Raw genomic sequence first — 57,671 nt, forward strand, 5'->3', positions numbered from 1 at the left:
ACCATAGCTTTAATCTGGGAGATAAAGTTACGTTACTAGGTCAAACTACGGTAGGAACTATCCTAAAGCTATCAAATACGCAAGCCACAATCGCATTTGGAGCCTTCAAAACAAAAGTGGGATTACACAAACTAACGCCCGCAAAATAATGTTTACCCAGGCTGTACTCTAAAATACTAGATACAGCCTGGGTCTTTACCTTCCCCCATTTTGTCCATCTTTCTTCGCATAATATTTACGATATTTATCCCTATTGCATAATATTAATTCAAATCATAACATGAATATATTTAATTGTAAAGGTTTACTATTAATTGCTTTAATAGTATATCATTTATTTCCTTCAGAATCATGTGCTCAAGCGACACAAAAAGTAAGCTCCGAATATTATAGCATTGAAAACACGCCTCTTTATCTTATCCATACGGCTGATGTGGATTTGGGTGTCCGATATAAAAAGGGAGAAGGTATTCCTATTATTTTTATACATGGCTCTTGGGATGATCACAACTCGTGGCTACCTGTTGCAGAGCAATTAACCAAAAGTATCCCCAACCCCATTCTTTTATACGATCGCAGAGGCCACAGTACTTCTACGCCCGACACTAAGCAAGGCACAATCTCTATGGATGTACACGATGTTTTATCCTTATTGGATACTTTAGGTTTTGCAAAGGCCCATTTCGTAGGTCATTCCTATGGTGCAAACATCGTAGTAGAGCTAGCTAACAAACATCCGGATAGGGCTAAAAGTATTATTATCTACGAGCCTCCCATCTTTGGATTACTAAAAGACAAATCTGCGTACCAGAAAATGCTCAGTGAAGTCCAACTAGAAATGAAGAAAAGCAAACAGCTACTTGAAAAAGGTGATATTGAATTAGGTACTTTTAATTTTATTGAAAACGTTGCTTTTGGCAAGGGAAGCTGGCATTCTATTTTCGATGAACGGGCAAGAAGTACGATGGTAGCTAGTTATCGAACCTGGCTCGACCAAGCTAATGACCCCGAACGATTAAATATCCGCCCCGAAAACCTCAATCAATTTAACAATCCAATCACTCTTATTACAGGCAGCGGTTCCATTGAGGTTTATCCTGCCGTTGCAAAAGAGATAAAAGAAAAAGTGCCACATATACAATTATACACAATAGAAGGTGCTGGGCATGCTGGGCTTATTTCTCATCCAAAGCAAACAGCTGATATAATTTTACAACATTTAGAAAAAACTTCATTTCTTACCACAGATCAATTTTAAGAAGCCCAATTAGCTTTAGCTTTACTCTTATAGATTTTAAATCATTTTAGTTATGGCAAAAGAAATCATTACAGTAATCGGAAGTACCGGCAATATTGGACACGAACTAATAAACTTACTATCTACTTCAGGTAAATCTGTCCGCGCGGTCCTACGCAATTTTAGTCAAGCCCGCCCTTTACCTGGCGTTACTTGGCTACAAGCAGACGTTAGCGACGAATCAATCCTAGATGCTACTTTAGCCGGTACCGACAAATTATTTATCTTAACAGGAAATAAACCAGGCTTCGGTAAAACGCAAATCAATGTCATACGTGCAGCTGAAAGGCTAGGCGTAAAACACATCGTCAAACTATCAGCCCTAGGCGCTTCATCCCGCACACAATCCCCTTTGGCTTACGAACATTGGCAAACTGAGCAGGCACTACAGCAATCCACATTATCATGGACTATTCTAAGACCTCACGTTTTCATGCAAAACTGGCTTGGAGAAGTTGCTCAAACCGTAAAAGCCGATGGGGCAATTTATGCTGCTATAGGCGATGGCAAAGTGCCCTTCATAGACGCCAGAGATATTGCTGCTGTAGCCGCCCAAGCGCTCATAAATTCAGGCGAACATAGTGGAAAAACTTATGTACTTACAGGTGACGAGGCTATAGGTTATTCTACACTTGCCCAAGCTATTTCATCAGCCACGGGCAAAGAAGTCGTTTACAAATCTTTATCAATGGATGAAATGCGCACACGTATGGAACAGCAGGGAATCAGCAGCAAAATGATCGACTCTTACTTAGCCCTTGCTGCCTATCAAAAAGCCGGTGGAGCAACAGAACGTGTCTCCACAAGTGTTCGAGAAATACTCAAACGCCCGGCTCTTACTGTACAGGATTTTGCTCTTAAATATAAAGATATGTTTTAAAAACAAGAGCATTTACGATGCTCAAAACACACGAAATCACAAACCTTTTGAACACTTCGACTATTGTTATAATCCAGAAATATATCGATAGTCGAAGTTATCGTATCTTATACTTTGCACCTCTCCATTTCATCTTCGGCTCAACTGCCTTATCTTTGCCTCGTAAACACCTACTGCGAAACTTAGCACTAGCTCGCAGTACTAAAACAATCCTTTTTTATTAAAAACAGCTAGCAAACCTAAAAGACTATTAACAACTATCAATTCATATGAGCCTGCGTTCGCATCGCCGAATCCACCAACGCACGGCGGCTTTTAGTCTCCGTATCTTCAGGGCAAAAACTAATCACGCCGTCTGCTTCATAAAGCAGTATACCTGCCGTCCGGATCGCTGCAAACACAGCTTCCTTACCATCGCAATAACAGATTGTAGTCGTGATACTTTTACCTACTGGAATGCAGGCATAATTTACCACTTCAAAACCATACCACTTGCCCATTTCCTGCGTAAAGTCCCTTAGTGGTATATTCTTAAACTCCCGAACAGCTTTAGTCCAACGCAATGCATCTGCATAATTACCACTATTAGGATTATAAATAAGGCTATCTTTCTCCTCGCCACTTATTTTATGCTTTACACCTAGCACATAAGCTTCTACGCCATAACGATCCAATAACTGCTCTTTATTCCCTCTGTTAGCATATAGCTTCATACGGCCTTCGCCCAACGCCGTTTTTGTCCAATTCTCTTCTGCCTGTACCATAAAATCCCCACCAAAAGAAGCCAATCTGGCATTAAACGTATGGATGAGCAATGGCGAATGCTGCTCCTTAGCAGACCGCTTTATATAAGCTTGACCTCTGATGGCGAGTTCTGTACCGCCATTTTCGGCCGCACGATAATGGAATACCGTTTGCGCTTGCAGGCGTACAAATGTACTGTCCGGCAACATAAGCACACATTGCTCCTTAGCCCCTGTTGCCACCCTCAACTCCGTCTTCTCGCTTCTAGTCACTTGCGCAAGAAGCTCCAACTCCAATACACCGTTTGCTTTTTTACGCACTTGCAAAGCGCCATCCCGTAACAATTGTCCCTGCATTCCACTATCTACATACATCTGTGAGGAATCGCCCCAGCTCAGAGTTGCAGCCGACTCTTCGATAGGAACCTCCGTATCTAAGGACAATCCTGCGCATGCACCGTCCACAAAATAAAACTCCTTCTTGGGCTTCAAGTTCTGGTACAGTATACCGACACCCAAACAAAAGACCGCAAGCCCACAGGCCCACCAGTACAAATTCATTCTCCGCTTCTTTTTACCGGTTAGCTGTTTCTTTCCTGCTCTAATCGCTTCAAAATCCGGTTTCCATCTCGCTAACTCATCCTCTTTTAGTTTATCCTTGTTTGTCAATAAAACTTCAGCAATCATACGGTCCAGCTCCTCTTCGGTATACAACATTTTTGCTGCATTATAATCCTTTAGTTCCTTTACAGTAAGCTCGTCCATCAACTGCTTTCTGATCAGTTCTTTCACATATTTTTTATTGTAAATCATCGCATTTACGTTTTTTCTTCTTAAACCAATACCTGTAAAATACTCTTCAAGGCACTGCGCACTTTCTTTACTGCCGCTGCTACCTTATTTTTAACCGTTTGTTTTGCCAGTCCGTGCCGTTCCATTAATTCTTCATAGCTGAGCCCTTCAAACTTAAAACCATAGAAAATTTCCTGCTCGGAGCTCGTTAGCTGCGTTCGGCATATCTCGCAAATCTGCTCCATAAGCTCTTTTCCTTCCTGTTCAGACGCAGGGTCTATAAACTCAGCAGATTCCAAACTATCCAAGCTATCAATAGCTTGCAATGGATGCTTACCTTCTTCTCTTAAAATATTTAAAGCTCTATTTTTAGCTACGTGCAGCATCCAAAAGAATGGCTCTTTCAGTTTGGCAACCTTCTTCCTCTTGTTCCACATTACGGTAAACGTTTCTGAAATCACATCTTGCACAAAATGCGTATCATCATTAAAAAAGGTCCGTATATAAGCATACAGTTGCCGCCCGTATAGCGCATAGATTAACTCCAACGATTCGTTCGGACTTTTTACCAAGGCACGGAAAGGCGCCTTATCATAATCTTCAGTTTTCTCTTCCATACTAACGTGTTATCTAACATATCTTAAAAATTATTTAACTATAAACCAGTGAGTTATAAATTAATTCATTTTACAGCAGGTACGATTGTCCTAATTCTGCAAGTATTATATAGAGAGCTAGTAATAAGATTTATAAATGATAACACAAAGATATAGAAAGAATCAGATATAAATAAAATAAAAGTAAACATCTAAAAATCAAATAGTTACTTAAGAAAGTAACCCTATAAACCTATGCATATACACAAGCAAAGCCTTTAGGAGATCGGGCTTAAGTAAGTAATTGGTAGCGCAGAAAATAACAATAAGCAAAACAGCACATCAGTACAAGAAAGAATAGAAAAATGAACAATGCCAACAAACATATCACCCTGATCAGCATCGCGCTGCTACTCCTCTGGATACCGGTGGGCGTAGATAAGCTGTTTCATTTTGCAGTATTCAAAGCGGGCATCCTGCGGCAACCATTTTCCAGCAGCTTGGGCTGGGTGCTCATTTATACTTTGCCAGTTTTAGAGCTCGCCACTGCGCTTTGCCTAGTCATTTGCCGCTTACGACTAATAAGCTTTGCACTATCATCACTGCTGATGCTTGCTTTTACAGGCTATATAGGCATAGCCTTGCTGGGCGGTTGGGGCAAACTCCCCTGCGGCTGTGGCTCCATCGTCAGCAGAATGAGCTGGGGGCAGCACTTTTGGTTCAACCTGTTTTTTCTAGCGCTCAGTGTGCTGGGCTATTATTTACAACGTAAAACACATCGAAATACCTGTTGCCAGGCAACGGGTAATGAAGGGCTTGTCGGCCAAAAGACAACCTATAAAATTTAAACTAATACAACATGAAAATGAAAACTTTTTTCTTAAAACATGCAGTGGCTGTAGCAGCTATAGCCATCGCATCATTATCGTTAATGTCGTTTGGGTTGGAGGACAACCAAGCCTCGCAATGGTATGCTGTCGAGACTGACGAGCAAACTATTGATTACAACTCGCCATTACCTCCTCCAGGAAATAGTGGTGAATGTAAAGAGACATTTAATAAGAATCTTTGTGCTATTGAGATTCTTAATGGGGCAACACCAGAAACTGTTAGTGATGCAGTTTTAGAAGGCGTTGCAGGGGACAGAGCTCACAGTCAGTTAGAGCATTAATTTAAACCAATGAAGGTGTCTAAAAAGGCACCTTCATGTATATTTTTTGCTGATGCTCTCGTTAGAGCTTTTCAATTTCTTCTATAGATAAACCCGTACCTTTAGTAATATCAACAATAGGCAAGCCCATTTTCTTAAATTCTAAAGCGATAGCTTTTTCCCTTTCTCCATCAGCCTTACCTTTTTCCAGTCCAGTCTGCAGGCCTTTTTCTCTTTCTTGTCTTTTTACGATTTCTAGTACTCCCATGTCAAGGCTCTACTTCTTAGCAATCTCAGCCCGAACACCCTCGACCACAGCTACAGTTGTCTCGGCGATACTGGCAATCTGCTGATCAGAAAAATCAGTTTGACTGATCATATTGCGAATAAAAGATCGTTCTTTAGCTATTCTCTCGGCTTCCGCACGCGCAAGCTCTTGTTCAGCACGTGCACGCTCTTCAATACGGCCCTTTTCAAGACCTTTCTCAAGACCTTTTGCTAAGCCATACTCTCTTTCTTGTTTTTTTACGATTTCTAATACTCCCATGTCAATAGTGCCTCCTGTCACTTCATAAATATACGTATCAAAGATACTGTTTATTTCATTATCACGGATAAAGATAAAGCTTTTCAAGAAGATTAAAAAACTGATAATCCGATCTTTATCGTATTTCTGCGTATCGATCAAAGTACGGGCTATCGTGCTGCGATCGGCTGCGAGTTCCTCCTCAGGCACTTTACCTTCAAGCAAAGCTTTACGGCAAGCCAGCACGATATAGGCAAAGATATTGTCCATAGCAAGAAGCTCTCCCTCCTCGTGGTCTAAAATATGGTAGGAAAGATAGTTAAAATGGTGCGACGTTTTTATACCATAGTATACATACTTGCCGGGGCGAACCTGCTTATCATCTCCCGTAAAGATGGCGATAGTTTCAACAGGTACCTGGTAACGATCCAGTATGCGGTAGTTGTACTGGAAGATACGGAAGGAAAAGTTAGGGTCGCTCCCACCCTCGATTTCGGTATGCACGAGGAGCCATCGCTCGGCACCGTCGAGTAGGTAAACTTTGACCAACAGATCGGCAATACGGGTGTTGCTCTTGCGATCCCGATCGGGGATAATCTTTAAAAGCTCTTTATCCAGAAAGGTGATACCTTTAGGAAAATCGAACAGCTGATCGGCTTCCGCATACATAAAACGCAGAAAATCGGGAAAGTTCTCTTTAAAGATGCCTTTCAACAACTCGTCGTTCTTACGGTGCGGAATATCGGGCTTTCCTGCAGAGCCACGATCTGCAGATTGCTTGCTATCCTTAGACATAATTAACTGATTTATTTATAATTAGTAACACTAAGATAGTAAACAAAAAACAAATTACCAAATATTTTAGCATCAAAAAATTAAAATAAGTTCCTTAAATGAGCACTACATCATCAACAAAAGCTATTTGCATATTATACTTCACATCCCCCCGGATTTTATAGTAAAAAAAGGAACTATTGAGGGAGCTACCGTAGCTGTTAAAAAACTTGCTAAACTACTTGCCATAATCACTAATAAAAGAAAGTGAGGGTCTGAATACAGCAAGCCCTTGCTTAACACTACCACCACCCAGCAACAACCCAAGGATGAGCCTAAAAGATCCTATCGATCAACAATAGCGACATACTTTTCAGCCATCACTCAACGAGTATTGCATCATAAAACAGACTTAAAAAGAGGTTATCTCTACTAAATTGTCCATTTTGAATACATACATGAAGAGTAAGGCCTTTACATGAACGGCCGAGTACAATGACTTAGCCGCCTAAGTATACTATTTTGTCTGCTAAGTAAACATACTTAGCCCTCAATGAACAATTCTTTGCCCCATTTTGCAATGTTTGGCCGTTTTTGTAATTACACCAACCCACAAACATCAAGACAACAAGCTCTATGTAAATAACATTGACGGCAAAAACAACATACATAGTCTGATTTACATATTACAACAAGGTCATGTAATTGCGAAATGTGCTATGTATGTTGCGCTAGTCGCTATGTATGTCACGCGAATGGCCAGATTCTCAGCATTAGCGGCTATTTATACTACCAAAACATAGCTGTAGGCTGTATATATGAGCAGGTTTTTGGAGCTAGTAATAAAGTCTATCACAGTCGCTGTTCGTTTACTACACATAGCTTTCTAAGATGTGAGCTTACGTCTTAAGAAGTAAGCTTTAAGCGTGAAATATACAACGGTTGAACCCAATGAATATGCTGTTGCACTAAAAACATAGGACATCATGGCTATGTAAGAATCATTAATCATCAGATGAGATACTTTATGGATTAAACTAGCCAACTCATCCAAAAACTACAACGGCTTTGTCTCATCATAAAATAGCTGTATCCGCATAATACCAAGAGAGAAAAATGCATTTCAACAGCAACACATCGCTTATATACAAAGGATTACAAAATCTTATTCTTGGCCTGAAATACAACGTATACAATAACTCCACTAATCGCTGTCAATACAAACCCTAGGAAAAATGGGGCTCCTGAAAACTTAAAAGGTGCACCCTCATACGTAAAGTAGTAAAATAAATTGGTCATCACGGGAGGGCCTATCATCGAGGTAGCACTCATTAAACTCGTAAGTGCGCCCTGAAGTTCTCCTTGTTCGTTTGCAGGCACACTTTTAGAAATAACAGATTGAAGAGCAGGCCCGCAGATGCCTCCTAAACTATAAGGTATGAGAAAGACTAACATCATCCAGCCCTGCGTAGCAAATGAGAACAGAAGCAAACCAAAGGCATAAAATAATAGTCCGTAATAAATGTTTGCTCGCTCGCCTAGCTTTGGAATCGTCCAGCGGATTAGGACACCTTGAACCAACCCCAACAACAAGCCCAACAGACCTAACGAAAGACCTACGACACGCTCTGTCCAATTAAACTGGTACATCGTAAAAAAATGCCAGTTGCTCTGTACAGCGTGCAATGCAATATAAGTGAGGAACAACGCGATAACCAGTCCCGATATCTGTGGATGTCGACGTAAGAACTTAAATGAACCTAGAGGATTGGCCCGCTTCCAATCAAATGTGCGTCGATTTGCAGCATTCAAACTCTCGGGCAGGACGAAGTAGCCATACAGAAAATTTAGAAAGCATAGCGCAGCAGCCATATAGAACGGAACTCTCGCTCCATATTGCCCTAATAACCCGCCTATCACTGGCCCTATTATAAACCCCAGCCCCATTGCTGCCCCTATCATTCCAAAATTCTTCGCTCTATTTTCATCGGTCGATATATCCGCAATATAGGCAGTAGCAGTAGACATGCTGGCTCCGGTCACCCCTGCAATAATCCGCCCTAAAAACAGCCAACCTATAGTAGGTGCAAGCGCAAGAAAAATATAATCTATGGCAAAGCCAAAAAGAGAGAGTAAAATGATGGGGCGCCTGCCATACCGGTCGCTGAGATTGCCTATAATAGGAGAACATAAAAACTGTGTAAATGCATATGCAAAAGCTAACCATCCGCCATAGATGGCGGCATCACTAATATCACTATGGATCAATTCTTTGATAAGCTTAGGTACGACTGGCAGTATAATACCCCACCCTATAATATCAAGCAACAGCGTGATAAATATGAAGCTAATGGCGGCTTCTTTTTGTGATTTTTTCATGCTGTAAAAGTAAACAGCATCGACTAGGCTTTTTTGTCAATTTCTTGGTGACTTCATCCCATTTGTAAGATGAAGGCAACATTGTTAATTTGATCGGCTACACTCCATTTCTATAAGCCATGGGGGAAACTCCGGCGATACGTTTAAAAAATCTAGAAAACAGACTTGTGTCTCCAAAATTCAGTTCGGCACTTATCTGCTTTATGGACAGATCAGAGGATTTTAGTAGAGTTTTGGCATGAATGATCATGATGTGATCAATCCACTGCAAGACTGATCTTCCCGTATTTTGTTTTAAAAAGGAGGTTAAGTATTGCGGAGTAAGATTTAACTTTTCGGCATAGAACTTTACACTACGCTCTTGGTGTGCATACTTTGAGATCAGCGTATAAAAATCATCGATGATCTCATGCGTGCGATTTTTGACGGTATTGTTCTTGGGTATGGAGCCCGTATATTTTTCGGCAATCATACACATCAGCACCGCTACCAGATGTTGCAACATTTCCATTTTTTTATGGCTATGCTGCTTATTATAGAATCCCTGGAGCAATCCTACCAGCTCAGTCTGTAACTTGACTTCTTCTGGATCAAGCCTTACAACAGGTTGCCATCGAATCTGATCGTTCATGACAAAATCACGTAGGACTGGCAGATTGGTTAGAAAATCTAAGGAAAGTCCAATACTTACAATCTCTGCATCAGCACTCAGCTCCTCGGTCTCAATCATGAGCTGAGGTTGCAATACGGCGATATCTCCTGCACTAATGGTGTACTCTAAAAAATGTATACGAGCTTTCATTGTACCTTTCACCATAAATGCCAACAGCAGACCATCAAATAGCCGACTGTGGCTATTGTAACTTTGTTCAGAGTGATTAGACTGATGCAAAATAACCAACCCTTCCGTTTTACTCGAACGGTCTATACTATAGAGTTTATGGATATTTTCCAACGTGATCAATAATGCCATATTCAAATTTCTAAAAAAACGGGCATTTATTAAAAGAACACAGCTAATAATAATGTGTAACGATTGGCAAATAATTCCTCGATTATACTAAGATGTGCCCCAAAATAATTTGGGGCACATATAAAAGTGGACTAATAACCTAATACATCTATTTCGGCAAGGTGTGTATAAACTTGACCTCCAAAATTATCTTTCATAGTAATTTTTATTTTCTTTAAATATTGAGGACTAATAGAAAATTTCTGCATATCTAACTCAGTTTGATCCATTACACCATTTTCAACAATTGTTTCCCACGTAGTGCCATCTTTAGTACCCTGTATATCAAAAGTCTTAAAGCCGGTTGTATTATTTTGACGACGAGTCAAACCAATTTGAGTGGCATAGATCTCTTTACCAAAATCCACTTCTGCCCAATGCGGAAATTTAGGTGCGTTTGCATCATAAGGCGTATGCCAAAATGTTGATGTATTTCCATCGATTAATGCAGTAGGTGTGCCGGTTGATTCTCCTGTATGAATTGATGAAACTGTTGCTGTCCATCCAGCTTTAGCATGTAGCTTTTCCACGACGGCCGCCGAATAAAGCACCGTACTATGTCCCTCCCGAAAAATGTATCCTTGACTATTTGTTGCTTTTAGTGACAACATATATTCTTTTGATAGATCAAATTTAGACGGATCATAAGTTAAAGTAATATATCCCGAGCTTGTGCTCCCTGACTTTATAGTAGTGGATGTATGGTCTAAGTTATAACTTCCTGCTGGGAATGGAAGTAAAGGCTCAGCCCCAGCATTCCTGCGAATTTTATTTAAACTGTCTAAAACATTTTGGTCAAAAGCGAAAGAAACATTGATATCTTCAGCAGGATAGCCCACGCCTCCATAATTTACATTAAATACATCATGCCTTTCATTTACAACTGGAAACAAAGTAAGCTCCTGAATACCATTTGTAGCTTTTTGCACGTTTAGCCATGCTTGGTCTTTAGTGTTATTTTTTTTCTCGTATTCAGGTGTTTCTTTTTCACAAGAAGCAAAAACAAATACGCTTATAACAACAGCAATTAACGATTTATTTATAATATTCATAATTCTTAAAAGATTAATAGCCCGGAATTTGTACCAATTGTTTGTTACGATCAATTTCCATTTGATGCCAAGGCATAAAATAATTTTTATTATTCCATTCTGCACGTTGCACTGCCACAACACGTTTGTGGAAGTTAGGATCGCTTAAAGAAGATCCTTTCGACATGTCCATACCATAGAACGCACCTCCCTGGCGATAGCCATCTTGGTCAGCTACTTTCCAACGTCTAACATCAAAATATCGTTTTCCTTCAAACACCAGTTCAACTCTTCTTTCTCTACGAATAGCATCGCGTATTTGAGCTTGATTTCCAGAAGTAAGTGCTGGTAAACCTCCTCTTGTCCGAATTGCGTTTAGATATTTCAACACATCAGCATGGTTGGGCTGAGATTCGTTTAAAGCCTCTGCATAGTTTAAATATAATTCAGACAAACGAATCAGCATAGCCGAACGGTTGACTGTTACTGAAGGCGTCACACTGTAAGTAGGATGAATATTTTTTCGTGCAGTATAACCTGATTTAGGCCAATCTCGAGGCGCTCCGTTTTTCCCTGAATTACCTGTTGAAAAAAACTCTACTGCTGTCATCCCTGATTTTGGTGCGCCTGGAATAATCGAGCCGTTGAAAGTGATATAAGCATAAAAACGGGGCTCACGCTTCGTATACATATTATTGGTTCCTGAAACATAATATTTACTTCCTTCACTTGTATACGTCGTCTCGCTATAGCCAGGAAATTGATTAATCGTTAATCCATCCTCCATCCGAAAATCATCAACCAATTCTTGCAAAGCAGCCAAACCATTATAGGGAGTGCCCGTTATAGCTCTAGGAGAAGCGTGCACTTCCCATTGGTTTCTATCTGTTGATGGGCGTATCCAAACTCCCTCTGTTTGATAACCATCCCAAAATACATCCCGTGTAGAAAGAAAAGCTGTTTCAAAAGCATCACTACCCTGTTTGACATATAGTTTTTTACCATTGGCTTCTGCAATATCAATGGCCTTTTTGGCTTGTTTTGCAGCAGTTTCCCATTTTGAGGCTTCATAAGTAGCATTGATCAATTGCTTTCCATCATAGTTTCTCCAATTTGCCATGTCCGTATTTCCATTGTATAACGGACTAGCACTGAACAAAGTAATCTCAGACTTAACAGCTTCTGCAACCATTTTATTTATACGACCAAGCTGTGTGCCATCCACTGTAGTAGTAGTGCCTTGGTAATGTTCCGCAGGCAAATCTGTAATAGCTTCATCAATTTGTGCTAGAACAAACTCTACACATTCGTCCCAAGAGCTTCTTGGTATTTGATAATTGATGCCTCCAGCATCATCTGAATCTATAGGCATAATAACAACAGGACCATGCATTTTCATCACCGACCAGTAGTAATAAGCCCGTAAGAACTTCGCTTCAGCTTTATATTGCTTCACTAAAGTAGCTCCATTTTCAGCTTCTAATAATTCTTTGGATTTATCAACATTGTTAATAAAAATACCACATTGTCTGATCTTGCTATAAAAATCAACATATGAAGTATTCACGTTATCTGCTGATAAAGCTCCCGAATTATGTGGAAACTCTTGCCAGTTTGAAATATCCATTTCGTCACTTATAGCTGAATAATAAAAGCTATACGGCTGATTCCAAATATCAGGAATCATAGCATACAACCCTCCCCAATACGCCTCAGTTTGAGCACGATTTGAGAATATGGTTTCAATATTTAATAAATTATCGGGCTGAGCATCGAAAAAAGAATCGTTACAACTGTCGAATGTCATTACTGCCATAGCTGCTACTAGAACAACCTTTATCTTTTTGTATTTAAAATTCATAGTAATTCTTATTTAAAGTTCATTCTTAAACCAACGTTATAAACCCGTAAATTGGGATATACCAGACCACGTCCATCTCCTAACTCGGGGTCCCAAAAGTCCCATTTAGAAATAGTAAACAGATTCGTGCCGTTTAAGTATATTCTTAGTTTGCTCATGCCTACTTTATCTAGCCATCCTTTTTCTGTAAAGTTGTAACCAAATTCGGCTTGTTTTAATCGGATATAATCTGAACGTTTCATCCACCAAGTACTTTGGTAATAATTTGTTGTGACAGTTTCATTGGTCGATAAACGTGGATATAGTGCTTGTTTATCTGGGTTATTTGGGTCCCAACGGTCTAATACAGTAGTATACATATTGCCGTATGTTGCACCTTGCGAGAAAGGTGTCGTAGCATAACCAGACGCATAATTCATGTCCACTAGTCCAGCCCCTTGGAAGAATAAACTTAGATCAAAACCTTTATAACCACCACCTAATGTTATTCCATAAGTTAATAAAGGAGTCGCTCCATAACCAATAGCTGTTTGATCGTTAGAGTTGATGATACCATCGCCGTTCAAATCTTTATAACGTATATCTCCAACACGTACATCTCCAGCTTGCGTTGCAGAATTGGCAATTTCTTCTTCTGTTTTAAATAATCCGGTTGCTATATAACCGAAACGCTGAGAAATACGATGTCCCTCGCGGTCTAAGTAAGGAAATGCCCAAGGAGGTAAATTATCTTGAACTATTTTATTCGAATTATAGTTCATCGTTCCACGAGCCATTATAAACCCATTCCGCATTTGCTTATTATATTCTAGCGTTAAATCTATTCCTTTATTGGTCGTTTCGCCCATGTTTTTAAAAGGGACATTAGAGGAATTGAAACCCGACACATAAGGAATATCTAAACCTTGAAGTAAAATACCTTCACGGTCTTCTTTAAACAATTCTGCAATAAATTGTAACTCATTATTTAAGAAATTCATTTCAATACCAATGTTGTGTCGGTATGAAGTTTCCCATGTCACATCCCCGCGCATTAAGCTTTCAATATACCCTGTATATCCTCGCTGAGAACCCGGCAGACCAAAATAATAGCTTCCGCCTCCTGAGTTAAATTGCGTTAAGTACATGAATCTCTTATTAGGATCTTCTAGACTTGCATTTCCAGACGAACCATAAGAATACCGTAATTTAAAGTGATTCATTACGTCTTTAATTGGATCAAAAAAGGCTTCATTTGAAACGACCCAACCTAAACCAACAGAAGAGAATAAACCGTAGCGATTATTCGGAGTAAAGTTGTCTGAGCCTGAATATGAAAAGTTAGTCTCGAACAGATATTTACGATCGTACGCATAAGTGGCTCGCCCTACAACATTTCGTTGGCGATAGGGAATTGCTTTTTTATATGTGTCTACATCTTTACCAGAATCAGTATAATCAGACTGATTGAATAAAAGTAGACCTGAAACATCGTGAGCACCAAATTCACGGTTATAATTTAAAGAAGCTTCAGAATATAACCTTCTTGATGTTCCTCGGGATAAGCCAAAAGATAGATCAGGCGAACCTGTTTGCGTATTTGTAAGGATAAGATTACCTTGCTCGTCACGTCCTTCTGCGTAATAAGAAGGGAGAGTTCTCGATCGTATTAACTCTGAATAAAGTGCTGCATCAAAGGCAAACAACCCTGAGGTACTCAATCCCTCGGTTATCATGTCTAACCGCTGAGTTAGACGTAAATTAGACCTAACTACGTTATTATAAATACTACTAACACCCGATTGAGTTAAAGCTTTATACGGGTTTTCCGTCGCACCTTTAACCATAGGCCAGGAACCATCAGAATACTGTATAGGCATTACATGCGGTGCTGCCATTGAGGCTGCAGCAAATATATTATCCCTACCCCAAGACGGTTGGTTAAAATTCTTTAGATATCCATTCAACCCAAAGTCAATCTTAGTTTTGGGAGTTATATTAATAGTGAGATTACTTGTAAAGTTAAAACGATCTTCTTTTAACTCTGAGTTGTAAGACTCAATATCTTCTGTTTTAAATTGACCTGTTTCTCTATAATAACCTAATGAAAGATAATATTGAGCAATATCTGCACCTCCTATAATATTTAGGTTTGCGCGATTGCTTCCTGCATGATTATTAAATAATGCATCGTACCAATCGACATTTGGATACAAATCGGGATCCACACCACTTTTGTGTAATTCGATACGTTCGGGAGAATAGAAAGCCTGTTTGCCACGCATTTCTAATCCTTCATTGAACAATTGCATAAATGTCGGACCATCAATAAATTTTGGCAAATACGTAAAACCGGTTATCCCATTTTGCAACTCGGCAGATATTGTTGGTTTACCAGCTTTACCCTTCCTCGTATTAATAATGATAACTCCGTTTGCGCCACGCGTACCATAAACTGCAGTGGCTGTTGCATCTTTTAAAATTGTGAAGCTTTCGACATCTTCTGGGTCGATATTATTGATATCACGATCAGGCACACCGTCTACAATCAATAATGGTGATTGGGGAGAACTTGCAAATGTAGAAACACCTCGGACAAATAGATTAGCCCCTCCAGACCCTGGACCTCCCGAACGTTGAGTCGCTACTACGCCCGCTAAACGACCAGCAATAGCCGTGGATAAGTTAGCAACCGGAACTTTTAACTCTTCGCGTTTTATAGTTGCCTGAGACCCCACATTGCTTGCTTTTTTTTGTATTCCATATCCCACAACAACGACTTCTTCCAAACCTTGACTATCGTACTGAAGCGTCACATTTAACCGCCGATCACGAACATTTTCTACCTCCATTGTTATGAAACCAATGTATTTAAATATAAAGGTTTCTCCTGGATACGTTTCAAAAATATATCGCCCATTTTGATCAGTAACCGTACCTCCTGATTTTCCTTTTATACTTACTGACACTCCCGACAAAGGGTTATTCAAAGAGTCGACAATAATACCGGTCACCTCTATTTTTTCTTGCAGCGCCTTTACAGCTTTATCTACAGTAGGGGCCCTATGAATGGGTTTCGAAGGACTAGAAGATGGAGACAGTTCTTTGACAAGAATAGTTTTCTTACTAATAGTATACGTAAGATTCAAAGGCTTTAAAACCTCAGTAAGTCCATCCTCTAGATTTGTGTTTTTAAAATCGATATTGCCGATAGATACATTCTGAATAAGGGAGGCTTCCCCGATTGTGTTATAGCCTGTTTGTTTCTTCACCTCTTTAAAGAACTCGACTAAAGTCGTTTCCTTTTTGCTAATAGTGAATACTTGTGCTTTCGCTGACGCAGTAAGTTGTGTCAACATAATTGACACAATAAGCAATGGCATAGCCATATGACAATCTGCTTTCATAAATCTCTTTCGTATCAGAGACTTATAGATAATTTTTAGATTATTCATTATCTTTGGTAAGATTTAATTAATTGATATTAGTTAACTATTTTAAATTAGCCGGAGAACTGGTACTTCTCTGGCTTTTTATTCTCCCACGTTATTTCACTATAACCCTCCTTCCTTCTACTTTAAACTTGGCTATATTTGCTCCTTCTAGAACAAGAAGAGCATCCTTAAACTCCTCGAATTTAGACAAGGTTCCCCAAACCAACTTTTGCTTCTTATTATTAGATTCAAAGACAAAGTCTACGTCATACCAACGAGACAATCTATGTAAGGCCTCCTGTAGTTCCAAACCATTAAACATAAATTCTCCATTTTTCCAGGCCAATACTTCATCGGGATCAAAGGTAGCCACAGACACTCCACGACCACTATTTAAAGATCTATACCCAGGCTTAAGCATCACTTTGTCCGCAGATATTGTCGATTTAACCTCTACACTACCTTCAGTTAATGAGGTTTGCGATTGTCTGATATTTGCATAAGCAAGGACATTAAATTTAGTCCCGAAAACAGTGATCTTTTCATAGTCGGTTTCCACTACAAAACGTGATTGAGCCTTATGAGCTACTTCAAAAAAAGCTTCCCCTCGTAAACGGACATGCCTTATAGAATCATCGAAACGAGACGGAATCTCTATCTTGGAGTCTGCGTTTAACCAAACAATTGTACCGTCAGTCAGCATTACTTTATATTCGCCCCCCCGAGGGGTAATAATTGTAGTATATTCGACTGGTTCTAAAGTCGAAACTAAAGGTTGCATCATCAAGGTAGTGGAATCAAGCTTTTTGAATGATGAAGTACCTAACTTGAATTGCTCACCTACACCGACATCTGTTAAATTATATTTAGTACCGGAAGGGCTATAAACAAAAAGCTTGTTACCTCCTGGAGCTATTCGGTTATAAAAATTATCGTAATACCAATATAATGAGAAAGTAAGAAGTAATACCGCAGCCACATACTTAAAAATATTAGCTCGCCAATGAACTATACGAGACTTCTGAATGGGCGGATCAATTGAGAGGGATGACAAACGCTTAAACATTCGCTGCCCTAACTCCTCTGCTTCTTCCTCACTAAATTCGTCAAATGAAAAATCGTCAAATGAAGCGTACCAAGACTCGAACTCCCACATTTCTTCTTCCGTGATTGTTTTATCAAGCCATTTCTTTGATAGCTGCTCTAGGCGTTCCTTAGTTATCTTTTTCATCAAATTTAGAATTGACTCTGTGGTCAACTACATATATAATCAGTTGAAAAAGACTTATCCCTTACAGTAATTGAAAAAAAATATTTTATTTACAATTTTAAGAAAATGAGTAAACTCTCTAAGACTCCGGAGCCAATCAAAACTTTACGCAAATGTTTCCTCGCTTTAGAGAGATGAGCTTCGACTGTTTTTTCTGAGATTACAAGTTCCTCGGCTATCTCACGTTGTGAAAACCCATCATTTACCCGCAAACGAAAAACTATTTGACAACGTTCTGGTAGAAGCTGTACAGTCTTCTCAATTAGCTCTTCTAATGCTCTATGGTTTAAATACTCTTCTATATTATAATGGGCATCACGACTATTATTAGTGAGCCACGTTAGGTAGTTTTGACGATGCTTGATCTTATCATAGTAATTTATAACTTGATACTTAACAGCAGTAGCAAAATAAGGAGCAAATGTTTTTTCTATCGTAATTTGAGCGCGACGAAACCAGACTTTCAAAAATATACTTTGAACTATCTCTTCAGCGATATCTCTATCTTGCGTACGCTTTAAGACAGTATTATACATGGATAGCCAATAGCGTTGATAGATTTCTTCGAATGACTTTTCACAGCCTTCGTTCAATCCTTTCATTAAATCTATGTCTGACTTATGTTTCATCGAAAAGTTTACAGGTGGTTTATGTCATAACCCAAATCTAATTTTTATTTGCAAGGAAATGAAATTGAATAAACATTTTCATCCCAAAAGAATATTTTTAATGTAACATAACAACATTTATTGTGCAAATTAATCTTTTAAGATTAATGTGGCTATATAGGTATTTACTAGAAGAACATTACGAATACCTAACATATAAATGTTAGTAATAAACACCTAAAAGAAAAATCACAATAGACAGATAAATCATCTCATGTAACAAGTTTTGCTTCTACAGAAGCAGCTGTAGATCTATTTCTGACCAATATCTTTGAGGTAAAAGAATAGCTTTTTGTTTCACATCAATATGAAAAAAAAATTGGAGCGCTACGCCAGCCCCTTTCCTACTCCATCCCTCAAACTTATCTTCACCCCTCTCTGTCATAGGTTGATAAAATCGGCTTCTATCACTTTTTATTCTAAAAAAGGGGATATAGTCATCTGCTGACTGCAAAATGTCATACGTAACATATTCTCCTTCATCTACTGTAGTGCTCGGACGGATAAGCGGCACACCAGGCAACGAGCCCGTCATCGCTCCCTCCATACGCCCATCACGATCAACGATATTTATATTCAACTTAAGCGAAAGATAGTCTTGAATACTTGCAAAATCAATGAGCTTGTCAGTGGTGCTCGCAATTTGCTGTAGATTATCATCGTATACAATAGTGGTATCATGCTTAGTAATTAAGTAAATATGACCTCCCGCCGATTGCCTATAGTACTTAAAATCAATAACCTTTTGCTCTACTCGTTTTATTTCAAAATCTACCTTCGAAAGAACATCTACAGTAAATTCGTTGATCTCATCTTTTGTTATGCCGACTAAGTAATCACCGAAAAGCTGGACTTCTTCATACTTCTTGGGTAGTAGTTTTCTATTTTCTAAATCAAAGTTATTTATCAAAAAAGACTTGTCATCTAGATGAGCATACATATAGTCGTCGTTTCCAATGCTTAGTAAACGGTTGTCCAGCAAGTTTAAAATTTCTCTTTCCCCCGTAACCGTATGAATAATATATGCGCTCTTGTCTTTACTGCTTAGGGCAAGATAAGGCGACCTATCATGAATACACGCCACTTTCTCTTCATAAGAAGGCTCTAGGGTTTCTTTTCCCTTGACATCGGTAACCCCATACAAGCCATTCCACACAAATTCATAATATTGGCGTTCCTGCGACCTTACTAATAAAGAAAGAAAGGCTAAAAAGATAATAAAAGTTGTTGTTTTCATTTTTCTACTTTAAACATATGCTAATTATAATGCATTAATTACATACATCCCTAGACAGGGCAGCATATTGTGAAAAAGCACTCGATTAGCAATCGAATATACATACTTTTAAAAGAAATATATCCAAAGAATCTCCCCTGCATAAACAAAACGAATTTAAAAAAAACCTTAAATATGACGACGAATGAAAAGTCATTTCGTTGATTTAAATAGCTATTGCCTATATTTATCTTAAAATAAATATATAGATTCCCCAACACTCATGATAAAAACCATAATCATACTTTTCTCCGCTTTAATAATGGGATGCGCACTTTCGGCAGACGCTCAGGTTCGTGTCGTTAATGAAACAGAAAGTGAAATATTCCGTACAGGAAAAAACACAAGATACCAAGTTGGAACATCGAAACTAAAAGATGGAAAAATAAAACTATACTACACTAGCGATAAAGAAGATGATATAACGCTTGCAGAAGTTATATTGAAAAATGAAGACGATTTTAATGAACTTTTCAATATTATAACAGATGTTTTTGAAAAAAAACCTGATCTGCCCGTTAAAGTAGACCTAGGCGACTCTTATCTGCAGATTTATCATATCAGCATGCTTGTTGGTCCTTCAATAATAAAATTGAATCACGCTTATAAAAGTGCCCCGTATAATAGCATTATATCAAAAAACATGAGCTATAAGGAAATTAAAAAACTATTTGACAAACCGTAGAGAGGCTTTTCAAGCCTTCTTCCGAACAAATAACCTAACGAAGTAAAGGGTCATTAACTTATTGAAAAATAAATGATTAATAGAGATTAAATAAAATACGCTGTCGTATTACATTGTACCTCCCCCAATGACCGGAACCTAGCATGCACACCACAATAAAAAATCTGGCATAATATAATGTAGATATTCCATAGAACAGTTGAAAATCCGCCTATATACACATGAAAGATCAAGAAATATTTTCGTATAAATTAGACTCAAAATTACTCTTTTTAATGACAGCCACCACAGGGCTAGTTATTGCAAACAACTATTATAACCAGCCTCTATTAGGACTTATGGCTGCAGGATTCGGTGTTACCGAATTGCAGATTAGTAATGTACCGATGTTGACACAAATCGGTTTTGCACTAGGCTTGTTTATTATCGTTCCATTAGGTGATAAAATGGAAAGAAAAAAACTAATTCTATCCCAGTTTTTCTTTATGATATGTGCACTTTTAGCAACAGGTTGGGCACAGTCTCCGTTACAACTAAAAATAGCAAGTTTTTTTGTGGGGTTCACTTCTGTCGTTCCCCAGTTAATAATTCCTATGGCAGCACAACTTGCTGATAACAAAAACCGGGGCGCCGTAATAGGAGCGGTAATGACAGGATTATTTATCGGGATTCTGGGCTCGCGTACCCTCAGCGGTTTTATTGGCATATATTTGGGATGGCAGGCTATGTTTTTCTTAGCAGCAGGAATGATGTCCATATTGTTTATATTTTTAAACAAGTCTCTCCCACAAATACAACCAGACTTTACAGGCAACTATATCTCTTTACTAAAATCCATTTTACAAAAGTTCCGCTCGCAGCCTAAACTCCGTCTCGCAAGTTTTAGAGGTGCACTAGACTTTGCTGGTTTCAGTATTTTTTGGACAACTTTAGTATTCCTGCTTGAATCTCCTCCTTTTTATTTTGGTAGCGATATTGCCGGAGCAATGGGACTTGTAGGAATAGCTGGCGCAATTGTGGCGTCATGGGTTGGAAAACTAAGTGATAAAATGAATAAAAACAGGCTTATTTCAATAGGAATACTCATTATCTTACTATCTTGGGCTGTTATTGGCTTTTCAACAGCAAGTATTGTCGGGCTCATAATCGGCGCATTCCTTTTAGATTGGGGCGTTCAGTCGGTACATATTACCAATCAAACAATTATTTTCGAAGGAAATCCTGCAGATCGTAATCAGATAAATACAGTGTATATGGTTATGTACTTTATTGGAGGAGCTTTAGGCACCATGTTGGGAGGGTACCTTTGGTTTTATTATGGGTGGCACGGAGTTTCATATGGCGGGGGTATAATTACAGTAATCATGTTTTTAGTACATATAGTCGGAAATAGACGAATAAAAAGTATGTAAAACCATCTGCACTACAAGTAAATGCCAGTTAGACTGTTTGAAGTATATCATCTACCGCAAATTTCAGATTCAGCCTACCATGAAACATCTATTCCACCAGATATAGAGAAAGATACCCTATGTCTATATCTGATGAACAATATGTCGAACACAAGTTTTAATTTCTACCCTTTAAAAGGTTTACTATCGTTTAGATCGTCTATTTAACTTTTGTTCTAACTTTGCAACAAGTTGCGGATGTATCTTAAATAATGTAGGAGAATTGGGTTTATAACGATAGGAAGCTATTTTTTCTTTCACCCGCTTGTTGTTAACCTTCTGATAAATACCTTCCAATTCAGGCGATATCATAACATATAGCTCATTCATGTCAACCATCACGATATGATCAAATCGTATGTACAAGTTTTTATTGACATGTATGAAGATACCACCATACATATCATCAATTTCTTCTTCATCATCCATCAAATAAGGTACGGTGTATCCCTCATTGATGATAACATAGTCAAAGCCCTCGCCATAGACAAATGAGAAAAAATCGATTTCAACAGAAGCTACTTTCTCGTTCAGGACAGGGTCTGCAAAAGTATTAGCCATTTTCTCTGCCCTATCGACAAAGTCATCCATACTCTCTTCCTGATTCTTACTTTCCGACTTTAAGGTATCTTCTTGATCAGTCTCCGACAGAAAAGAAGCTTTCTGCATATAATTATTAGGTATAAATACAGCACAAAAGTGATTGTAAAGTGGCTTATATAAGAGTAAAAGTATTAACCCCACAGTAATTATAAGAAAAAAGTAGCGGGCATCCCTTAAACGACCTAATTCATAAAGGACAGGATCTATAGGTAAGTCGGAAAACGCAGCATAAAAAGAACCACCTGATCTGGAAAGATCATCGGTAAGATCAATTAAAAATTGCCAGCTATAAAAAAGTAGGATGAACGCATAAAGCATATATGTCCAAATCCAAGGCGGTTTTTGCTGAGTTGTAGTATATCTAAAATATACGAATATAAAAACCACACCACTGAAAAGTACGGTAATAATAGCGTTCACTAAAAGAGCATTGAAAAAGGCTTCCCTTAAGTAAATGTCATAAAGATCATCAGCCGCTCCTTGGAGAGCTGGCCAATAGCTCATGAAAGTAGCCGCAAAAAAAAGTAGAAAAAAAGGTCCAAAATAAAGCACCCATGGTCTAACCATAGATATCAATCTCTGTGTTTTCTCCATAATCTGTTTACTGTTTATATATTGGAACATTAAAGATACCGATTATATCCCATATTAAAAAACTAGTTTACAGACACTTAAAACAAACCTCCAATAAGTATCGACAAAAGTTCACAAAAAGAATAGTTTTTTATCTTTTCCGCTTCTTGCTGAAAAAAGACATATCTCTGTTATAGCGCAAAAAAAACACTAAAGCTCCAAAATATCGGCACCCAAAATAGCGTAACATCGATGACGATCGTTTTTACGTATAATATGCAAACCGGTCCATCGACCGAAGGCTGGCAGAGTTAGTATATTACGTTCCAAGATAAAGGCTGGCAATCGGAAGCGCTGCCTGCCAGCTGTATGAAACTCGACTCCAGGATGAACATGCCCAACAATATTTAAAATATTCTTAGGAAGATTAATTATAGGCTCATGAGATAGTATGATATGACGGTCAAGAGAAAAAGATGAACAACTGCGTAAACAAGTAGCCCGAATGATATCTTCTGAAATTAAGTCATGGTTGCCTTTTGTAAGCACAAATTCGATCTGCCGAAAATGATCCAAATATTCTATAAATTTATCCCATTCATAATTCCAGGAAGAGTGAAAAAGATCACCCAAAAAAACAACTCTTTTTATATTTAACTTTTCGATAAGAGTGCCCAATCTTTCAAACTCTTCGAGGAGTTGCATTTCAGGCACAAACACGCCGTGCTGTCTAAAGTGCCCCAACTTTCCTAAATGCCAATCAGCCAATAATAGGGTATGATATTGCGGAATATATAACACCCGCTGTGGCATCATAAGCAACTCTACGTCTTCCCAAATTAACAACTTAGCTTTCACTATATCTTTTCTTGTAATTGTAACTTTAACTGTTCTAAACGGCTCTGCCAATCTTCATTGCTGTATCTCTCACGAAAAGATTCAGAGAAAATAGGGAAAGAAAACGGGGTTAACTTGTCAGGAAATGTCAGTCGTATTGTATGTTTACTGATCCGTTCAAAAGCTCGTTGCATACGGCCTTCTTCCAATTGAAAATCAAACACTTCATCATACGCTTGCCGCAACAATAGGTTGTGCGGATCATAATCTTCAAAAACAGAGAAGAACAAACCGGCATTTGCTTGCAAATGCTTACTTTTCATCTGCTTACCGGGATACCCCTGGAATACTAATCCAGCTATTCCAGCTATATCTCGGAAACGACGTCTTGCCATTTCTCTCACATTGATTCCTTTAGTAATATCTTGATGTAGGAATTCTACAGAAAGTAGAGCCTTTAACAATTCTAAATTAATAGAAATAGGATTGGCAGACAAAAGCTCAAAGCCATATTCATTACTTGCAATACTAAAAGTGATAGGCTGTATCTTACTAAAACGATAGGCTAAAACTTGGGCAACTCCTTCGTGTACAAGCTTACCCTCAAAAGGATATACAAATAAATGATAACCATAGCGAGTGTGAATATACTCGACAAGCAATTCATTCTCTTTAGGTAACGCCGAACGGATAGCTTGTTCTTTAAACAAAGGCATTAAAAAATGAAGCTCTTCACTTTTCCCACTCTTTTTATGTATAGAGCTAAAACTATGACGAATAGCAACACCTAAATCAGGAGAAATAGAAAATCGACCTCCCATCCACGATGGAACCACACCGGCTTTTCTGTTCGTAGGCCTAACGATTGCTTCCAAATTTCGAACCTGTACCAACTCTAACTGTCTGCCCGCAAACCAAAATACATCACCAGCTTTAAGCCTAGAAATAAAGTATTCTTCTATACTACCTAAATATTTGCCAGACCTAAATTTTACCCGCATCATAACATCTGATACAATTGCTCCTATGCTTAACCGGTGTCGCATAGCTAACTTACGGCTGATAACTTTATATATACCGTCCTCAGAAACTAAACGATGAAAATCATCATAAGCACTCAAAGATTTCCCACCATGAGTTAATAAGGCTATACAATTTTCAAATTCTTCTCTATTAACACTCGAAAAACAATGCGTTTTTTTTATCTCTGAAAAAACCTTATCTGCATCAAACCCATCACCGACAGCAAGCGTCGTAAGGTACTGAAGCAAGACATCAAAACTACGTATATAAGGTATACGTTGCTCTACGATACCTTTAGAAATAGCATACTTAAGAGAATCCCCCTCAATGATTTCTAAGGAGTTTGTAGGGACATAATAAATATAGGAGGTTGCATAAGGGCTATGCCCCGATCTCCCAGCCCGTTGCATAAATCGGGCTATTCCTTTAGGCGCCCCAATTTGTATAACACAATCAACTGGCCTAAAATCTACTCCCAGATCCAAACTACTGGTACATACTACCGCTTTTAGCCTTCCTTCATGCAAAGCCTGCTCCACCCAAACTCTGACTTCATCGCTCAAAGAACCGTGATGAATTGCTAGAATACCAGCAAAATCAGGGTATTGCGAAATAATATGCTGATACCAAATTTCGGCTTGAGAACGTGTATTTGTAAAGATTAATGTTGTATTAAAGCGATTGACAATATCGATGACTTTATCTAGAAGCTTAATACCAAGATGGCCCGCCCATGGAAACTTTTCAAGGCTGTCAGGTAAAACTGTCTCGGCAGAAAGCTTCTTTTCAATATGCGCCCGAATCAAGGCGCCGCCCGACTCTTCGCCCAGAAGAATATGCCGAGCTTGCTCTAAATTACCAATTGTTGCAGAAACTCCCCAAATTTTGAGGTTCGGATTCAATACCTTTAAACGGCTTAAGGCAAGCTCTACCAACACACCCCTCTTGCTACCTAACAATTCGTGCCATTCGTCCACAACAACAAATTCTACGTGCTTGAAATAATCATGTCCACCCTTAGATGCTAATATAAGATGTATACTCTCAGGGGTAGTAATAAGTGCGCAAGGTGATGACTTGCGTTGTTTCTGACGCCGAGCAGTTGAGGTATCCCCCGTACGCAACTCAACTGTATAATCCAAGTCCATTTCCTCACTTACTAAAGAAGTGACTCGATGTATTTCTTTAGACAATGCACGTAAAGGCGTAATCCAGAGCGCATGAACTTTTGGGCTTTTTAATTTTTTTCTCGTTGCCAAGTAACGTTCATTTTCATAATAATGTTGTACTATTCCAAACCATATAGCAAAAGTTTTCCCGAAGCCAGTAGGCGCATTTAAAAGACCTGAGTGCTCTTTTGACATTGCCTGCCAAGTATCTTCCTGAAACCGATGGGGTTGCCATCCCTGATTAAAAAACCATGCTTCAGCTATCCTATTCATTTAAATGATTCAATTAACGTCAACAAATCTTGCTTATGATTGGCCTCTGCTGCTAGCTTATCTTTTCGCCAGCGCACTATTCGAGGAAAACGAAGAGCTACGCCCGACTTATGCCTAGTACTTAAACCAATACCTTCAAAAGCCAATTCAAATACCAGTTCAGGTTTCACACTTCGTACAGGCCCAAACTTTTCTTTAGTGTTTCTTTTAACCCAACGATCAACTTCTAATATCTCTTTATCCGTCAGTCCTGAGTAAGCTTTTGCAAAAGGAACCAGCTGTTCCCCGTCCCAAACCGCAAAAGTATAATCTGTAAAAAGGTTTGCCCGACGCCCATGTCCTGCTTGCGCATATATCAAAACGCCATCAACGGTCATCGGATCTGTCTTCCATTTCCACCAGCTTCCTCGCTTACGGCCCACCTCGTAAATGCTGTCTTTACGTTTTAACATCAATCCTTCAGCCCCATATTGACGTGCCGTTTGTCTAAATGATTCGGCACTCTCCCAATTGGGAAACTCTAAATTTTCTGACAAAAGGAGAATATTACCGACAGGATAACGGGCCAATGTATCTGCTAATAAAGCACGTCGTTCTGCTAATGGCCAAGAACGAATATCCTGACTTTGCCATTCTAACACATCGTAACAGACCATAACAAGCGGGACTTCCTCTAAATTGCGCTTACTCAATTTTTTCCGACCAATACGTGTTTGCATAAGCTGGAATTCCAATGGAGAACCGTTTTTCCACGGCAATATCTCACCATCCAACACCGTACCATCTGGCAAAAGAGTATGCAATTGTTGAAATTCGACAAATTTATCGGTCATCAGATCTTCACCGCGGCTCCACACAAATACCTCATTTTTTCTCACTATGATTTGCCCGCGTATGCCGTCTAATTTCGGTTCTATCAACCAATCATCTATAGCAGCAGTTTTGAAAAAATCAGAATCTACAGGATAAGCAAGAAAAAAGGGATAAGGCATAAAGTATTTTTCAGCCAAAAGTGCCTGATGAAATAAAGATTCCATTGTTTCGGCAAAAGGATCCCACTTTCCCATCAACCGATGTTCAACCACAGCAGCCTCCATATGTAAATGCTGTCCGAGTGCCTTAATGACTAATTTTTTAGAAACACCGACCCGAAAATTACCAGTCAATAATTTATTAAATAAAAAAAGCGCGGTACTACTGAAGGTAGACCAATATGCCTCTATCTTTTCTTTTCTTTGATCGAAGGTATTATCCTGCATTTCAATAAGATCCTCTAAAATATTTTGTATATTAAAAGGACGGGAAGCTTGTCTTTGATCAACAATCAGCGATAGTGTTTCTGCCAAATCGCCGACTACATAATAAGACTCTTCCAAAAGCCATAAAGGGATAGCAAGACGATCTGCTGCCCATAATCGTAAATCACTAGTCTTTACTGGGCGCTTGGGCTTATAGCCCATCAATACAGCAATGCCAAGTAGCTTTTCCTTTTCGTCAGCATATTGCAAGTATTCCACAATAGCATTAACCTTAGCCGAAGTTTTTGTCGTGCTGTCAAGGCGTTCAAAAAGTTCAACAAAAGTCATGAGTCCTCTCCTTCCATATCAGGGCGATAAAGAGTATTAAGAACAGTAGCATGAAGCCCATATTGCTCATTTATCCAACGTGCAAAATTTGACTCATAGCCATGTGTTAGGTATATATGCTTGGCACCTGTTGCAATAACGGCCTTGTTCAGCTGCTGCCAGTCGCAATGATCAGATAAGACAAAACCTCTATCCATTGACCGACGCCGTCGGGAGCCACGCAATTGCATCCACCCACTGCACATTCCCTCACGGTAAGGTTTAAATTTCCGTAACCAAGGAGTGCCCGAGGCTGAAGGTGGCGCTACGATAACTGCTCCTTTCATGTTACTAAAATTCGTATCTGAACCTAAACGCATACCCGGAAATTGATAACCGACCTCGCTCAAAGCTTCATTAACATTCGCTACGGCTCCGTGCAGAAATACTTCCCCTAAAGAGGTGTCTAGATGCGTTAAAATATTTTGGGCTTTTCCTAAAGAATAACCATAAAGTATCGTATTAAACCCTTCTTCAGCATTTGCCGCCCACCAACTGTTAATGTCAGCATAAACTTCAAGTGTTTTAGGGAAGTGATAAATAGGTAACCCAAAAGTACATTCTGATATAAAATGATCACAGCTAACAAGCTCAAATGGCTCGCTAAGGCCATCATTTTCTAACTTATAATCACCGGTAAATACCCACACTTCGCCCTGATAAACAAGTCGAATCTGAGCAGACCCAATGATATGCCCCGCCGGATGAAAAGAGAGGGTTACGCCATTGATTTCGAACTCTTCTCCATACGATACTCCTTGGGCAGACTGCTCTTCTCCAAGCCTTAACTTTAACAGCGGTACGGTGTGCTCATGACATATATAGTGTCCCATCCCCCATCGCATATGATCGCTATGACCATGCGTAATCAGTGCAAGTTTAACAGGCCTCCAGGGATCGATATAAAAATCTCCCTGTTTGCAGTACAGCCCGTTCTCGTTAACAGTCAATAATGTCATGCTATATCAAATTCAAAAATTCACATCGTATTCTTTTAGTATTCAACAAAAAGAAGATGATGATTGTTTTTTGAACAGTGACACGGAGAGAGTAATAAACTCTTATAAACTGCTAGTTATTGAGTACAAAAAAGCAGAACCGATTAATGGGTGTTGTTTTGGTTTTTAAAGTATTTGATCTTACTGAGAAAAACCTGGGCCATTTTCTCGCCGCGATATACTGCTTCATCTGCTTTATCACCCTTAAAAAATTCGTAAACTGTACTTTTCCAAATGGACAGCCAAGCTTGAAAATGAGCAGCACTAATCGGCATCGTCGCATGTGGTGGAAATGGGCTGCCAAAATAGGTATGCTCTTCTAAAAGTAATGTTTGCCAAAAGGTATACATTTTCTTAAGATGCTCTTCCCAACGACCATCTAGTAGTTCATTGAAAATAGGCCCTATAAGCTCGTCCGACTGTACTCTTTGATAAAATGTATCGACCAGAAAACTGATTTCTTCTAATGTTTTTATCTCCTTCCTAACGGGCTTGACCCAAAACGCATCATGCCACATCAATTCAGGAATGGCCTTATCATGCTCCTGTTCTACAATCTGCCATTGAAGATCAGAAGCCACAGACTGTACCAATGGGAAGAGCTTTCGCTCCTCAAAACGTACATGATTTTCCAGACGTTCTTCAATCCGATTAATTGATTTAATGGTAAACGGCTCTTTTAAAATCAATCTTTTCAACAATCGGTGGTCAGAAATAGCTTCTTTAACATATGCATGATCTTCTCCCAAAATAGGGAACACAAACCTTTCCTCGATATCAAAATGCAACGCTAACTGATGCTCCCACATTTTAACTAAATAAGCCCCAATTCTATTAGGGTCAATTTCCAGTTCTAACCCTTGTCGTAATTTCAAACATAACAATAATGCAAAGTGATGTTCTCTACTTAAAGGCTGCAGTGCAGGATGTCGTTTTAGTGGTTTATTGACCATAATATCGTGTTTTAGACCTAAATAATTTAATAGCGAAACCTGCATATTTTAAACTTTACAATGCTAGCTCCCTCCTACTTCCGACTAGGAAAGATTATGCGGTTATACAACATTTTTTATTAAAGTTATGCATTTAAACAATAAAAGACAAATTTGTCTTTTATTGTTTAATAGGAGAAATTACTTATCTATCATGTCCCTGCGTTTTGACAATTTTATCATACACACCAAATAATAAAAAAGGAGAAGCCCACTGTCCTACAAGTAAAGCCGTATGCTTTTTGCCCAGACACCTAAGCGCTGCAGCTCCAGCCAAAACTCCCAAAGCAGCACAAAGAAACTTATATTTAAACCCGTATTGATTTTAAAGCGAGGACCCAATCTTTTCTCCCGCAACGTGTACATGAGCCACTGTCGGAAATACACCATACCACCAGCCCACAATACATACAGGAGACAGGCTGTTGATTATTCAAGCTATCAACAGGCTTATATTTATCTGGAAAAAGTGGTAATCCATATTTCACTTCCTCAGCAGGATAAAACAATATACTCATACTACCATCGACCTCCAGTACAGCAGTTTTCACCTGCCCTAAATGCTCTACCGATTGATTGCGCAACTCGGAGAAAAACTCCATTTGTGAAAAATCACCATCTTTCTCATGTTTAAGATCAAACATGCCCTCACGAACAACAATAAGCGGTTCGCCTTCTAGAATTTTGCGTATAAAAGCTGATTTGGACACAAGCCAACTAATTAGTTTATAAATAGCAATAACCGAAAAAAGAACAACAATAGCGTAAATAACCGGCAATTCTTCTTGAAACATCGGGTCGCCAGCGGCAGAACCTAAGCTCAGAATAATCGCAACTTCAAATAGTGTTAATTGACGAACACCCTTTTTGCCAGAAAGACGTAAAATCAGAAGAATAAAAATGAACATAATAACAGAACGGCCAACGATTTCAATTATAAAATCCCGTTCGACACCTGCTAAAAAAATTTTATCTAACTCCATAAACTCTAATTTTTCAGAAAATAAAATGTTGCACTATAAACGCCCCTTAGACTTAAATAACAAGAATATTTTCTAAATAGTTTTCAAAAACCTTTCCCCTCACAGATGTGTTGTAGGTAGAGAAAATAAATAAATTAAAAGGAGGATAAAATGAATATTGAACACAAGGGAACAGAAACAATCAACGACTTGATTTTGATTAATAATGATCGGATAGAAGGATACACAAAAGCCTTAGAAAATTTAAGAGATGAAAATGATAATGACTTAAGATCATTGTTTCAACATTACATTCAACAAGCACGACAGTTTAACGCCGAACTCAAACCTATCGTAGCAATACAGGGCGAAGAGCCTTCAAGCGGAACAAAAATGTCGGGAAAACTACATAGACTTTGGCTAGATGTTAAAGCTACATTTACAGGTCACGATAGAAAAAGTATTTTAGCAGAATGTGAACGTAGTGAAGATGCAAGTAAAAAAGCATACGAGGATGCTCTAAATGAGGTGGTAGATTTCCCCGCAGATGTAGCTAGCATCATTCGGAGCCAAGCAGCACAACAAAAAGATGCACACAACCGTATCAGGGATATGCGGGACTCAGCCCTGTAACCGATGGCTAAAAAGCCTGACACTATAAAGCAGTGTGATTTATGTAAAAAAGATCACACTGCTAGCTGCAAATTATAACCAACCACATACATATCACAGTTATACATTAACAGACAAATATTATGGCGAAAGATCATGGAAAACAAATAAAAAATCCTGAACAATACGAAGCACTACGCGACCAAGGAATGAGCAAAGAAAAATCAGCAAGAATTGCCAACTCGCCAGGAGCTAGTAAAAGAGGTGGACAAAGTAGCAAGTTGGAAGAACGGACAAAAAAAGAACTGCTAGAACAAGCGAAGAAAATAGGTATTACTGGCAGACACAATATGAACAAAGAAGAACTGATTCAAGCTATCAGACAGCATTAACAATGCGTTAAAAATCCGATACGACTACAGATACACTCCCAATCGACCGTAACAAGAAAGGCTACTGCAACAACAGTAGCCTTTTACTTTAAAAACACATTACTTATTATAAACTTTCGGTATTCGTATTTGTGGTATCTCTTTTATTTGTATCTATGGGGGCTACCATAGTATCTACCTCGTCCAAATTATAACGCGTATCCTCACCGTTTGGTGGCGGCAAAAGATTTTCTTGTTCATTACGTCTATTATCATCCGTCGGGTTTGAACAGCTCATAAAGGCAAGCGTACAGAAAGCACCGATTATTGTCATCAACTTAAATATATTCATATCTGTATAATTTAATTAAACTTTTATATGTGAATAATTCTGTTTTAAAACTTTAAGAAGATATTTCTTCTGGATATCTTAATAAAAAATAATAAAGTAAAGAATGGTCAATATAATGACCGCAACTACAATGACACGAAGTATATTAAAACCTGCAGGTTTATCATCTGGTTCTTCTATCACTGGTTTTGCTACTTCTTGTTTTTTGTCTATCATATCTATCATTTTTATGCTTTAAACCTGAAAAACCAATTCAAAGGCGCTCAAGCAATTAAAACAAGTTTAAAATTCCGAAAACAGGGACGTTATTTTCATAACTACCACTGTTTTATATAATAACACCTCTTTCATTAATTAGGTTCATACTAAATTGTAGTTCAGGTATTTATTTTAAAAAAGCGTATTAACCCGTGGATCTATGTTTTTCTCACCTCCCAATAAAAACAAATGAGCTTAATTATAAAAATGCCACTGCCAACCTATAGAGAAGTTTGGCTATAATTATTTAAACGATTAAAATTGATGGTATTTACATATTTAGAATAGAAAGTTTAGCTAGGTCTTTAATAGTTGAAATATTATTTAATTTTTTAATCCGCTTCTTTTTCACTACTTTGTAACATTCTTGTTAACAACAAGAGGGAAACGACAGTTTCCCCTACTATCTAGGAAAAATAAAACATTGAAACGCAGATCGTATATAAGCAAAACTATGCATCTACATGATATAATGATTTTACATAAACGCATCAATCTATTAATGTTTTTCAAAACCAGCCATGTATATACAACTTTATTGTAATAATAGAGTTGCGGCTTGTCATACTGTATGCTAAAATCATACGTTACATTTAAGCAGACAATGCTTTTAATTGTCTGTTTTTTTTCACCCTTAAACCTTTATTTTACAGTGCTTATTTAAAACCATGAAAAATAACATAAAGCAAATCTCCACGAATTCTCCCATACAAGAATTTGGACATTTGATAATAGCTGATACTAATATGAAGATAGTCGGCATCAGCGAGTACGCACTTAATTGGGCGACAGACAGCATAGATAAAGTAATTGGCAATACATTGGACGTATACCTGCCGAAAATTTTCAAGAAAAAAAGTATTTCATTTTTAAAAATAATCAGGCAGGTGATCAGTCAAAAAACACCTCGTCAAATAATTTCAAAGAAAGTACATAAAAAAAGATATTATTTTAAGTTCACTCTGCGTGATAATCATTTGTATATAGAATGGGAAGAACAGCTTAAAAAATACATTCCCACCGCACAAATGAACGAATTAAGCTTTCTTTTTGAGTCTTCTTACCCACATAATTGGTCGTTCTTGTGCAAAGCAGTAAATAAATTGCTGCACGTTGACCGTGTTTTTATACTACGTATACAAGAAAGCGGCTATAGTAAAGTATTGGCAGAACATGCTTGGAAAGGCATTAAAAAATATCATAACAAAGAGTTCTCAGAGGTTTTTTTTCCAGATAATTTTTCAACAATTTACCCCGAAGAACCTTATTGGTATTTTCCGGATCTATATAAGATGAATCAGAAGTTTTATTGGTCGCAAGAGGAAATTCAACCACACTACAGTAAGATGTTCTGCTTACCAAAGCTACATGAGGATTATTTAAAAAAGGAAGACGTAAGGTCGGTTATATTCTTCCCTTTGATGCTAAACAATGACTTCTGGGGACTATTAGTCGCTCAAAATGACACTCCAAAAAGAACCGATTTACAAAAACGAAAACTATGCTCTTTTGTTGTTCAAAATGCCATGAATAAGTATGAAAATAAAATAAAACAAGGCCTTTTAGACTTTAAAGAACAAATATTAGAGTTTGAAACAACACTAAAAGAAAGACTGATTACTGCAAAAACAGTAAATTGTGCGATAGCTTTATCTATGGACGAGCTTAAAGAAATGACAAATGCAGATGGCTTCGCAATATATAACCAAGGAGATGTTTTCCTGAATGGTACCTGCCCAACCAAAAAACAATTTTACGAATTAATTAATTATCTGCAAAAAATCACCGATAAGACGATCTTTAAGGACAGTAATTTCAGACTTAGACACGGTGCCAATTTTTCGGAAAAACTCCCTTTCGCCGGACTCTTATCTTATGCGATAGGTGCAGAAAAAGACCACTACCTACTATGGTTTAGGAAAGAAACCGTATTGAAAGTAACACAAGTCGGTATTAAAAAAGGAGCAAACGGAGATAAAGAAGCTTCAAGTACAGAGAACAGTATTTTTCATACTTGGGAAAAAGAAGTATTAGATTCAGCCATCCCATGGGATGATCAGAATATTAATTTCATAGAAAATCTTCAAAGAATTATTAATGAGTCAATAGTTAGTAGAAATAGAGAAAGGGAAATCACGACGGAAAAACTACTTTCCCTTAACAATGAGCTAGAGATGTTCACTTTCTCACTTTCCCACGACTTGAAAAACCCACTATCAATTTTAAAAATGGGGCTTCAGTTTCTCGATGCCTCTTGCTCTAAACTGCCGCTCGAGCAAAGACTGCGTTGGTACAATAATATGATGGAAAGCACCAAGAATATAGAAGACATCATTAATAACGTCATACATCTCAGCCAAAGTAGAATGACCAATATAACGAAGACGCCCATTCCGATGTCCTATACTATTCAGCGAATTGCAAATGAAGCAACTATGCTTCATAATGTACCTAACTGTTCTTTCAACTTCGGTAACCTATTACCTATTTGGGGGGAGAAAAGTGCACTTTACCAAATATTTTTAAACTTGATAGGGAATGCTGTAAAATATTCAAGTGCAGAAAAGACACCAAAAGTAACAATAACAAGCTTCTCAGAAAAAGAGGCTATACGTTATGTTATTAAGGATAACGGTATTGGTATCCCTAAAGAATTATTACCAAATATTTTCGAAATGTTCTCTAGGGCAAGCAACGCTAATCAATTTGAAGGAACAGGCATTGGTCTATCCCTCGTAAAACGTATCATGGATAGGCTTGGAGCAGAAATTAATATTAGTTCTCAGGAAAATAAAGGCACAGAGATCAATCTATATTTCCCACTGGTTTCTGATTTTCCATTATCTATGCTCGAGAGATAGATTTACATCTTCAATAATCTCCTGTAATGCTGATAAATCATCACTTTGGGCCATGAGAGCCGGTATAAGAAGTAGAAATTGATTTTGATATTCTTCATTGACATCTTTCAATACACTACTTCTATACAACGTGATAGTCCCAAGGACATGATGTTGAAGTAAAGTAATAGTTTCTACATCAGTTAATGGCCATTCAGCTGCATCTTCCAATTCAGAAGATTCAGACGATGCATACTTTTCTGATAAAGAAGCAAAAACAGGCTCGGTCAAATCATAATAACGTATTAAAGCCTCATAAACTTTCCGGCAAGACATATTCTTCGAATTGCTGTAACCGTTATTGATAAGAATACGACCTTGATCTCTTCGCTTGATTACTTCTATGTAATATTGCTTTTCTTCTTCTGATACAGATTTACTAGACACGCTACTACAGGCAACTATAGCGCATACTATAACTACTGATGTTCCTATATAAATACAACGATCTACTATCTTTTTACGTATCATGGCAAAATACATCAAAATGAAAAAAAACCTTATAAACCCGCATTATTTAAGAGACTAGACCATAACTAACAGCAAACTTAACTAAGGAAGCTGAGTTTTTTGTTTTAGTCTTATCAATCAAACTCTGTCTATGACCTTCAACCGTCCTTTTACTCAAAAATAATTTATCAGCAATCTCTAGGTTGGTAAAACCATCACTTATCAATTGCAAAACTTCTAACTCACGCTCGCTCAGATCAAATTTCTGCGCTATTTGCCTAACGTTATTGACACGACTGGGCTGCTCTCTTACAATATCTAAAAGCATGAATGCCAATTCCTCACAAATATACCTGCCACCTTTATAAACATATTCAATAGCAGACAACAGTTCATCATACCCCACATTTTTAACTAAATAAGCTCTAGCTCCCTTATCAAAAGCAATAGACACGTCTGTACTTTTATCTAACATCGAGAGAAAAACTACTTTAACAGAAGGGTATTCTTCAGAAAGAATACCTGCCAAGGTCAAACCGTCCATCTCAGGCATAGCTATATCAGTTATTATGATATCCGGAACAACACCGCTTGATAGAATATCTAAAACTTTTGTACCATCATCAGCCTCAGCAATAACTTTAATATTTTCTTGACTATCTAACAAAAGTTTAATTCCTCGTCGTACTACAAGATGATCGTCAGCCAATATTATATTAATCATATGATAACTTAAGTATATAGAATGTAACTTATTATTCTTAAAACCTATACTGAAAAATTTTGGATAGTATAGATAACTGTGAAACAAATATGATATATAACAAAAACTCGACCGTTTTCCTAAATAGCAAATCTCCTTTTACAGGCAGAGCAAGTAAACTCACCATACAGTAAAACAATCTTTCCCCACATGGGTAATATAGAGTTATAGGTGCATATCTACGACTGAGATATTAAAAAATCATAAAGTATTTCGTCCGCCAGTAACCGGGATAGTTGCACCCGCAATATAAGAAGATCCTACTGAAGCTAAGAAAACATAGCTTGGCGCTAATTCAGCCGGTTGAGCAGGTCTTTCCATTGGATTATCAGCGCCAAATGTATCATGATCAGGGATCGTGCTAGGAATCAGTGGAGTCCACACAGGGCCAGGAGCAACACAATTAACCCGAATACCTTTTTGCTCTTTACTTAATTGCAGATTCAATGCGTAGGTAAAGTGCTGGATTGTACCTTTTGTAAGAGCATAAGGCAATAATCCAGGATTAGGTTCATATGCATTAATAGAGCTGGTATTAATAATAGTACTACCAGGCACCATATGAGGGATAGCATATTGGCACATAAAAAACATAGCGTGCACATTGGTATCAAAAGTTTTGTTCCACTCTGCCGAAGAAATCTCAGCGAAAGACTCGTAGGTCATTTGATAAGCTGCATTATTTATTAGTATATCAATTTTACCCCATTCCGCAATGGCTTCATCAATAACCTGTTTACAAAAAGTTTCTTGCTTAAGGTCACCACGCATCAATATAGCCTGGCGATTTTCTTGTTCTATCAAGTATTTAGTTTCTAGAGCATCTTGCTCTTCTTCCTCGCTAAGGTATACTAACAATAAATCGGCTCCTTCTCTTGCAAAAGCTATCGCTACCGCTTTGCCGATGCCAGAGTCGCCTCCCGTAATTATTGCTTTTCTATTAGCTAAAACACCTGAGCCTTGATAACTATCTTCGCCGTGATCAGGTTTTGGGCGCATCATTTGTTCAGTTCCTGGTGGTGTTTGAGCTTGTTTTGCAAATGGTGGTTGACTATAATTTTCACCATGCTGATCTGTTTTTTTATTGTTTTCCATATTTTAAAAGTTTTATTTTATCCTTTTTAGGATTTCACCTATTAACCAATTGAATGTCTCTGTCACTACAGCACTAGAATTTTGCGCATTACATATTTTGGTTTTCCGATAATGTACTCCTTCTATCTCAAAGGATAAAAACACAGTACCTATCGGTTTTTCTGCGCTTTCGGATCCTCCAGGACCACTAAGGCCTGTGATAGAAATATAAATATCTGCCTGTTGTATATTTTTTAAACCCAACAGCAGACAATCTGTAACTTCCTGTGACTCGGCCGTAAAGTTCTCTATCATAGTAGAGGATACACCTAATAACTGTTGTTTGACTTGAGAGCTATAACAGACGACGCCTCCTAGAAAAAACATGCTCGCTCCTTCTAATTGAGAAAGGAATCCTGAAATAAACCCTCCCGACATGCTTTCTGCAAGAAAAATCTTATAGTTTTTTTCTAATAATAAAACACGTAGCTTCTCCAAATTGTCGACATCAATAAACATATTTTCATTCATCTCAAGTATATTTTTTTGTATCCCTTATTCTTCACATCCTACTTATAACAACCCTACATAACACCGCTTCGTTTTAAGTATCTATAAAAAACGTAAAAACACGTAGAGTAAAATAAACACAAACATGATTCACTTGAAATTACCGTATTTAACCGGAGAGAAGTTCCTTTATATCGTTTTTAAACTAAGTTACTGTATAAAAACCCTACGAATTACAATAAATACTAATAACACCTGTTAATACACGCGTTTATACTTTAAAGAGGCATTTTGGAACAGCAAATAGGTAAAAAGGCATATGCTTTGTATCGATAATTAGTAGATTAAAAATATAAAGCTATGACACAAAAAGAATTTAATTTCCAACTAAGTGAACATTCATCATTTTTATTCGAAAAAGCACTTTTCTTCACAAAGGATCATCAAGATGCCCTCGATCTTATGCAAGATACTTTTGTAAAATCAATCTCTAATTATCATAACTATGATTGTCAAACAAATATTAAAGGTTGGTTATACACTGTTTTAAGAAATACATTTCTCAACAATTATAGAAAAAACAAAAATGACAGAAATTATAAATGTGATTTGGAGCTCGCAAAATACTCTAGCAATGCCAACAACTTAGCTGGTCTCAGGAAAGTAGACTCAAAGCTAATGATGGAAGATATGTTTAAACATATTATCAGACTACCTAAACAGTACGCCCAACCATTTATATTACATTATAAAGGATACAAATACAGCGAAATTTCAGAAAAAACTGATACGCCTTTGGGAACCGTAAAAACTCGGATTCATAAAGCTAAAATAATACTAAGAAAGTATATCAAACCAAACTAATGCATTATGTTACTTATTAGTCACGACACTGATACTATTAACACTACTAAAGTGACATTAATGAGTATCAGTGTCTTTTTTACAATTAGATGCACCAGCTAGCTATTTCACATTTTAAAGCAACTTTCTTGTTGCTAGTAAATAGCAAACATTACCCAACTAGGCAGTAGAAGATATTTTTTTTGCTTATTAATGAATTTTTATAACAAAAAAGGGCATTGCCACATAACAATGCCCCTTCTACATTATAAAACTCTATGCTTATAAACTATTTAACCACTTTTCCACCTCGTCTTTTGTCTTTCCTGTCTTCTTTTGAAGGCGCCCTAACAATTCGTCTTCCTTGCCCTCAGCATAGAGCAGATCGTCGTCAGTTATATCTGCATAACTCTGTTTTACTTTACCTTTCAATTCATTCCAACGACCTTTCCACGTTAATTTACTCATAATATTCCTCCTTTTTTATAATTTATATATATCACTTTATTAATAAAACAACTATTAATGAGATATTGTTTTTATGAATTTATTTTTGTCTATATCAGTGATCTCCGTAATACTGTAGAAAATCATGGTTAAGAATAAAAAAGAGAGTTTTTTATATAATACGACTGTTTTGAATACGTTACTTATATATAATACTCATATTTTAATAAATTATTTTTTTGGATAAAGCGATAACAGGAAATACCCCATTAGAACGATGTCCCTATCTATCGGATAGGTATTCATGTAATATATTGATAAAGAAAGAATATTTTAATCCTAACAAAACCTGCAAAGATAGGCCTGCTTTATACATGATTAAAGATGCTATAGAAAAAGGACGTTTGCAACCAGGCGATACGGTAGTAGAAGCAAGTAGTGGTAATACTGGCATAGGAATAGCACAAATAGCAAATAAAATGGGATTTAAATGCTGCATTTTTGTTACTGAGAACTGCGCAATTGAAAAACTAAATGTATTAGAAAAGCTAGGCTCAAAAATAATAACTTGTAAAAATTCTAACGGCATAGATGACAGCGACTCAACGCAATATCATGCAGCTAAATTTGCAAATAACACTCCCTCATCTTTCTTTACCGACCAATATAATAACCCACAAAATCCGCAAGCACACTTTGAAACAACAGGCCCTGAAATATGGGAACAATCATCAGGCCTAATTACACATTTTTTTGCAGGGGTAGGCACAGGAGGGACAATATCAGGTGTAGGAAGTTACCTGAAATTAAAAAACAACAAGGTAAAAATATATGGTGTAGAGCCCAGAGGCTCTATACTTTCATATTTTAAAAAATACGGTAAGCTTCCTACCGATGGTAGAGTAATGGATAAAATAGATGGTATAGGGCGAAAGTTCGTACCGAAAGTTTTTAATCCTGATGTAGTAGACGATATTTTTCAGGTAGACCGACAACAGGCTATGCAGTGGGCTGACGATTATTATAAAGGCCAAAATATACCACTAGGCTTTTCAAGCGCTGCCTTATTAGTAGCCTTAGAGGAATATGTTAAAAAAAATATCATAAAACAAAAAGATAATATTGTTTTACTTTTTGCAGACTATGGAGATCGCTACATAAATAGCCTATATCCTGCATTGCTTAAAAAAGAAGCGAGTCATGATTAACTATAGTGATTTTGCAATACCACTAGCTTGGCCCGATAAGACGGCTTTCGGTGATGAAAAATGGATGGCTGTTTTAAAGAAATGCGGCATAGTCAAAAACCTAAATTTCAAGGTTGGCCATGCTGCTATTCTTTTAGTGTCAAGACGTACAGGACAGATTGATTATTACGACTTTGGACGCTATGTCAGTCCGCGAGGCGACGGTCGAGCACGTTCTAAATTATTTGACCAGCGACTATCTATGCAATCTATAGCCCAATTTTCACAAAACACAATAGTTAATTTACCAACTATATTAAACGAACTAGACGATATGGAAGACGCTACACATGGAGGCGGGCGACTTCTATTTTCTATGGTGCCAAATATTTCTCAGATAGCAGCCAGCCAATATGCCGATGTACTGGCCACGAAAGGGCCAATCCCGTATGGCGCTTTTGCCGCAGGGAACAATAGTTGCTCGCGTTTTGTTGCGCAAGTACTCATCGCAGGGATGAAACCTAAAGATCGACGAATACGTAAAATAAAATATCCCGAAACAATAAAGCCAAGCCCCTTAAGCAATATTACAAACACACATATTGATGGCTTTATAGGGTGTTACGATAAAGGCGAATTGACCTATTGGAAGATGAACCGCTTACGTTCTTTACAGTTTCACTGGCAAGCAATAAAAGAAAATTTATCCCACAAACATGTTCTTAACTTAGGCAACGACAGGGGCAACGGACAAATAAAACAGCCAAACAACAAGCCCCATACGCTGCAAGATAATGCACAATGGCTCGGAGGTATAGGCGAAGGCATGTGGTTTCAAGTGAGTTTAGTAAATCAAGATAAATCCTATTACAAATTTGAAAGCTTCACCCACACTGGAGTATTAGTCAACGAAGTATACACCCATTATCCCCTAAGGACTTTTGATATAGAAAGCCCCTTTGAAATCACCATGCAGATGGACGGACAATACTTCATTCTACTACAAAGCAATACACAACACCTATTTAAAAAAATAGAAGATAATATTTATAAAAAAACATTAAAGGTAATTTAAAATGGAAGTAACACTATTAAAAGCAAAAATACATACAGTTAAGGTAACGGAGGCCAACGTAGCATATAATGGTTCTATCACTATCGATGCAGATTTACTTGATGCAGCGGGTATAAAAAAATATGAACAAGTATATGTCAATAATGCGGTGAACGGAAGCCGTATAATGACTTATGTTCTCCCTGGAAAGAGAGGAAGTGGCGAAGTATGCATGAATGGTGGTGCAGCATTACATGCCAATGTGGGTGATACAGTGCACATACTATCTTTTATAAATATGTCGCCAGAAGAAGTCGATAAATACCAACCTACGCTCGTATTTACAGAAGATAATAACCGTATAAAATCTATAGAGAAATATAGCTATTGATTGTTATGCCCCCCAGTTTTCGACAGCAAATTGGGGGCGTATTTTATTAAAAGTTCAACTTATTACCACCGTCCAGATTTAGCAGACAGCTCTTAGTATACAGCCATACAAACAGATTGTAGGGGTAAAAGCACAGGTACACAAACAAAACATTCTTCACTATAAAATTTACTCAGAACCAAAGGGCGTCTTATTTTTGCTCTCACTGCTGTACATCCGCAATAGCAAATTTCCCTTCCTCTACGTCAACTAAGATTTTACTTATATAATCTTCTTGAAGAGTAATATCTTTTAACACAACATCAAACCATACCCCATGAGCTGTCTTGGAAGCAACTTTACATTTTTCAACTTCTATACTATCCCAATCTTGACCAGAAATAAGGAATCCTAAGCCTATCCCTGCTTTTGAGGTATCAAACCTGCCTTTCCATTTTTCATCAAACTCTTCTTCACTCATACCCTCTTCTACATCTAAGCCGACTTGCATAGCGTCGGTTTTATACTGATAATATGCAGAGGTAGAAATACTTCTCCTAACTTCATCCAGCATGCCAAGTTCTGTTGTTGTAAAGTATCTATTTATACTTTGCATCAACCACTCCCGTTCTTTAGACACAGTAGTATCCGCTAGTACTGTTTCCGTATTTACTGCTTTCTTGGAAGTGTCTGTATTATTTTGTGGTGCACATGCAAAAACCATACACACCAATGCACTCATTACTGTTTTTTTTAACATCGTTACTCGCTAATGATAAATTACCTGCAATTAAGTGTTCACCCGTTTTTCTTATGGCTCACAAAACAATAAAAGCAGCATTCTTTTACAGCGACAAATTAAATCATTATTTTTTTCACACGACGATTTTTCCGTATTAAAAACATACCTAAATAGCAGCTCACCTCGTGTCAGCTAATATCATGTGCCTAAATATAAACCACCATTTCATAGCGTCAGCCATATGCCTATTAACCTCATAGTTGTCCATTCCGAATGCTGACATCTTTTTCGCCGAATTAATTACCGATTTCACCGAATTTTAGATTCATTTGGTCGAAAACCCGTTTCCTACTTCTTTAATCTGCCCTACTTTTGAATCAACAAATACGACAAGCATTTATAAAAAAATTAACAAAAATAAAGACCATGAGTAACATTATCGCAACCATCATCACTGTCTGTACATTCGCATTTGGATTCAATGCTACTGCAGTAGAAAAAGCCAACCCGCTAAAAGATGTAAACACCAAAAAATTAGCACATACCTATGTAGAGGCTATTACATCTGGACATGTCGAGTATAATAAACATTTATTCACAACAGATTTTGAATACAGTAACGCCAACAACGGACAGACAAACAATAAAACTGAATACCTTAATTTTTTAAAGAAAAATAAAGGTTTACAATACGACTGTGAAACTACTTACGAAATATTGGATCAAACAAATGCGATAGCGCTAGCTAAAGCAAGTATGAAATTCAAGAATTTCACACGCGTGGATTACATCACAATGATTCAAGCAGAGGATGGTTGGAAAGTGAGTAAAGTAGTAACTACCTACCAATAGAAATCTTTAAATTTTCACTATACTATTTTTTTATGCCTGTAACTTTTACAGGCTTTTTTAGTATTCGAAAAAGAGAGATAATAACTTTAACAAAAGATTGACAAGTACTGCTTAATTAACGCCTTTCTTTGTAATAAATATCTTCAAGATACTGCTCTACGCTATGTGTATACTGTTCTTTTGGGCCCCACTCGTCTAGCTCACCATCTAGAAAGAAAAACCAGTTTTTAGTAACTTCATCTTCTACAAAGATATTCTGAGACTTCTGCATGATAGTATATTGAAAGATTTCAACAATACCGTTATCAAAGCGTTTGGCTCCTATAAACTGGTCAGGCTTACCCATAACTCCCATAAAATCGGTCTTGGACATGCCTATGGAAACAAGATTAAGGTCTTTGCGCAAGGATGTTGCACAACCGCTTAATAAAAAGTGAAACAAAGTAAGTAATAGGATAACGTTCTTCATGTAATATACAGTAGTAGTATGAAAAACCAAAAATACACAAAAAGAACGTTATATCACGACAGATTAAAAATGCTGTTAATCTTGCATCAACGCACTACGTCCACCGTCGATAAGGTAGGTAGTGCCATTTGCAAAAGCCCCGTATTTACTAGCTAAAAAAACACACCAACCACCTATTTCTTCGGCAGTCCCTAAACGTTTAACAGGATGTAAATTTACAGTATTTGCTCGTGCTACTATCGGATCATCAAAAGAATCGAACCATTCCTGATTGCCAGGCGTATCTATGAATCCTGGAGCAATACCTACAGCTCGAATACCCGGCCCCCATTCCATAGCAATAGACCTAACCATAGCCAACAGACCTGCTTTAGCCACACTATAAGGAAAACATCCGGGCATAGATGAAAAAGCATGATTAGAACCTATGAGTACGACCAACGCATCGCCAGAAGCAGCTAGCAAAGGCTTTATTGCCTTTGCTAGCTGCCAATGTGCTTCCAAGTTTAATTTTTGATTGAAATTCCAGTCTTCTTGTGTGCATTCTTCTACGGGGCTGAATATATTTTTTCCGGCATTGGACACAAGAACATCAATTTTTCCATACGTTGATTGAATATTCTTTACCATCGTTTCAATAACAGCAACGTCAGTAACATCAGCTTTATAATAATGCCATAAAGAGCTTCCTAAAGAGTCCTTAAGCCTATACACCAGCGGATGTGTTTCTTCCAGCTCGGCACAAACAATAACCTGTGCCCCAGCTTGTGCAAAAACCTGGGCAATACCAAGCCCTATGCCTGAAACTCCGCCTGATATGAAAACTATTTTATCACTTAAATCAATAGATAAAGACATGCAAAATCACTTTTAATTAAACATAAAAACCTACTCTGGGTTCTAAAACACCAGGATGTTTTTCCATTTCCTCTTCCACCAAATCAACGCCCAACCCTGGCCGATCAGATAATGTCAAAACGCCATTTTTCACCATATCAGCAATCGGGTGATCAATAACTTCATCACGCCACGATACATCATTGAACATAAATTCCTGACGGAAGAAGTTAGGCACAGAAGCGCAGACATGTGCACTGGCTAAAGTAGATAAAGGTCCATTAGGATTGTGCGGTGCAAGTAGAACGTTGTATGCTTCCATCATAGTGGCCATACGTTTCATTTCAGAGGGTCCACCGCAACGGGTAATATCCGGCATCATAATATCACAAACATGCTGCTCTAAGACAGGGCGGATACCATGTCGTGTATAATGACGTTCGCCTACACAAATCGACACATTGGAGGGTATACGTTCGCGCATTGCACGCAGTGTATTTGCATTTTCAGGCCCTGCAGGTTCTTCATACCATGTAATATCTAAAGCAGATAGTCGTTGTGCCATTTTTACAGCGACACGATAGTTAAGCATAGCATGTGTTTCGATCATGATATCAAAGTCTGGTCCCACAGCATCGCGCACCGACTGACTGACTTCAAAAGCCAGGTCCTGCTGAGCTGCCGTTAGCGTAAGATTAGAGGAAAGATCCTCGCCATACAAATAATTGGTATGCGCAAAGGGGTCAAATTTTAGTCCCGTAAAGCCTGCCTCCTTAACTTTTAGTGCTTGCGCAGCATAGTCAGCGGCATTATGTCCGCCGCCCGTAAACCAATAATTGGCATATAGTAAAATATCTGTTCGAAAAGCACCGCCTAACAGCTCATAACAGGGTACACCCAATACTTTAGCTTTTAAATCAAGCAAAGCCATATCTATACCGCTGATCGCGCACATACTAGCGCCGTATGGCCCAACCCAATTAAGGTCACGATAAAGTTTTGTCCAAATAAAATCGGTTTTCATAGGATCCAAACCTATAACACGTTGCCCTACGTGCTTAGCAGCTTCGTATACTAACGGACTGCCGGGCCAATTTGTAGCCTCTCCAACGCCGGTGTGCCCCGTATCCGTATATATTTTAAGCATAGTCCAGTTGTATTTAACCCCTTCGACCAACCATACTTTGACGTCTACTATTTTCATCTGTATATAATTATTTTTCTTTTATCTTGTTGCTAGCATACACCAAATAGCTTATTTGCTCACTAAAAACAAAACTATCGGTTGTATGTTCTAATTCTACTGAATAAACAGAGTCATTCCACCTCTAATCACATCGCCTTTCTTTAACGTAAGGCGTCCGTTACTATGCGGAGAGCCATAAAATGGCTCTGAACCATTATTGGTATAATCGGCCACTAACCATTGGATACGCTCGTCCTGTTTCCAAGTTCGTGACGCATGTTTCGCGTTGGAAAACACCTTAACTGCCGCCTCAGCATCGTTCCGAAGACTTGCTGTATAAATATTCGCTTTAGTAGATCTAAAATCATTTGTACCCAAAGTACTCGGCTCATCTTTCCATACTTTTGCCAATGGTTTACCATGTGCTTCAACTTCATAAACCTCATTAGCCCCTAACAATGCTTCACCCTGATTACGGCCGATATGATCTTCAGGGTAATAACTAAATGTACCTTTTCTATCCCAACTTAATTGCGCATAGCTCAACGGAAGTTCCATCATAAGGCCATACTGGTAAACAGGAAGATCAGCCTGATCGTAGATCATTTCATAGTACGTCTTTAATAAACCTTTGCTATCGAAAACAAAACGTTGCTTTCCTGTACCATTTTGATACATTAGGTTGACATCAACGAGTATACTATCTTGGGCATCTGTAGCTTCAACACCTGTAGCAAACAAGGTGTATTGCTCATAATGTTTGATAGGGTATATATTATTCTGATAAGTCTCTCCAGCTACATTTGGCTTACCACCATCTTCCTTATTGGCGGCGATGACCGCTACAGAAGGCCCTTTTGTTAAAACCTGTGCTCCATTTTTGCGAACAGAAGTCATTAGACCGTAGGTTTTACTAATGGTATAATGCACATCTCCTTGCTGTACATAAATAAAGGCTGAATCTTGTGTTAACGTAAGTGCTTTAACTGCTGTAGGATAAACCGTCGCTGCTCTTTCTTCAAAGATTTCTCTATCTATTTCGAAACCGCGACTATCAAAAGCTGATATTTCTAATCTACGGTAACTTGTGATACCCGGAATAATCAGTACACCTTCAGAGCGGGCTGGTATTGCAGATTTTACAGTTATACTCTGCCCATCAACTTCAACATTAAAAGTAACATCAGCTAGGGAGCGAAAATCATAGCGATTGGCTACAGTTACGGCAATTCCCTTATCTGCTAAGCGAGGGTTGGATATTTTAACGGGCGAATAAGCCTTTTTCATTCCATAAAACTCTGGTTTTGCTCTACGCCAACCATCAACAGGCCCCCAAGGACCATAACCGACAATACGCCCATCGGGTAGATGAAAAGTATCATCGATACCACTCCAGATTGCGCCTCCCAGATTACCCTTATGCACATAAATCGAGTCGAAAAATGTGACCATCCCCGCATTGAAAGCCTCACGTACGCCAGGGTCTGTCAACAGTTCTCGTCTATTATAAGTAGATAGGTGTGCATACTCGCCAAATAAAGTAGGCCTCGACATGGTATCCGTAGCTGCAGGCCCGGTTATTCCGGGGTAATGGTAATTGGCAATATCAGCCTTGCTCCCAGCATTATTAAAACCGCCCCAAGTTTGATCATGAAAACTTGTAGGCCGTGTTTTATCCAATCCTTTCACAACTTTATTAACTTCTACCCAGAGATCGCTCCAGCGCGACTCATTGCCTAAAGACCATATAATCACAGATGGATGTTTTTTGTAACTCATCACGTTGTCAATATTAGCCGCTAACATCGTAGAAAGATATTTCTTGTCCTGATAATCCCAGTGCCTCCAGATAGGCGACGCATGGTGCATAATCCAGTTTAAAGCCGATTCACTCTCTACATACAAGCCAAGCTCGTCAGCCGCTTCTAAGAACTCTTCGGACGCAGGATAATGCGATGTGCGGATATAGTTTAGATTACCAGACAGGAATAATTCGGCATCCTGACGATCCAGCTCGGGCTTGGATGCCCTACCCAATAAAGGGTGGACCGCATGACGGTTTACTCCTTTTAGCTTAACAGGTCTTCCATTCACTAAAAGCTCATTTCCTTTCACTTCTATTTCACGAAAACCTACTTTCTGCTTCGTCGTTTGCAACACCATAGAACCACTCAAAAGCTCCGTCGTCAGCTCGTAGAGATACGGCGTTTCAGCTGTCCAGGCATTAGGCTTATTCACTTTCACCGCATAGTCTATTGTAACTTGCTCCTGAGTCTGAATATGCTTTTTGTCTGTGTTTTTTTGAAACACCTGCCTGCCCTCTTTATCTTTTAAAGTATAACGCAGCACAAGATCAGCCGCTAGGTCAGATTGGTTGGTCAGAACAGCGTCTAAATTTAAAGTTGCATGTTCAAACTTGTCATCAAAGTCTGTTCCCACATTAAGATCAGCAATATTCTGCTGTGGCAACGCAAATACCGTTACTTTACGCAAAATACCTCCAACGGTGTGCGCTGCATATTGTGACGTACAGGACAGAATATCACTTATCGTATTAGCACGTACCTCAACTGTTAATTGATTTTGCCCGATTCTTACCGCATCGGTAATATCCATTTCAAAAGCAACAAATCCCCCTTCATGACTGCCTATCGTTTGACCGTTAACTTTTACCAAAGCATGCGAACTAACAGCATCAAATTTGATTACGATCCGGTTTCCCTTCCAGTTTTCAGGAATATCAAAATTTCGCTCATATACGGCTTTTTCGCCTGGAGCTACCGAGAATCCCTGCATTTCCCACTCACCTGGAACAACGATCTGACTAGCTTGTCCAGCCTCTACACGAAAACTCCATCTACCATTCAAAGAAAAGCTGGGTTTGTCCACTTTCCCCACTTGTATTGGAACAGGTGAGATACGTTGGCTCAGCACCTGTTGCTGCGCTATACCTACCTGCGTTAGGCTTATAACCAATGCAAGTATTATACTTTTTGTTTTATCAATTACCATACTTTTACATTATTCCATATTTGTCAAAAGCATCTTTTGCACCCATACCTTCCAAAACTTTCTGCAAAACTACTTTTTCACTTCTAGCTTTTTCCAAAGCACGCGTAAATATTTCGGCTTCATGTTCTTTCGGCACTACACATACTCCATCTATATCGCCGATCAAGATATCGCCATCATTAATCAAAATATTATTAAAATAAATAGGCACTCGCCAATCGATAACTTTACCGCGAGGAGCCTGATCTTGTGCATAGCGACCTAACGAAAAGCATGGAAAGTCTAGTGCGAGAATACCGGTTGTATCTCTAGAGTAACCATTAACTACTGCACCAGCCCCACCCAACATTTTTGCTCGTGCACTCATAATTTCACCCCAAACGGCATATTCTGGGGAAGAGCCACTACATATATAAATTTCATCTTCTTTTAAATCGTCCAATGCTTCTAACATATAACCGAAGGTTTTTGCCAACACTGGGTTTTTTGATGTTGACTCACCTAAGGAGCAGACATCAGCTTCTAAAACTGTCATAGCACGACCAACAACAAACATATCGTCACGTAACGGTTGAATATCGGCACCTAAAAACTGGTGAAACATCCCCATCTTATCCATGATATCACCAATAACCGCTGTAAACAACTCTCTACGTACAAGAGCAAAAAGCTCTTTGTCATTACTCCACTCTAATTGCATAATGTATTTTTTATTTACTTGTATATTTATATTAATCGACTATTTATTTCAACCTACCAAAGCACAATATACAGTGCAGTAACTATACCTATAATCAGTAGACTGATAATTTTAAAAGAATCAGAGACAAGAAACATCTCTTTTTTTAGAACAATCCCAGAGTTTCTGGCTCGCTTCCTATCTATGAAACTGACGAATATCATGGTTAGTACTGTAAAAATAAAGACAACCAAAATTCTATTCATAAAAGGCAGCTCATTCAACCAAAAATTTTTAAACACTAATGAATAGAAAAAAGTAGATACAGCGCCAGCTAACGCTGCATTTGCTGTTGTCCAATTGGTTAAAATTCCCATTAAGAAAATAGCTAGAACCCCAGGTGTAATAAAACCGGTAAACTCTTGGATGAATTGAAAACCTTGGTCGAGGTTACTTAACAAAGGAGCTAAAGCAGCGCCAATAAAAAGAGAAATAACAATAGCATATTTACCCAATTTGACAAGTGTTTCTTCGCTTACTTGATCGTTCTTTATATGCTTATAAATATCCAACGATACTATCGTTGCAATACTGTTCACCTTACCTGCCAATGAAGCTACAATAGCGGCTGTCAATGCAGCAAATGCCATACCCTTAAAACCTGTTGGCAAGATAGACAGTAACAAGGGATAGGCTTTATCGGGCTTAACAACACCCGAGTCAAGCATGCCATGCGCAAACACACCTGTACCATTTTGGTAAAGATAAAAAGCAGCTATGCCAGGTAGCACAACAATAAGAGGTATGAGCAACTTTAAGAAAGCAGCAAACAACATTCCTTGTTGAGCGGTTTTTAGATCTTTTGCCCCCAAAGCTCGCTGTGTAATATACTGATTACAACCCCAGTAAGAAAGGTTCATAATCCACATACCACCAATAATAACCGACCAGCCAGGCAGATCCATATAAGCATCTCCTCCATCAGGTTTAATCAATTGTCCCTTTTCAATAAACATATGAAAATGCGAAGGCACCTCATCACGCAAAACGCTGAGACCTTGCCACCAGCCCTGTAACCCCTCAGAATCGGCTACTAAACTAACTGCTACATAAGTCGTCGTAAGTCCACCTATAATCAAAAGCACGACCTGAATAACATCAGTATAACCGATAACCTTCATTCCACCCAAAGCAATCACAGCTGCCAATACGGCCAACACCCAGACACACCATATAAATGGAATATCTACAATAGCATGTATAGCTAAAGCTCCCAGGTATAAGATAGAGCTCAGATTTACAAAAACGTAGACCAAAACCCAAAAAACAGCCATAATCATACTAACCCGGGCATCAAAACGCTTACGCAAAAACTCGGGCATCGTATATATTTTGTTTTTCAGGTAAATAGGCAAGAAGAAGTAAGCCACTATAATAAGGCCTACAGCTGCCATCCACTCGTAAGAAGCAATAGCAATGCCTACTGCAAAGCCCGAACCAGACATGCCGATAAACTGCTCAGCAGAAATATTTGAAGCAATAATAGAAGCACCTATGGCCCACCATGCTAAAGATCCTTCGGCCAAAAAAAAGTCGTGGCTCAGAGATCCTGAGCTCGACTTTTTCTTATAGATATAATAACCATATCCGCCCACTAGGACGAAGTACAGCATGAATATGATTTGGTCTATCCAACTTAACATAGCTTAGCTATTAAAATATATCGCTTAAAAGCGGACAGAAACACCTCCATTAATAGGCGAAGCTTCTAATGTTTTACAGTAATTCCCCCACGCTATTTCAGGATAATCCCATTTATTGTTTACATACAATACCAACTGCTCGTCTTCCAAACGGTCCATGCGACAGGCAACATTCGAATCCGCAGAGACCACCGACATCAGGTCTTTACCTTTAGCCGAAAGCGAGTAGTGGTAAATGTCCTCCTTCATACCTTTAGCTTTCTGCGTCAGTGGCTTATTACTTCTTGCGCCCCGATCGGCCCAATAGTAATAATTATGGGTATCTTGATCCCAAGCCTGAACAGGTTGTTCACCGTAAGCAGCTTGCTTACTCTCAAAAAGTTTTACCCGACCTTCGTTACCAGCAAATTCACCTGCTGGATAATAATTCCAGTAGCCATCACGCTCCCAAGTTAATTCATCAACAATATCGGCTAAATAGTATTTGATACCCAGCTCCCGAAGATAGCCGTTAGGTTCTCCCTCCGTGCGGTACTTGGTAGTCATTTCTCCGTTAGAAGAAATAGTGATATCGAAAAACGCTTTTAAATCTTGGTAAGTACCTGCAATAGTAATAAGCGCAGCACCATTCTTCAGGCTAACCTGTAAATTTTCTTTTGTCCAATCCCTATCATTAGCCAGAAACTTGTTTGCACTTTTACGTACCTCAGCGCCTGTCAAATGGTTGAGATTAATATCCACGTTCATGAAGGGCCCTTTCTGAATAAATATTTTTCCATTTTTCGTTGCCCCCTCAATCAGTCCTGACGTCTTCGATACCGGTATAACAAAGTCACCTCCCTTAATCGTGTAATAGTTTGCATCTTCAGTCAGTTGCAGTGATCCTTTATGGGTAGCAGTAGGCATCTGTACTGGTCGCTCTCCAAAAAAGTACACATATGTATCTACAACGCTTCCGTCGACAGAAATGAAGTTTAAAAGAACGGACTCTCCCTTAGTCCAATTTTCGGCTGGGATTACAAATTCTCCTTTTTCATGTGGTTGAATGGCAGGTAACGACGTTATTTTCTTCTTACCTTTATATGTATATTCTAACTTAATTTCATCTAATACGGTATGATCGTACCTATTGTAAACGGGCAATGTGATAGCCTGATATGGAGAAAAGTCTGTAATAACCTTACCTTCAAAAGTGATACGTACTGGAGATTGTGCTTTTTTAGTAGACCAAAATTCGGGCTTAGGCCTTCTCCATATGTCAACAATCCCCCACTCGCCATAACCTACAGCGGCTCCCTGATATCCCTCTGGCTTAGCTGTTTTAGCAAATTCATTCCAAAAGTTAGTTCCTTTTTTAAGCTTCTGCGGAATCATAAACACCTCATCTACATAACCCCATATAGCACCTCCTAACCCTCCCTTTTTAGGAAAAAGACCTCCCCACATCATCTCCATAGATATACCCCAAAACTCACGTATATTTGGATCATCACGCAATGTTTGGTAGGTATAGCATGCAGGATGCGCCCACTCATCAAATAGTGCCGGTATACCATGCCCTTCATAACCTTCCGTTTTTTTACCAAACTGAGTAAGGTTACCATGCACATCTTGATAGTGCATACTAAGGATCTCATATATTTTAGCGTCATCATGCTGTGCTCCTGGATAACTCCAAATTACAGGACGAGTCCGATCTGTAGCTTTAACATAATCCCAGCTTTTTCTAAAATTCATACCGTATATGGACTCATTACCAATCGACCAAATGATAACCGAAGGATGGGATTTAAAAGTATTTACCATTTCACGGCACTGGCTTACATATTGATCAGTATGAGCCGGATCATCCTGTGTGGCTCCTGGCGCATAGTTTTTCTGTCTATAGGTGTCAACGAAGCAAACTGCTGTCTCTACCTCAACATATATACCATGGCGATTACATAATTCTACAAAACGCTCAGTTGGCGGATAATGTGAAGTACGAACAAAGTTTATATGTGAATCTTTAAACAACTGCACATCCAAGCTGTCGTAATAAGGTGTACTTACACGTCCTAGTGTGGGGTGAACATCATGTCTATTTGCTCCTCTAAGTTTAACAGGCTTGCCATTAACAAACATTTGATCAGCTACTACTTTCACCTCCCGAAAACCTACTTGCTTGCTGAAAGAATAACTGTCTCTTCCATCCTTTTTAACCTGTACCTCTAAACGGTATAAATTGGGGTGCTCTGCGTCCCACTTTAACGGGTTTTTAACTTTAAAACTATTAACGTTGTAACCTTTATTAAGGGCAAAGCTCTGCTCACCGTCACCCACCAAACGATTATCTGCATCGAACAACTTATAGCTTACAGATGCCGCTAGATGTTCATTGGTTGCGAAACTCATTTTCAAAACAGCATCTTTATAATGTTTATCCAAAATGGTTTCTATACCAAAGTCCATTAGAGAATTAGACGCTGTAGCGAACAAAGTAACATCACGTAATATACCGCCTATAGGGTGATGAGCATACCCCGATGCATAAGAAATATCAAACTGTTGATCCTGAACCTCCAAAGACACCTCATTCTTAGAGCCTATTTCTATATATGGGGTTATATCGGTTTCCCAACGAGTAAAACCGCCAAGATGAGTGCGTATTTCTTTACCATTAATATATAAAATTGCCTTACTGTACACTCCGTCAAAACGCAACACGACTTTCTTACCGGCATAATCTTTTGGAACAGTAAATTGTCTTTTATAGAAAAATGATTTATCATGTGAGATACCATAACCTTGCATCACGGCTTCACCCGGAACTTGAATAGAGTCCCAATCCGAGTTAGCATCAAACTTAAACTCCCATTCGCCATTAAGGGATAACACATTTCTCTTTACTCCTGCTGTTTTATCAGGAAGCTGATAAGCTTGTTCTTCTTCAAACTCCACAGCAAATACAATCTGAGAAATTAGCAGAAAAAACAGCATCACTAGTTTATTCATCATACTTTATATTTATTTCAATCCACACAACCTATAAAAGGCTTTATATATCATAATCTATACAAAACTAGATGAAACAACAATAGAAAACTAAAACTAGACACACATAAACTAAAACTTTTTTATCCTATAACAAAACATCAAAATCAAAATAAAGACAATATTGTTTCACTTATTATTTATATGTATATTTGTTCTATTCTGATATAGAACCTAACTATTATAAAATATTATGAAAGCAAAATTTATAGAACTTAGCCCTCCTAATGAGAAAACAATACATATAAAACAAGTCGATGAAAATTTCTTGCGTAATCCTCTACATTTTCATGAATTATGTGAATTGGTTTTTATTCAAGAAAGTTTTGGAAAGCGCATTGTTGGCAATCATGTAGCTTCTTTTAATGCAGGCGAACTAGTCTTAATGGGACCTAACCTTCCACATATTTGGCGCAACGACGATGTGTTTTTAGATGGCACTCATGATGAACGAGCAAAAGCTATAGTAGTTTACTTCCCATCAGACTTTCTCCTACAGCTAACAGACGATCAATCTATCATATCGGCAATGCAAAGCTTTATAAATAGAAGTAAACGGGGGTTACTTTTTCAAGGAGAAACCCTCGAGAAGGCCAAAAAGATAATGGAAGAACTGGAAACAAAAACGAGTTTTACACGTATTACAAAATTTCTAAATCTAATTGAACTCCTTTATCAATCAAATGAATATGAAACTTTGGCTTCAGATGGCTACAAACCTACTTTCAATGAGCAAGAAACTGATCGTATAAACTTAGTATATGTTTATGTAATGCAAAATTTTAAAGATACTGTTTCGCTACAGAAAGCCGCCGATTTACTACATATGACACCCAATGCTTTTTGTCGCTACTTCAAACGCCATACTAAAAAATCTTTTACAAGGTTTGTTAACGAGATGCGTATAGGACACGCTTGCAAACTATTACTTGACAAATCCTTAACAATATCTGAAATATGCTATCAAAGCGGCTATCAAAACCTTACTAATTTCAATAAATTTTTTAAACTTATTATGCTTAAAAGTCCTCGGGAATACAGGAAAGATATGGAGATATAAAAAGTTTTATAATATTTTTAATCAAAAAAGCCGCTCTATATGAAATAGAACGGCCAATAAAATTAAACAACAATAATTTTCAACTACTGGGTCGGGTTCTGCGTTAAAGTGCCCGGATAAGAGTTTATTGCATCTTGAGGGATATAATAAACTACACGATAATCTGTAGCTTCAATTTCCTCAGTTTGTCTATGTGGTCCCGGATAACGTCTTACTAATGTACCACCGTTTCTAAACACATCGTAGCTACGTTCAGCTTGGTATGCCAGCTCTAACTGTCTTTCCTTATCAATACGCTCCTGCGCATTCGCCCCATTCAAAGATGCATATCTACCATTAACAATCGAACGTGTCCTGATTTCATTTAAATCAGTTAAAGCCGAACCGTAATTACCCAGTTTTGCATAAGCTTCAGCACGGTTTAAATAAACCTCTCCTAAACGGCTAATTACCGGTGAATGCAAATGAGAATCTTCTCCTTCACGCGAACTTTTTGTAATATAGAACTGCGGATAACCATAATTTAAAGCTATAAAATTATCAATAACTCCTTCATAAACATCGCTCACCCCATCTTCTTCATACGAAATACTATACTTGCCCGCAGCCGGATCGACCGGTTTTAAAGTATACTTTTCGTCCTCTCTTGTAGCTATATACGTATTACCACTTTTCACAACATCAAACTGCAGATAGTTTAGGTTTCCATTTTTACCTTTCTTTATAAATCGGAATACCTCTCTGTAATTGCCTTTATCATCTTTACTATAATTAGGCTCAATAAAAGCAGCGCGCGCATCTACCATTGTTTTACTATCTTCACGCCAGTCATTACGCCCTGTCTCATCAAGTAAACTCAAGTATTTACCACTAGCATACATCTCACCCCAGCCCATACCACCGATTACCGCGTACATACCTCCTACACCGTAATAATGATTGTCTCCCGAGAACTCGGAAGCCAAGCGCTTAACCGCAAAAATAGTCTCAGCATTGTTTTCAGGAGTGTAAGTGTTGTATTTCATAAACTGCTCTCTCGGCAACAAACTGAAACTACCTGATTGTATTACTTTATCAGCATACTTTACTGCCTCTCCAGCATATTCCCTATTCGGGTTTTCATATGTTCCGCTCATGTAAAGATACACTCGAGATAGTAATGCCTGAGCCGCTTCTTTTGAAGCGCGGATAGCACCCTCTGATTTTGTCAGAAGCTCTTCTGCCTTTTTAAGATCTTCAATAATCAATTCATAATTCTTTTTAACCGTAACCCGGTCTTCCAGTTCTAAATTGATAACATCATCTGGCGTACCATTCACTATAGGCACACCTAAGTTTGTTTCTGGACTTTGATAATAAGGACGCCCATATGCACGCACCAAATAAAAGTACATCAAACCTCGAACATAATAGCTTTCACCCAAACGATTATCATAAACTTCAGTTTGCCCTTCTTCAAACATATTTATAATATTCGAAGCCTGCGCGATAGCTTTATAGCTCGAGTTCCAAAAACTATTTAAACGACCATTAACAGGAGTGCGGGAAAACGAAATAAATTCATAAAAATCATCCGTAGACTCTCCTCTAATCATCATATTATCCCCTGCATACTCCCCTGCTCTATGCATAGGGTCAGACCATGTTTTCAACTGTGAGTACATACCATTAAGCATGGATTCCATATAAGCATCAGGGTCATTGGCAATATCATTACCATCCATCTCCCCATAAGGCTTACGATCAATATCACAAGCTGTGAACGCTGCCGCAGCTAATAAAATATAAAATATCTTCTTCATACAATTCTTTTCAAATTAAAATGTAACATTTACGCCAAATAAAAACTTCTTTGTCATCGGGTAAACCGCCGGTCCGGCAGTATTAATTACAGCTCCATCAACAGAAGGGACTTCTGGATCTACTCCAGAATAACCTGTAATTGTAAACAAGTTTTCACCAGCAAAGAAAACACGTAGATTACTAATATTATATTGTTTTAAATCGAAATTATAACCAAGCGTTAAAGAACGCATTTTTAAGAAATC

At 38.2% G+C, this 57,671-nt stretch carries 52 protein-coding genes (2 of these 52 only partly in view); 16 read left to right on the forward strand and 36 right to left on the reverse strand.

Annotation, left to right across the window (positions count from 1 at the left end; translation table 11 throughout):
* The 3 genes from ORI89_RS13120 to ORI89_RS13130 form a co-directional block, all read left to right on the forward strand.
* Positions 1-149 carry the 3' portion of an endonuclease MutS2 gene (locus tag ORI89_RS13120; protein WP_268230943.1) on the forward strand. The gene continues 1,753 nt to the left of window position 1, outside the view, so 149 of the gene's 1,902 nt are visible here — the last part of the coding sequence; its start codon lies off the left edge, out of view; its stop codon occupies positions 147-149.
* Positions 150-280: 131 nt separating this feature from the next.
* A complete protein-coding gene (locus tag ORI89_RS13125; RefSeq protein WP_268230944.1) occupies positions 281-1,258 on the forward strand; it encodes an alpha/beta fold hydrolase in 978 nt (325 codons plus the stop codon).
* 52 nt (positions 1,259-1,310) lie between these two features.
* Positions 1,311-2,177, forward strand: coding sequence for an SDR family oxidoreductase (locus ORI89_RS13130; RefSeq protein ID WP_268230945.1), 867 nt, complete (start codon positions 1,311-1,313; stop codon positions 2,175-2,177).
* Positions 2,178-2,437: 260 nt separating this feature from the next.
* On the opposite strand, the gene ORI89_RS13135 is transcribed toward ORI89_RS13130, so the two are convergent.
* Both ORI89_RS13135 and ORI89_RS13140 read right to left on the reverse strand, forming a co-directional pair.
* Positions 2,438-3,733 carry a FecR domain-containing protein gene (locus ORI89_RS13135; protein ID WP_268230946.1) on the reverse strand — a complete coding sequence of 432 codons (1,296 nt, stop codon included), beginning with the start codon at positions 3,731-3,733 and terminating at the stop codon, positions 2,438-2,440.
* 20 nt (positions 3,734-3,753) lie between these two features.
* The gene (locus ORI89_RS13140) at positions 3,754-4,329 is read right to left on the reverse strand and encodes an RNA polymerase sigma factor (protein WP_268230947.1); all 576 of its coding nucleotides are present in this window, start codon (positions 4,327-4,329) and stop codon (positions 3,754-3,756) included.
* Positions 4,330-4,673: 344 nt separating this feature from the next.
* On the opposite strand from ORI89_RS13140, the gene ORI89_RS13145 reads away from it, so the two are divergent.
* Complete coding sequence (locus tag ORI89_RS13145; RefSeq protein ID WP_268230948.1) at positions 4,674-5,156, forward strand: MauE/DoxX family redox-associated membrane protein; 483 nt, start codon at positions 4,674-4,676, stop codon at positions 5,154-5,156.
* Between the two features lie 11 nt (positions 5,157-5,167).
* Positions 5,168-5,479 (forward strand): hypothetical protein, encoded by a 312-nt coding sequence (locus tag ORI89_RS13150; RefSeq protein WP_268230949.1) that lies wholly within the window; start codon positions 5,168-5,170, stop codon positions 5,477-5,479.
* 61 nt (positions 5,480-5,540) lie between these two features.
* Here ORI89_RS13150 and ORI89_RS13155 read toward each other — a convergent pair whose 3' ends face one another.
* From ORI89_RS13155 to ORI89_RS13200, 10 genes are all read right to left on the reverse strand, one after another.
* Entirely contained in the window at positions 5,541-5,726 is a 186-nt protein-coding gene (locus tag ORI89_RS13155; protein ID WP_268230950.1) for a hypothetical protein, read from the reverse strand.
* Between the two features lie 9 nt (positions 5,727-5,735).
* A complete protein-coding gene (locus ORI89_RS13160; RefSeq protein ID WP_268230951.1) occupies positions 5,736-6,779 on the reverse strand; it encodes a hypothetical protein in 1,044 nt (347 codons plus the stop codon).
* 1,134 nt (positions 6,780-7,913) lie between these two features.
* Positions 7,914-9,137: a TCR/Tet family MFS transporter gene (locus ORI89_RS13165; protein ID WP_326494314.1), complete on the reverse strand. Its 1,224-nt coding sequence runs from the start codon at positions 9,135-9,137 to the stop codon at positions 7,914-7,916.
* Positions 9,138-9,234: 97 nt separating this feature from the next.
* Positions 9,235-10,110, reverse strand: coding sequence for a helix-turn-helix domain-containing protein (locus ORI89_RS13170; protein ID WP_268230952.1), 876 nt, complete (start codon positions 10,108-10,110; stop codon positions 9,235-9,237).
* A 131-nt stretch (positions 10,111-10,241) separates the two neighbouring features.
* Positions 10,242-11,201, reverse strand: coding sequence for a discoidin domain-containing protein (locus ORI89_RS13175; protein WP_268230953.1), 960 nt, complete (start codon positions 11,199-11,201; stop codon positions 10,242-10,244).
* Between the two features lie 13 nt (positions 11,202-11,214).
* A complete protein-coding gene (locus ORI89_RS13180) occupies positions 11,215-13,041 on the reverse strand; it encodes a RagB/SusD family nutrient uptake outer membrane protein (RefSeq protein ID WP_268230954.1) in 1,827 nt (608 codons plus the stop codon).
* Between the two features lie 8 nt (positions 13,042-13,049).
* Complete coding sequence (locus ORI89_RS13185) at positions 13,050-16,427, reverse strand: TonB-dependent receptor (protein WP_268230955.1); 3,378 nt, start codon at positions 16,425-16,427, stop codon at positions 13,050-13,052.
* 139 nt (positions 16,428-16,566) lie between these two features.
* Positions 16,567-17,685 (reverse strand): FecR family protein, encoded by a 1,119-nt coding sequence (locus ORI89_RS13190; protein WP_268230956.1) that lies wholly within the window; start codon positions 17,683-17,685, stop codon positions 16,567-16,569.
* 89 nt (positions 17,686-17,774) lie between these two features.
* Positions 17,775-18,353: an RNA polymerase sigma factor gene (locus ORI89_RS13195; protein ID WP_268230957.1), complete on the reverse strand. Its 579-nt coding sequence runs from the start codon at positions 18,351-18,353 to the stop codon at positions 17,775-17,777.
* 271 nt (positions 18,354-18,624) lie between these two features.
* Positions 18,625-19,629: a hypothetical protein gene (locus ORI89_RS13200; RefSeq protein ID WP_268230958.1), complete on the reverse strand. Its 1,005-nt coding sequence runs from the start codon at positions 19,627-19,629 to the stop codon at positions 18,625-18,627.
* 262 nt (positions 19,630-19,891) lie between these two features.
* On the opposite strand from ORI89_RS13200, the gene ORI89_RS13205 reads away from it, so the two are divergent.
* Complete coding sequence (locus tag ORI89_RS13205; RefSeq protein ID WP_268230959.1) at positions 19,892-20,353, forward strand: hypothetical protein; 462 nt, start codon at positions 19,892-19,894, stop codon at positions 20,351-20,353.
* A gap of 221 nt (positions 20,354-20,574) precedes the next feature.
* Positions 20,575-21,765, forward strand: a complete 1,191-nt coding sequence (locus ORI89_RS13210; RefSeq protein ID WP_268230960.1) for an MFS transporter — start codon at positions 20,575-20,577, stop codon at positions 21,763-21,765.
* Positions 21,766-21,948: 183 nt separating this feature from the next.
* Here ORI89_RS13210 and ORI89_RS13215 read toward each other — a convergent pair whose 3' ends face one another.
* The 7 genes from ORI89_RS13215 to ORI89_RS13245 all read right to left on the reverse strand — a co-directional run bounded on the left by ORI89_RS13215 (position 21,949) and on the right by ORI89_RS13245 (position 30,880).
* Positions 21,949-23,001, reverse strand: coding sequence for a hypothetical protein (locus tag ORI89_RS13215; RefSeq protein WP_268230961.1), 1,053 nt, complete (start codon positions 22,999-23,001; stop codon positions 21,949-21,951).
* Positions 23,002-23,190: 189 nt separating this feature from the next.
* The gene (gene pdeM / locus ORI89_RS13220) at positions 23,191-23,838 is read right to left on the reverse strand and encodes a ligase-associated DNA damage response endonuclease PdeM (protein ID WP_268230962.1); all 648 of its coding nucleotides are present in this window, start codon (positions 23,836-23,838) and stop codon (positions 23,191-23,193) included.
* Entirely contained in the window at positions 23,838-26,282 is a 2,445-nt protein-coding gene (locus ORI89_RS13225; protein ID WP_268230963.1) for a ligase-associated DNA damage response DEXH box helicase, read from the reverse strand. The genes pdeM and ORI89_RS13225 overlap by 1 nt, the downstream gene beginning before the upstream one ends.
* Entirely contained in the window at positions 26,279-27,868 is a 1,590-nt protein-coding gene (locus tag ORI89_RS13230; RefSeq protein WP_268230964.1) for an ATP-dependent DNA ligase, read from the reverse strand. The genes ORI89_RS13225 and ORI89_RS13230 overlap by 4 nt, the downstream gene beginning before the upstream one ends.
* Entirely contained in the window at positions 27,865-28,866 is a 1,002-nt protein-coding gene (locus tag ORI89_RS13235) for a ligase-associated DNA damage response exonuclease (RefSeq protein ID WP_268230965.1), read from the reverse strand. The genes ORI89_RS13230 and ORI89_RS13235 overlap by 4 nt, the downstream gene beginning before the upstream one ends.
* Before the next feature lie 143 nt (positions 28,867-29,009).
* Positions 29,010-29,903, reverse strand: a complete 894-nt coding sequence (locus tag ORI89_RS13240; RefSeq protein ID WP_268230966.1) for a hemerythrin domain-containing protein — start codon at positions 29,901-29,903, stop codon at positions 29,010-29,012.
* Positions 29,904-30,205: 302 nt separating this feature from the next.
* The gene (locus tag ORI89_RS13245; RefSeq protein ID WP_268230967.1) at positions 30,206-30,880 is read right to left on the reverse strand and encodes a DUF421 domain-containing protein; all 675 of its coding nucleotides are present in this window, start codon (positions 30,878-30,880) and stop codon (positions 30,206-30,208) included.
* Positions 30,881-31,030: 150 nt separating this feature from the next.
* Between ORI89_RS13245 and ORI89_RS13250 the strand changes: the two genes are divergently transcribed.
* Both ORI89_RS13250 and ORI89_RS13255 read left to right on the forward strand, forming a co-directional pair.
* Positions 31,031-31,492: a ferritin-like domain-containing protein gene (locus ORI89_RS13250; RefSeq protein WP_268230968.1), complete on the forward strand. Its 462-nt coding sequence runs from the start codon at positions 31,031-31,033 to the stop codon at positions 31,490-31,492.
* A gap of 122 nt (positions 31,493-31,614) precedes the next feature.
* Positions 31,615-31,863: a DUF7218 family protein gene (locus ORI89_RS13255; protein ID WP_268230969.1), complete on the forward strand. Its 249-nt coding sequence runs from the start codon at positions 31,615-31,617 to the stop codon at positions 31,861-31,863.
* A 106-nt stretch (positions 31,864-31,969) separates the two neighbouring features.
* Here the strand turns inward: ORI89_RS13255 and ORI89_RS13260 are convergent, their stop codons facing one another.
* Positions 31,970-32,194, reverse strand: a complete 225-nt coding sequence (locus ORI89_RS13260) for a hypothetical protein (protein WP_268230970.1) — start codon at positions 32,192-32,194, stop codon at positions 31,970-31,972.
* A 78-nt stretch (positions 32,195-32,272) separates the two neighbouring features.
* Positions 32,273-32,410 (reverse strand): hypothetical protein, encoded by a 138-nt coding sequence (locus ORI89_RS13265; protein ID WP_268230971.1) that lies wholly within the window; start codon positions 32,408-32,410, stop codon positions 32,273-32,275.
* 710 nt (positions 32,411-33,120) lie between these two features.
* Here ORI89_RS13265 and ORI89_RS13270 point away from each other — a divergent pair.
* A complete protein-coding gene (locus ORI89_RS13270; RefSeq protein ID WP_268230972.1) occupies positions 33,121-35,313 on the forward strand; it encodes an ATP-binding protein in 2,193 nt (730 codons plus the stop codon).
* Here ORI89_RS13270 and ORI89_RS13275 read toward each other — a convergent pair.
* The 4 genes from ORI89_RS13275 to ORI89_RS13290 all read right to left on the reverse strand — a co-directional run bounded on the left by ORI89_RS13275 (position 35,293) and on the right by ORI89_RS13290 (position 38,170).
* Positions 35,293-35,823, reverse strand: a complete 531-nt coding sequence (locus tag ORI89_RS13275; protein WP_268230973.1) for a hypothetical protein — start codon at positions 35,821-35,823, stop codon at positions 35,293-35,295. The two genes, ORI89_RS13270 and ORI89_RS13275, sit on opposite strands and share 21 nt — an antisense overlap.
* A 46-nt stretch (positions 35,824-35,869) precedes the next feature.
* Positions 35,870-36,526 (reverse strand): response regulator transcription factor, encoded by a 657-nt coding sequence (locus ORI89_RS13280; RefSeq protein WP_268230974.1) that lies wholly within the window; start codon positions 36,524-36,526, stop codon positions 35,870-35,872.
* A 240-nt stretch (positions 36,527-36,766) separates the two neighbouring features.
* A complete protein-coding gene (locus ORI89_RS13285) occupies positions 36,767-37,660 on the reverse strand; it encodes an SDR family oxidoreductase (protein WP_268230975.1) in 894 nt (297 codons plus the stop codon).
* A 12-nt stretch (positions 37,661-37,672) separates the two neighbouring features.
* On the reverse strand, positions 37,673-38,170 hold the full coding sequence (locus tag ORI89_RS13290; protein WP_268230976.1) for a CinA family protein: 498 nt from the start codon (positions 38,168-38,170) through the stop codon (positions 37,673-37,675).
* A gap of 339 nt (positions 38,171-38,509) precedes the next feature.
* Here ORI89_RS13290 and ORI89_RS13295 point away from each other — a divergent pair, with 339 nt between their 5' ends.
* Positions 38,510-39,013 (forward strand): RNA polymerase sigma factor, encoded by a 504-nt coding sequence (locus ORI89_RS13295; protein WP_268230977.1) that lies wholly within the window; start codon positions 38,510-38,512, stop codon positions 39,011-39,013.
* A 261-nt stretch (positions 39,014-39,274) separates the two neighbouring features.
* Here the strand turns inward: ORI89_RS13295 and ORI89_RS13300 are convergent, their stop codons facing one another.
* The gene (locus ORI89_RS13300) at positions 39,275-39,460 is read right to left on the reverse strand and encodes a CsbD family protein (RefSeq protein ID WP_268230978.1); all 186 of its coding nucleotides are present in this window, start codon (positions 39,458-39,460) and stop codon (positions 39,275-39,277) included.
* Between the two features lie 218 nt (positions 39,461-39,678).
* Here ORI89_RS13300 and ORI89_RS13305 point away from each other — a divergent pair, with 218 nt between their 5' ends.
* The 3 genes from ORI89_RS13305 to panD are packed head-to-tail and all read left to right on the forward strand — an operon-like array spanning position 39,679 to position 42,071.
* On the forward strand, positions 39,679-40,647 hold the full coding sequence (locus ORI89_RS13305; RefSeq protein ID WP_268230979.1) for a PLP-dependent cysteine synthase family protein: 969 nt from the start codon (positions 39,679-39,681) through the stop codon (positions 40,645-40,647).
* The gene (locus ORI89_RS13310; RefSeq protein WP_268230980.1) at positions 40,640-41,701 is read left to right on the forward strand and encodes a DUF6695 family protein; all 1,062 of its coding nucleotides are present in this window, start codon (positions 40,640-40,642) and stop codon (positions 41,699-41,701) included. Before ORI89_RS13305 ends, ORI89_RS13310 begins: the two co-directional genes overlap by 8 nt.
* A 1-nt stretch (position 41,702) precedes the next feature.
* Positions 41,703-42,071, forward strand: coding sequence for an aspartate 1-decarboxylase (panD, locus tag ORI89_RS13315; protein WP_268230981.1), 369 nt, complete (start codon positions 41,703-41,705; stop codon positions 42,069-42,071).
* Positions 42,072-42,273: 202 nt separating this feature from the next.
* Here the strand turns inward: panD and ORI89_RS13320 are convergent, their stop codons facing one another.
* Entirely contained in the window at positions 42,274-42,792 is a 519-nt protein-coding gene (locus ORI89_RS13320) for a hypothetical protein (RefSeq protein WP_268230982.1), read from the reverse strand.
* A gap of 426 nt (positions 42,793-43,218) precedes the next feature.
* On the opposite strand from ORI89_RS13320, the gene ORI89_RS13325 reads away from it, so the two are divergent.
* Complete coding sequence (locus ORI89_RS13325; RefSeq protein ID WP_268230983.1) at positions 43,219-43,644, forward strand: nuclear transport factor 2 family protein; 426 nt, start codon at positions 43,219-43,221, stop codon at positions 43,642-43,644.
* Positions 43,645-43,759: 115 nt separating this feature from the next.
* Here the strand turns inward: ORI89_RS13325 and ORI89_RS13330 are convergent, their stop codons facing one another.
* The 7 genes from ORI89_RS13330 to ORI89_RS13360 all read right to left on the reverse strand — a co-directional run bounded on the left by ORI89_RS13330 (position 43,760) and on the right by ORI89_RS13360 (position 54,527).
* On the reverse strand, positions 43,760-44,113 hold the full coding sequence (locus ORI89_RS13330) for a hypothetical protein (protein ID WP_268230984.1): 354 nt from the start codon (positions 44,111-44,113) through the stop codon (positions 43,760-43,762).
* A 75-nt stretch (positions 44,114-44,188) separates the two neighbouring features.
* Positions 44,189-44,971: an SDR family oxidoreductase gene (locus ORI89_RS13335; RefSeq protein ID WP_268230985.1), complete on the reverse strand. Its 783-nt coding sequence runs from the start codon at positions 44,969-44,971 to the stop codon at positions 44,189-44,191.
* 16 nt (positions 44,972-44,987) lie between these two features.
* Entirely contained in the window at positions 44,988-46,154 is a 1,167-nt protein-coding gene (locus tag ORI89_RS13340) for a mandelate racemase/muconate lactonizing enzyme family protein (protein WP_268230986.1), read from the reverse strand.
* 96 nt (positions 46,155-46,250) lie between these two features.
* Complete coding sequence (locus ORI89_RS13345) at positions 46,251-49,148, reverse strand: glycoside hydrolase family 2 protein (protein ID WP_268230987.1); 2,898 nt, start codon at positions 49,146-49,148, stop codon at positions 46,251-46,253.
* Between the two features lie 4 nt (positions 49,149-49,152).
* Positions 49,153-49,848, reverse strand: coding sequence for an RraA family protein (locus tag ORI89_RS13350; protein WP_268230988.1), 696 nt, complete (start codon positions 49,846-49,848; stop codon positions 49,153-49,155).
* A gap of 53 nt (positions 49,849-49,901) precedes the next feature.
* Complete coding sequence (locus ORI89_RS13355) at positions 49,902-51,530, reverse strand: sodium:solute symporter family transporter (protein WP_268230989.1); 1,629 nt, start codon at positions 51,528-51,530, stop codon at positions 49,902-49,904.
* A 24-nt stretch (positions 51,531-51,554) separates the two neighbouring features.
* Positions 51,555-54,527 (reverse strand): glycoside hydrolase family 2 protein, encoded by a 2,973-nt coding sequence (locus ORI89_RS13360; RefSeq protein ID WP_268230990.1) that lies wholly within the window; start codon positions 54,525-54,527, stop codon positions 51,555-51,557.
* 229 nt (positions 54,528-54,756) lie between these two features.
* Between ORI89_RS13360 and ORI89_RS13365 the strand changes: the two genes are divergently transcribed.
* Positions 54,757-55,623, forward strand: coding sequence for an AraC family transcriptional regulator (locus ORI89_RS13365; protein WP_268230991.1), 867 nt, complete (start codon positions 54,757-54,759; stop codon positions 55,621-55,623).
* A gap of 83 nt (positions 55,624-55,706) precedes the next feature.
* Here ORI89_RS13365 and ORI89_RS13370 read toward each other — a convergent pair whose 3' ends face one another.
* Together ORI89_RS13370 and ORI89_RS13375 are read right to left on the reverse strand one after the other, a co-directional pair.
* Positions 55,707-57,425, reverse strand: a complete 1,719-nt coding sequence (locus ORI89_RS13370) for a RagB/SusD family nutrient uptake outer membrane protein (protein ID WP_268230992.1) — start codon at positions 57,423-57,425, stop codon at positions 55,707-55,709.
* A gap of 15 nt (positions 57,426-57,440) precedes the next feature.
* A protein-coding gene (locus ORI89_RS13375) for a SusC/RagA family TonB-linked outer membrane protein (RefSeq protein WP_268230993.1) crosses the window boundary here: on the reverse strand, positions 57,441-57,671 show its end. 2,826 nt of this gene lie beyond the right edge of the window; the window shows 231 of its 3,057 coding nt (coding positions 2,827-3,057); its start codon lies off the right edge, out of view — the gene reads right to left on this strand; its stop codon occupies positions 57,441-57,443.

The sequence above is a fragment of the Sphingobacterium sp. UT-1RO-CII-1 genome, from assembly GCF_026711005.1.
Lineage (GTDB): Bacteria > Bacteroidota > Bacteroidia > Sphingobacteriales > Sphingobacteriaceae > Sphingobacterium.

Excerpts from the sequence above, each read along its gene's own strand:
- ORI89_RS13300 (WP_268230978.1), bottom strand. The coding sequence starts at position 39,460 with ATGAGTAAATTAACGTGGAAAGGTCGTTGGAATGAATTGAAAGGTAAA.
- ORI89_RS13265 (WP_268230971.1), bottom strand. The coding sequence starts at position 32,410 with ATGATAGACAAAAAACAAGAAGTAGCAAAACCAGTGATAGAAGAACCA.
- ORI89_RS13360 (WP_268230990.1), bottom strand. The coding sequence starts at position 54,527 with ATGATGAATAAACTAGTGATGCTGTTTTTTCTGCTAATTTCTCAGATT.
- ORI89_RS13320 (WP_268230982.1), bottom strand. The coding sequence starts at position 42,792 with ATGAGTGCATTGGTGTGTATGGTTTTTGCATGTGCACCACAAAATAAT.
- ORI89_RS13280 (WP_268230974.1), bottom strand. The coding sequence starts at position 36,526 with ATGATTAATATAATATTGGCTGACGATCATCTTGTAGTACGACGAGGA.
- ORI89_RS13355 (WP_268230989.1), bottom strand. The coding sequence starts at position 51,530 with ATGTTAAGTTGGATAGACCAAATCATATTCATGCTGTACTTCGTCCTA.
- ORI89_RS13260 (WP_268230970.1), bottom strand. The coding sequence starts at position 32,194 with ATGAATATATTTAAGTTGATGACAATAATCGGTGCTTTCTGTACGCTT.
- ORI89_RS13345 (WP_268230987.1), bottom strand. The coding sequence starts at position 49,148 with ATGGTAATTGATAAAACAAAAAGTATAATACTTGCATTGGTTATAAGC.
- ORI89_RS13370 (WP_268230992.1), bottom strand. The coding sequence starts at position 57,425 with ATGAAGAAGATATTTTATATTTTATTAGCTGCGGCAGCGTTCACAGCT.
- ORI89_RS13250 (WP_268230968.1), top strand. The coding sequence starts at position 31,031 with ATGAATATTGAACACAAGGGAACAGAAACAATCAACGACTTGATTTTG.
- ORI89_RS13210 (WP_268230960.1), top strand. The coding sequence starts at position 20,575 with ATGAAAGATCAAGAAATATTTTCGTATAAATTAGACTCAAAATTACTC.
- panD (WP_268230981.1), top strand. The coding sequence starts at position 41,703 with ATGGAAGTAACACTATTAAAAGCAAAAATACATACAGTTAAGGTAACG.
- ORI89_RS13340 (WP_268230986.1), bottom strand. The coding sequence starts at position 46,154 with ATGAAAATAGTAGACGTCAAAGTATGGTTGGTCGAAGGGGTTAAATAC.
- ORI89_RS13195 (WP_268230957.1), bottom strand. The coding sequence starts at position 18,353 with ATGAAACATAAGTCAGACATAGATTTAATGAAAGGATTGAACGAAGGC.
- ORI89_RS13225 (WP_268230963.1), bottom strand. The coding sequence starts at position 26,282 with ATGAATAGGATAGCTGAAGCATGGTTTTTTAATCAGGGATGGCAACCC.
- ORI89_RS13185 (WP_268230955.1), bottom strand. The coding sequence starts at position 16,427 with ATGAAAGCAGATTGTCATATGGCTATGCCATTGCTTATTGTGTCAATT.
- ORI89_RS13350 (WP_268230988.1), bottom strand. The coding sequence starts at position 49,848 with ATGCAATTAGAGTGGAGTAATGACAAAGAGCTTTTTGCTCTTGTACGT.
- ORI89_RS13200 (WP_268230958.1), bottom strand. The coding sequence starts at position 19,629 with ATGAAAACAACAACTTTTATTATCTTTTTAGCCTTTCTTTCTTTATTA.
- ORI89_RS13150 (WP_268230949.1), top strand. The coding sequence starts at position 5,168 with ATGAAAATGAAAACTTTTTTCTTAAAACATGCAGTGGCTGTAGCAGCT.
- ORI89_RS13230 (WP_268230964.1), bottom strand. The coding sequence starts at position 27,868 with ATGACTTTTGTTGAACTTTTTGAACGCCTTGACAGCACGACAAAAACT.
- ORI89_RS13295 (WP_268230977.1), top strand. The coding sequence starts at position 38,510 with ATGACACAAAAAGAATTTAATTTCCAACTAAGTGAACATTCATCATTT.
- ORI89_RS13175 (WP_268230953.1), bottom strand. The coding sequence starts at position 11,201 with ATGAATATTATAAATAAATCGTTAATTGCTGTTGTTATAAGCGTATTT.
- ORI89_RS13365 (WP_268230991.1), top strand. The coding sequence starts at position 54,757 with ATGAAAGCAAAATTTATAGAACTTAGCCCTCCTAATGAGAAAACAATA.
- ORI89_RS13145 (WP_268230948.1), top strand. The coding sequence starts at position 4,674 with ATGAACAATGCCAACAAACATATCACCCTGATCAGCATCGCGCTGCTA.
- ORI89_RS13285 (WP_268230975.1), bottom strand. The coding sequence starts at position 37,660 with ATGGAAAACAATAAAAAAACAGATCAGCATGGTGAAAATTATAGTCAA.
- ORI89_RS13290 (WP_268230976.1), bottom strand. The coding sequence starts at position 38,170 with ATGAATGAAAATATGTTTATTGATGTCGACAATTTGGAGAAGCTACGT.
- ORI89_RS13160 (WP_268230951.1), bottom strand. The coding sequence starts at position 6,779 with ATGTCTAAGGATAGCAAGCAATCTGCAGATCGTGGCTCTGCAGGAAAG.
- ORI89_RS13180 (WP_268230954.1), bottom strand. The coding sequence starts at position 13,041 with ATGAATTTTAAATACAAAAAGATAAAGGTTGTTCTAGTAGCAGCTATG.
- ORI89_RS13170 (WP_268230952.1), bottom strand. The coding sequence starts at position 10,110 with ATGGCATTATTGATCACGTTGGAAAATATCCATAAACTCTATAGTATA.
- ORI89_RS13135 (WP_268230946.1), bottom strand. The coding sequence starts at position 3,733 with ATGATTTACAATAAAAAATATGTGAAAGAACTGATCAGAAAGCAGTTG.
- ORI89_RS13270 (WP_268230972.1), top strand. The coding sequence starts at position 33,121 with ATGAAAAATAACATAAAGCAAATCTCCACGAATTCTCCCATACAAGAA.
- ORI89_RS13330 (WP_268230984.1), bottom strand. The coding sequence starts at position 44,113 with ATGAAGAACGTTATCCTATTACTTACTTTGTTTCACTTTTTATTAAGC.
- ORI89_RS13205 (WP_268230959.1), top strand. The coding sequence starts at position 19,892 with ATGATAAAAACCATAATCATACTTTTCTCCGCTTTAATAATGGGATGC.
- ORI89_RS13310 (WP_268230980.1), top strand. The coding sequence starts at position 40,640 with ATGATTAACTATAGTGATTTTGCAATACCACTAGCTTGGCCCGATAAG.
- ORI89_RS13190 (WP_268230956.1), bottom strand. The coding sequence starts at position 17,685 with ATGAAAAAGATAACTAAGGAACGCCTAGAGCAGCTATCAAAGAAATGG.
- ORI89_RS13125 (WP_268230944.1), top strand. The coding sequence starts at position 281 with ATGAATATATTTAATTGTAAAGGTTTACTATTAATTGCTTTAATAGTA.
- ORI89_RS13240 (WP_268230966.1), bottom strand. The coding sequence starts at position 29,903 with ATGCAGGTTTCGCTATTAAATTATTTAGGTCTAAAACACGATATTATG.
- ORI89_RS13245 (WP_268230967.1), bottom strand. The coding sequence starts at position 30,880 with ATGGAGTTAGATAAAATTTTTTTAGCAGGTGTCGAACGGGATTTTATA.
- ORI89_RS13335 (WP_268230985.1), bottom strand. The coding sequence starts at position 44,971 with ATGTCTTTATCTATTGATTTAAGTGATAAAATAGTTTTCATATCAGGC.
- ORI89_RS13130 (WP_268230945.1), top strand. The coding sequence starts at position 1,311 with ATGGCAAAAGAAATCATTACAGTAATCGGAAGTACCGGCAATATTGGA.
- ORI89_RS13140 (WP_268230947.1), bottom strand. The coding sequence starts at position 4,329 with ATGGAAGAGAAAACTGAAGATTATGATAAGGCGCCTTTCCGTGCCTTG.
- ORI89_RS13165 (WP_326494314.1), bottom strand. The coding sequence starts at position 9,137 with ATGAAAAAATCACAAAAAGAAGCCGCCATTAGCTTCATATTTATCACG.
- ORI89_RS13215 (WP_268230961.1), bottom strand. The coding sequence starts at position 23,001 with ATGGAGAAAACACAGAGATTGATATCTATGGTTAGACCATGGGTGCTT.
- ORI89_RS13155 (WP_268230950.1), bottom strand. The coding sequence starts at position 5,726 with ATGGGAGTACTAGAAATCGTAAAAAGACAAGAAAGAGAAAAAGGCCTG.
- ORI89_RS13325 (WP_268230983.1), top strand. The coding sequence starts at position 43,219 with ATGAGTAACATTATCGCAACCATCATCACTGTCTGTACATTCGCATTT.
- ORI89_RS13235 (WP_268230965.1), bottom strand. The coding sequence starts at position 28,866 with ATGACATTATTGACTGTTAACGAGAACGGGCTGTACTGCAAACAGGGA.
- ORI89_RS13255 (WP_268230969.1), top strand. The coding sequence starts at position 31,615 with ATGGCGAAAGATCATGGAAAACAAATAAAAAATCCTGAACAATACGAA.
- ORI89_RS13275 (WP_268230973.1), bottom strand. The coding sequence starts at position 35,823 with ATGATACGTAAAAAGATAGTAGATCGTTGTATTTATATAGGAACATCA.